Source organism: Centipeda infelix ATCC 43532, from assembly GCF_000234095.1.
Lineage (GTDB): Bacteria > Bacillota > Negativicutes > Selenomonadales > Selenomonadaceae > Centipeda > Centipeda infelix.
Window position 1 is genome coordinate 110,354 of the sequence record NZ_JH376799.1, and the last position, 42,486, is coordinate 152,839.

At 56.9% G+C, this 42,486-nt stretch carries 40 protein-coding genes and 2 pseudogenes (1 of these 42 running past the window's edge); 19 read left to right on the forward strand and 23 right to left on the reverse strand.

From position 1 onward, the window contains the following. Positions 1–501: the final stretch of a pyrimidine-nucleoside phosphorylase gene (locus HMPREF9334_RS06595; RefSeq protein WP_006692701.1), read on the forward strand. 822 nt of this gene lie to the left of the window's left edge; the window shows 501 of its 1,323 coding nt (coding positions 823–1,323); its start codon lies beyond the left edge, outside the window; its stop codon occupies positions 499–501. A 23-nt stretch (positions 502–524) separates the two neighbouring features. After that, positions 525–1,721, forward strand: a complete 1,197-nt coding sequence (locus HMPREF9334_RS06600) for a NupC/NupG family nucleoside CNT transporter (protein WP_006692702.1) — start codon at positions 525–527, stop codon at positions 1,719–1,721. A 76-nt stretch (positions 1,722–1,797) separates the two neighbouring features. On the opposite strand, the gene HMPREF9334_RS06605 is transcribed toward HMPREF9334_RS06600, so the two are convergent. Next, positions 1,798–3,900: a methyl-accepting chemotaxis protein gene (locus HMPREF9334_RS06605; protein WP_006692703.1), complete on the reverse strand. Its 2,103-nt coding sequence runs from the start codon at positions 3,898–3,900 to the stop codon at positions 1,798–1,800. Between the two features lie 51 nt (positions 3,901–3,951). Continuing rightward, positions 3,952–5,298, reverse strand: a complete 1,347-nt coding sequence (locus HMPREF9334_RS06610; RefSeq protein ID WP_006692704.1) for an amino acid permease — start codon at positions 5,296–5,298, stop codon at positions 3,952–3,954. Positions 5,299–5,451: 153 nt separating this feature from the next. On the opposite strand from HMPREF9334_RS06610, the gene HMPREF9334_RS06615 reads away from it, so the two are divergent. Together HMPREF9334_RS06615 and HMPREF9334_RS06620 are read left to right on the forward strand one after the other, a co-directional pair. Beyond that, the gene (locus tag HMPREF9334_RS06615; protein ID WP_006692705.1) at positions 5,452–6,078 is read left to right on the forward strand and encodes a hypothetical protein; all 627 of its coding nucleotides are present in this window, start codon (positions 5,452–5,454) and stop codon (positions 6,076–6,078) included. Continuing rightward, positions 6,075–6,731: an IMPACT family protein gene (locus HMPREF9334_RS06620; protein WP_006692706.1), complete on the forward strand. Its 657-nt coding sequence runs from the start codon at positions 6,075–6,077 to the stop codon at positions 6,729–6,731. Before HMPREF9334_RS06615 ends, HMPREF9334_RS06620 begins: the two co-directional genes overlap by 4 nt. Before the next feature lie 27 nt (positions 6,732–6,758). On the opposite strand, the gene HMPREF9334_RS06625 is transcribed toward HMPREF9334_RS06620, so the two are convergent. Further along, a complete protein-coding gene (locus tag HMPREF9334_RS06625; protein ID WP_006692707.1) occupies positions 6,759–7,439 on the reverse strand; it encodes a Crp/Fnr family transcriptional regulator in 681 nt (226 codons plus the stop codon). A 195-nt stretch (positions 7,440–7,634) separates the two neighbouring features. Here HMPREF9334_RS06625 and HMPREF9334_RS06630 point away from each other — a divergent pair, with 195 nt between their 5' ends. The 3 genes from HMPREF9334_RS06630 (at position 7,635) to ald (ending at position 11,883) form a co-directional block, all read left to right on the forward strand. Continuing rightward, positions 7,635–8,984 (forward strand): MFS transporter, encoded by a 1,350-nt coding sequence (locus tag HMPREF9334_RS06630; protein ID WP_039957398.1) that lies wholly within the window; start codon positions 7,635–7,637, stop codon positions 8,982–8,984. A gap of 142 nt (positions 8,985–9,126) precedes the next feature. Then, a complete protein-coding gene (locus HMPREF9334_RS06635) occupies positions 9,127–10,455 on the forward strand; it encodes a threonine/serine exporter family protein (protein ID WP_006692709.1) in 1,329 nt (442 codons plus the stop codon). Positions 10,456–10,761: 306 nt separating this feature from the next. Further along, positions 10,762–11,883, forward strand: a complete 1,122-nt coding sequence (gene ald, locus HMPREF9334_RS06640) for an alanine dehydrogenase (RefSeq protein ID WP_006692710.1) — start codon at positions 10,762–10,764, stop codon at positions 11,881–11,883. A gap of 75 nt (positions 11,884–11,958) precedes the next feature. Here the strand turns inward: ald and HMPREF9334_RS12585 are convergent, their stop codons facing one another. Further along, on the reverse strand, positions 11,959–12,084 hold the full coding sequence (locus HMPREF9334_RS12585) for a secretion protein HlyD (protein ID WP_245535245.1): 126 nt from the start codon (positions 12,082–12,084) through the stop codon (positions 11,959–11,961). Between the two features lie 78 nt (positions 12,085–12,162). Between HMPREF9334_RS12585 and HMPREF9334_RS06645 the strand changes: the two genes are divergently transcribed. The 3 genes from HMPREF9334_RS06645 (at position 12,163) to HMPREF9334_RS06655 (ending at position 15,573) form a co-directional block, all read left to right on the forward strand. Then, the gene (locus tag HMPREF9334_RS06645) at positions 12,163–13,545 is read left to right on the forward strand and encodes an amino acid permease (protein ID WP_006692711.1); all 1,383 of its coding nucleotides are present in this window, start codon (positions 12,163–12,165) and stop codon (positions 13,543–13,545) included. A 155-nt stretch (positions 13,546–13,700) separates the two neighbouring features. Next, entirely contained in the window at positions 13,701–14,807 is a 1,107-nt protein-coding gene (gene alr, locus HMPREF9334_RS06650) for an alanine racemase (protein WP_006692712.1), read from the forward strand. A gap of 433 nt (positions 14,808–15,240) precedes the next feature. Then, positions 15,241–15,573, forward strand: coding sequence for a hypothetical protein (locus HMPREF9334_RS06655; RefSeq protein WP_039957400.1), 333 nt, complete (start codon positions 15,241–15,243; stop codon positions 15,571–15,573). A 75-nt stretch (positions 15,574–15,648) separates the two neighbouring features. Here HMPREF9334_RS06655 and HMPREF9334_RS06660 read toward each other — a convergent pair whose 3' ends face one another. Then, positions 15,649–15,837, reverse strand: a complete 189-nt coding sequence (locus tag HMPREF9334_RS06660; RefSeq protein WP_006692713.1) for a hypothetical protein — start codon at positions 15,835–15,837, stop codon at positions 15,649–15,651. 36 nt (positions 15,838–15,873) lie between these two features. Here HMPREF9334_RS06660 and HMPREF9334_RS11695 point away from each other — a divergent pair, with 36 nt between their 5' ends. Continuing rightward, positions 15,874–16,080, forward strand: a complete 207-nt coding sequence (locus HMPREF9334_RS11695; RefSeq protein WP_006692714.1) for a KTSC domain-containing protein — start codon at positions 15,874–15,876, stop codon at positions 16,078–16,080. A gap of 172 nt (positions 16,081–16,252) precedes the next feature. Here HMPREF9334_RS11695 and HMPREF9334_RS06670 read toward each other — a convergent pair whose 3' ends face one another. Next, a complete protein-coding gene (locus HMPREF9334_RS06670) occupies positions 16,253–16,447 on the reverse strand; it encodes a helix-turn-helix domain-containing protein (protein ID WP_006692715.1) in 195 nt (64 codons plus the stop codon). Between the two features lie 59 nt (positions 16,448–16,506). Here HMPREF9334_RS06670 and HMPREF9334_RS12590 point away from each other — a divergent pair, with 59 nt between their 5' ends. The 3 genes from HMPREF9334_RS12590 to HMPREF9334_RS06685 all read left to right on the forward strand — a co-directional run bounded on the left by HMPREF9334_RS12590 (position 16,507) and on the right by HMPREF9334_RS06685 (position 17,557). After that, entirely contained in the window at positions 16,507–16,659 is a 153-nt protein-coding gene (locus tag HMPREF9334_RS12590; RefSeq protein WP_006692716.1) for a DUF4160 domain-containing protein, read from the forward strand. A gap of 407 nt (positions 16,660–17,066) precedes the next feature. Then, the gene (locus HMPREF9334_RS06680; protein WP_006692717.1) at positions 17,067–17,330 is read left to right on the forward strand and encodes a type II toxin-antitoxin system RelE family toxin; all 264 of its coding nucleotides are present in this window, start codon (positions 17,067–17,069) and stop codon (positions 17,328–17,330) included. A 14-nt stretch (positions 17,331–17,344) separates the two neighbouring features. Beyond that, positions 17,345–17,557, forward strand: a complete 213-nt coding sequence (locus HMPREF9334_RS06685; protein WP_006692718.1) for a hypothetical protein — start codon at positions 17,345–17,347, stop codon at positions 17,555–17,557. A 527-nt stretch (positions 17,558–18,084) separates the two neighbouring features. Here HMPREF9334_RS06685 and tnpA read toward each other — a convergent pair. Beyond that, a pseudogene (tnpA, locus tag HMPREF9334_RS06695) lies at positions 18,085–18,378 on the reverse strand (IS200/IS605 family transposase); the annotation flags it as partial. A gap of 166 nt (positions 18,379–18,544) precedes the next feature. On the opposite strand from tnpA, the gene HMPREF9334_RS06700 reads away from it, so the two are divergent. The 5 genes and pseudogenes from HMPREF9334_RS06700 to aroH all read left to right on the forward strand — a co-directional run bounded on the left by HMPREF9334_RS06700 (position 18,545) and on the right by aroH (position 24,435). Next, positions 18,545–19,801 (forward strand): hypothetical protein, encoded by a 1,257-nt coding sequence (locus HMPREF9334_RS06700; protein ID WP_006692720.1) that lies wholly within the window; start codon positions 18,545–18,547, stop codon positions 19,799–19,801. A gap of 41 nt (positions 19,802–19,842) precedes the next feature. Next, positions 19,843–20,608: pseudogene (locus HMPREF9334_RS06705) on the forward strand (glucosaminidase domain-containing protein). 18 nt (positions 20,609–20,626) lie between these two features. After that, entirely contained in the window at positions 20,627–22,252 is a 1,626-nt protein-coding gene (locus tag HMPREF9334_RS06710) for an ABC-F family ATP-binding cassette domain-containing protein (protein ID WP_006692722.1), read from the forward strand. Positions 22,253–22,476: 224 nt separating this feature from the next. Further along, complete coding sequence (locus HMPREF9334_RS06715) at positions 22,477–24,072, forward strand: ABC1 kinase family protein (RefSeq protein WP_006692723.1); 1,596 nt, start codon at positions 22,477–22,479, stop codon at positions 24,070–24,072. 3 nt (positions 24,073–24,075) lie between these two features. Then, positions 24,076–24,435: a chorismate mutase gene (gene aroH, locus HMPREF9334_RS06720; RefSeq protein WP_006692724.1), complete on the forward strand. Its 360-nt coding sequence runs from the start codon at positions 24,076–24,078 to the stop codon at positions 24,433–24,435. A gap of 55 nt (positions 24,436–24,490) precedes the next feature. Here the strand turns inward: aroH and ftsZ are convergent, their stop codons facing one another. From ftsZ to recG, 16 genes are all read right to left on the reverse strand, one after another. Then, entirely contained in the window at positions 24,491–25,750 is a 1,260-nt protein-coding gene (gene ftsZ, locus HMPREF9334_RS06725; protein ID WP_211204849.1) for a cell division protein FtsZ, read from the reverse strand. A gap of 105 nt (positions 25,751–25,855) precedes the next feature. After that, positions 25,856–26,206, reverse strand: a complete 351-nt coding sequence (locus HMPREF9334_RS06730) for a small basic family protein (RefSeq protein ID WP_006692726.1) — start codon at positions 26,204–26,206, stop codon at positions 25,856–25,858. Next, positions 26,203–26,904 (reverse strand): DUF881 domain-containing protein, encoded by a 702-nt coding sequence (locus HMPREF9334_RS06735; protein WP_006692727.1) that lies wholly within the window; start codon positions 26,902–26,904, stop codon positions 26,203–26,205. The genes HMPREF9334_RS06730 and HMPREF9334_RS06735 overlap by 4 nt, the downstream gene beginning before the upstream one ends. Beyond that, positions 26,905–27,633, reverse strand: a complete 729-nt coding sequence (locus HMPREF9334_RS06740) for a cell division protein FtsQ/DivIB (protein WP_006692728.1) — start codon at positions 27,631–27,633, stop codon at positions 26,905–26,907. Beyond that, the gene (murC, locus tag HMPREF9334_RS06745) at positions 27,630–29,960 is read right to left on the reverse strand and encodes a UDP-N-acetylmuramate--L-alanine ligase (RefSeq protein WP_006692729.1); all 2,331 of its coding nucleotides are present in this window, start codon (positions 29,958–29,960) and stop codon (positions 27,630–27,632) included. Before murC ends, HMPREF9334_RS06740 begins: the two co-directional genes overlap by 4 nt. Positions 29,961–29,965: 5 nt before the next feature. Then, entirely contained in the window at positions 29,966–31,081 is a 1,116-nt protein-coding gene (murG, locus tag HMPREF9334_RS06750) for an undecaprenyldiphospho-muramoylpentapeptide beta-N-acetylglucosaminyltransferase (protein ID WP_006692730.1), read from the reverse strand. Then, positions 31,078–32,460: a UDP-N-acetylmuramoyl-L-alanine--D-glutamate ligase gene (murD, locus tag HMPREF9334_RS06755; RefSeq protein ID WP_006692731.1), complete on the reverse strand. Its 1,383-nt coding sequence runs from the start codon at positions 32,458–32,460 to the stop codon at positions 31,078–31,080. The genes murG and murD overlap by 4 nt, the downstream gene beginning before the upstream one ends. A gap of 46 nt (positions 32,461–32,506) precedes the next feature. Beyond that, on the reverse strand, positions 32,507–33,493 hold the full coding sequence (gene mraY / locus HMPREF9334_RS06760; RefSeq protein WP_006692732.1) for a phospho-N-acetylmuramoyl-pentapeptide-transferase: 987 nt from the start codon (positions 33,491–33,493) through the stop codon (positions 32,507–32,509). Continuing rightward, positions 33,493–34,899, reverse strand: a complete 1,407-nt coding sequence (locus HMPREF9334_RS06765) for a UDP-N-acetylmuramoyl-tripeptide--D-alanyl-D-alanine ligase (RefSeq protein WP_006692733.1) — start codon at positions 34,897–34,899, stop codon at positions 33,493–33,495. Before HMPREF9334_RS06765 ends, mraY begins: the two co-directional genes overlap by 1 nt. Position 34,900: 1 nt before the next feature. Beyond that, on the reverse strand, positions 34,901–36,385 hold the full coding sequence (locus HMPREF9334_RS06770; RefSeq protein ID WP_006692734.1) for a UDP-N-acetylmuramoyl-L-alanyl-D-glutamate--2,6-diaminopimelate ligase: 1,485 nt from the start codon (positions 36,383–36,385) through the stop codon (positions 34,901–34,903). Between the two features lie 6 nt (positions 36,386–36,391). Continuing rightward, positions 36,392–36,760 (reverse strand): cell division protein FtsL, encoded by a 369-nt coding sequence (locus tag HMPREF9334_RS06775; RefSeq protein WP_006692735.1) that lies wholly within the window; start codon positions 36,758–36,760, stop codon positions 36,392–36,394. 29 nt (positions 36,761–36,789) lie between these two features. After that, positions 36,790–37,725 (reverse strand): 16S rRNA (cytosine(1402)-N(4))-methyltransferase RsmH, encoded by a 936-nt coding sequence (gene rsmH, locus HMPREF9334_RS06780; protein ID WP_006692736.1) that lies wholly within the window; start codon positions 37,723–37,725, stop codon positions 36,790–36,792. After that, positions 37,722–38,165, reverse strand: a complete 444-nt coding sequence (gene mraZ / locus HMPREF9334_RS06785) for a division/cell wall cluster transcriptional repressor MraZ (RefSeq protein WP_006692737.1) — start codon at positions 38,163–38,165, stop codon at positions 37,722–37,724. The genes rsmH and mraZ overlap by 4 nt, the downstream gene beginning before the upstream one ends. 256 nt (positions 38,166–38,421) lie before the next feature. Next, the gene (locus HMPREF9334_RS06790) at positions 38,422–39,453 is read right to left on the reverse strand and encodes an aspartate-semialdehyde dehydrogenase (protein ID WP_006692738.1); all 1,032 of its coding nucleotides are present in this window, start codon (positions 39,451–39,453) and stop codon (positions 38,422–38,424) included. A 21-nt stretch (positions 39,454–39,474) separates the two neighbouring features. Then, positions 39,475–40,263 carry a 4-hydroxy-tetrahydrodipicolinate reductase gene (dapB, locus tag HMPREF9334_RS06795; protein ID WP_006692739.1) on the reverse strand — a complete coding sequence of 263 codons (789 nt, stop codon included), beginning with the start codon at positions 40,261–40,263 and terminating at the stop codon, positions 39,475–39,477. Positions 40,264–40,345: 82 nt separating this feature from the next. Beyond that, positions 40,346–42,412 carry an ATP-dependent DNA helicase RecG gene (gene recG, locus HMPREF9334_RS06800; protein WP_006692740.1) on the reverse strand — a complete coding sequence of 689 codons (2,067 nt, stop codon included), beginning with the start codon at positions 42,410–42,412 and terminating at the stop codon, positions 40,346–40,348. Between the last annotated feature and the right edge of the window lie 74 nt (positions 42,413–42,486).

The following is a 42,486-nucleotide window of genomic DNA, read 5'->3' on the forward strand; positions in this document are numbered from 1 at the left end:
CTCGCGGAGAACATGCTCTACCTCGTCGGCAAGGGCACGATCGAGGAGTGCCGCCGCATGGCGGAGCAGTCGATTGCCGACGGATCGGCGTTCGAGACGTTCTGTACGATGGTGCGGCGGCAGGGCGGTGACGATGCCGTCCTGCGCGACGCGTCGAAGTTCCCGCAGGCGGCCGTGCAGGTGCAGATCCGCGCGCATGCGGACGGCTACATCACGTCCATGGACGCGGAGAAAATCGGCGAGGCGAGCGTCGTGCTCGGTGCGGGGCGCGAGACGAAGGACAGTCCGATCGATTTCGCCGCCGGTCTCATCCTACACAAGAAGTATGGCGACGCAGTGAAGTCGGATGATGTCATCGCAACGCTCTACACGGACAGCACACAGCGTGGCGACAGCGCGGCGCAGCTCTACCGCGCGGCGATTACCATCGGCACAGAGAAGCCGCCCGTCCGTCCGCTCGTCTATGCCCGTGTGGAGAAAGACAAGGTCGTTCGGTACTAACAACTCCGATGGGGGGATTTCGTATGTTTTTCTTCGTCAACTTGCTCGGCCTTGTCGTGTTCCTCGGAATCGGGGTGCTCGCATCGCGGAACCGCAAGGAGATCCAGTGGCGTTCGGTCGCCTCTCTGCTCACGCTGAACCTCATGCTCGCGTGGTTCCTGACCTCGTTCGAGATTGGGCGTGAGATGATTACAGCTGCCGCGGCCGGATTCACGGAGCTGATCAACATCTCGTACGTCGGCATCGCGTTCGTTTTCCCCGACTGGGTCCACGTGCCGCAGATGAACTTCTTTGCTGCAGCACTGCTGCCGATTCTCTTCGTCGTGCCGCTCTTTGACATCCTCACGTATTTCGGCATTTTGCCGTTCGTCATTCGCTGGATTGGCAAGCTGCTCACATTTCTCACCCGCGCGCCGAAGTTCGAGTCATTCTTCGCCATTGAGATGATGTTTCTCGGCAATACGGAGGCACTCGCTGTATCGAAACTCCAGCTCATGAAGATGAGCAAGGAACGCGTGCTGACCATCGGTCTCATGTCGATGAGCTGCGTGACGGCGGCACTCATCGCCGTCTACGTCAAGATGATGCCGGCGGAGTATGTCGTCACGGCAATTCCGTTGAATGTCATCAATGCGCTGCTCGTCTCCTCGCTCCTCCATCCCGTGAAGGTTGCACCGGAGGAGGACACAATTGCAACGATCCACGAAGGAGGTGGGCGCGAGCCGTTTTTCTCCTACCTTGCGGAGTCAATCATCGGCGCAGGACGCCTCGTGCTCATCATCTGCGCGAATGTCATCGCCATCGTTGCGCTGCTCAAGTGCGTCGACCTCCTCCTCGGCATTCTGCATCCATCGCTCTCACTTGAGCTCATTCTCGGTGTCGTGCTGTTCCCATTCGCGTGGCTGCTTGGTCTCGCGCCGACAGAGGCGTTCCAGATTGCCCAGTACATGGGGACAAAGTTCATCACGAACGAGTTTGTCGTCATGCTGCAGATCCAGGATGTCGTCCGGACGTGGCCCGCTCATATGCAGGCTGTGATGACCGTATTCATTACGTCATTCGCCAACCTCGGGACAATCGGCATCATCCTCGGCTGCTTTAAGGGGCTCGTTGACGGCGAACGCAACACGATCGTCGCTCGCAACGTATCCTATATGATACTGTCCGGATTGCTGGTCTCCTTGCTGTCTGCCGCAATCTGCGGATTGTTTGTCTGGTAGGCGAAACATAAAAAGGCACTGCTGCACGAAGACGTTTCCATCTTCGTGCAGCAGTGCCTTTTATCTGTAAAATTTTCTACCGAATGGAATGCAGCACTGCCTCCAACTCGTTATAACGCTCCGTCAGCCGCTCACTAAGCGACGCAATGCGGCCGATGGCCTCCGTCGAGCGTTGAATCGCACCGAGTCCATCGTCCAAGCTTTTCTTCAGATCCGCCATGCGCCCGTCAAAGCCCTGCTCGAAATTTTCCACCTGATCCTCGAGTGCATGATTCGTCGCAAGCATCTTGTCGATCTCCTGTACGTCACGCAGGAGCTCCCCAATTGCCTCATCGGATGCCTCGAGCCGCTCGCGCGTGTTCTCCGAGAGCTTGCGCACCTCGCCCGCAACGACGGCAAAGCCGCGCCCCTGTTCCCCCGCACGTGCCGCCTCGATTGCGGCGTTGAGCGCGAGGAGGTTGATCTGCGCCGAGATCTCCGTAATCATGTTCATGACCTGCTCGATCTTCTTCGTGCTCTCCGTAAGGTGCTCGAGCCTCGGTGTGATCTCCGCGTTGCGCCCGATCAGCTCCTTTGTCATATCGCCTTGCCCGCCGAGCCCGCTGTTCAGGTTGTCGATGAGCACACCGACACGCTCTGCGCTCTCTCCGATGCGTGACATCGTCTTGCCCATACCCGCAATTTGGTCACGGTACCCGCCGAACTCACCCATGATGCCGTCCTTGAGCCGCCCGATGATCTCCAGACGGCTGATCTCGTGTACGAGGAAGGATTTCTGGCAGAGCGCATAGACGGACGGAAACCGATTCATATATCCGTCGTAGAACGATCCGCCCGACAACTGGTAAAAGAAGATCGCTGTCAGGGTCTCGTTGATGTGCATCCCCGCGATCTCGCCGAGTGCCGAGTATCCTGCGACGGGCATCCCGTCAAAGAGGTCGGCATGCGCAAGTTCGTCCGCAAAGGTCAGGCGGCGCAGGATACAGTCGTTCATCACAACGCCGATGGGCGCAGGTTTCCCCTTGGAAAATCCCGTATAGTCCGACTTCAGCATCTCGATGAATTTCGTGCGCCGCATGAGGTAGATTTCCTCCCCCGCAGCGATGTCACAGAAAAAATGCATCCGCTTCGTCGCAGGATCAATTTTTTGCAGGGAGCGGATGTAGAACTGGTTGCCGACATAGGTCGCAAAGGTATAGCCCGCGAGTGCTTTTGTGAGCGCGTCAACGTCCGACACATGCAGGTATTCCATCAGGACATCGGCGAACAGAACCGGCCGCCCTTCGGCATTGGCGACGGTATCTACTGTACGGAATGTTGCGTCCGAGCCGATGACCGTCCACTTCTCCCCCGTCTCCTCCGCCGCCTGCGTCTTAAAGACGGAGTAGCGGTAGTCTGCGGCGAGCTTCACCACGAGAACGACGGCATGATTCTCAAGCACCTTGCTGCCGTTGTAAATGTAGGTATGGGAAAAGTCGAGCGCACCACCTGCACTGCCACCGACGTAGGGACAAGGCAGGTTCTCCGCGTCGTAGAGTGCACGCAGCACGAAAGACTCACACGAGCTCACACCGTCCACATAGACGAACGCAAACGTATCGTCAAAGCGTACGGGAAAGGGGATGCTCTCCGCACGGATATCTGCGGTGATCTTCGATACGCGCTCGGCGGGGGTCAGCGTCACTTCGCCGCGCTTCATATCCTCGTTGTGCAGCGGAAGTGTCATCATGTGCGTCTGTGCAATCATGCGCTTGCTGAACACCTGCAGGAGCACCTTCGCGCGCCCATCGTCCGCATCCATATAGTAGGAGCGCGTTCCGGGCGTATGCGTCAGCTCCCCGCAGGTCGTCATCAAGAGAAACTGCACATCCGGTGGTGAGACGGAGTGAACTGCGCGCGCCACATCGTCCATGTGGAGATCGGCAGAGATGAAGCCGAGTACGATGGCAGGCCCTCCCGGCACATCGTAGAGCTCACGCAGACGCTCCGCCGTGAGTTCCGCGCGCGTGAGATAGGCGGACTTCATATCGCCCGCCCCTACAGTTCCAAGCCCTGCAAACGGCGCACGCGCCTTTGCTGCCGGCTCCGCGGCAGATGGCTGTGCCGCAAGCGGCTTCGCCTTGATCCGATCCGCGAGTGAGACCTCTTCTCTCTTCTTATTCCCAAATAAGCCAAACATAGATCTACCTCCCCATCCAAAATGCTTTAATCCGATTATAACACCTTACTGTCACCGTCGCAAGAATTTGTAGAGAATCATCGGGACAACGAGCATGGGCACACCGAGATAGAGTGCTGAGCGCAGCTCCGGCACAAAGAGCATGAATGAGAGGCAGAAGACCTGTGCCCAGATGCCGAACAGTGTCACATACGGAAAGAAGGGCATACGGTAGCGCAGGAGTGAGACCGCATCCTCCGCCTCAAGTTTGCGTCGGCGGCGGTACTGGCTCCAGCAGATCGAGATCCATGCCATGGCACCCGAGAAACCCGAGAGCGCGAGCAAATAGGTATAGAGCTCACCGCGCGGATTCATCGCATAGATGGCGATCACGCCCCAACAAAATGCGATGGAGGCATAGATGGCACGCGAGGGGACGCCTTTCTTGCTCAGGCCCTCAAGTACACGCGGTGCCATGCCCATGGTTGCAAGCGCGTGTACCGTACGCGCCGCGCCGTAGAGCCCCGAGTTCGAGCAGGAGATCGCCGCCGTCAGCACAACAAACGAAAAGAGCGCACCGAGATGTGAAAATCCATGTTCCGTGAGTGCCGCCGCAAACGCGCTTTCCTCCAGCGAGGCGTGATCCCACGGCAGAATCGAGATGAGCAGGGTGATCGGTATGATGTAGAGGGCAATGATCCGCCACGTCACGTTGCGCACCGCCGTCGGAATGCTGCGCGCGGGATCAGCGGTCTCCCCTGCCGCAAGACCGATGATCTCTGTCCCTTGGAAATTCACAAGGATAATGACCATCGTAAGCACAATGCTCCAATATCCGTTCGGCGCAAAGCCACCGCTGCCGAGCAGGATGCGTGTCCCGATACAGCCCTCGTCTCCGATGAGCCCGAGACAGATGAGCAATGCGACCACGCTAAAGGCGACGAGTGCAGTCACCTTGATGAGCGAGAGCCAAAACTCGCTCTCACCGAATTTATCGACACGAAACAGATTGAGGATGGTGACGATGAGACCAAAGAATACCGCCCACCAAACCGTTCCAATCTCCGGGAAGAAGCCGTTCATGATGATTCCGGCGGCAATCATCTCCGAGGGCACATAGGAAACCCATGTCACCCAGTATGACCATCCGACCCCGCACGCCCACGTCGCCGAGATGTTCTCGCGCGCATAGACGACAAACGAGCCGGAGAGCGGTTTTTCTACCGCGAGCTCGGCAAGGCAGAGCATAACCGCGAGGACAATAATGCCCCCAAGCAGGTAGGAAATCACAGCGGCAGGCCCCGCCTGTTCGAGCACATAGCCCGTCCCGAGGAAGTATCCACTCCCGATCACGCCGCCGAGAGAGATGAACTGAAGATGTCGGTGCTTCAGCTTCCGTTTCATTGTCGATTCGCCCATAGGCTTTGTAACACAACCTTTCTTCCCACTTCTCCACACGAAAAATTGTGCTTTCATCATACTACAAGAGCGCATGGATTACTACGATTTATTTGACAAAGCCGTAAATTTTTATTATCATTTTACCAGCTACACAAAGGAGGAGCTTGTATTATGAAATTCAAAGCCTTGCTGCTCGCCCTCGCCCTTGTCATCATTATGTCAGGTACGGCGGGCGCGGCTGTCACCGAACATCGTGAGTCGACAACGAACCTCTCCATCGCCTATCCCATTCTCACGGCGGAAGATGGTGTCGTTGCAGCCCCCATCAACGCCGACATCGAGACTCTTGCCGCACGCGTACGCGCAGACTATGAGAGCGGTGCGTTCTATCGCGGAGAACTCGGCTACCGCGTGCATCTGGATGACGAGAACTTCCTGTCTGTGACGTTCACGGATCTGCGCTATGCGCTGCGTGCAAATCAGCCCACGCGTCATGACTACGGTTTCGTCTACTACAAAAAGACCGGGCAGCGTCTGCCGTTCGCGTTCTTCGTCCATGTCACCCCGTCCGATCTCGACGGCGAGGCAGTCAGCGGGCATCTCTACAACGAACAGGGACGCAATACGCCGATTCAGCCGGAGAAGTCCGTCCGCGAAGTCCCAACGAACTACTTCCTCGGCGGGCGCGGCTTCGTCTGCCCGATCTTTCAGGCGGGTGAACTGACGGCAAGTGCAGGGCCGACCTACATCCTGCTTGATGCGGGCATCGTCGACTACTTCAACCGCAAGAACAAATGACGATGGAAGCCTATACGACTATCACGGGGGAGATACCGACGGACGGTGTCTCCCCCGTTTTATACGAGATCCAACGGTCGCGCTTTCTCGCCTACGTCATCCACGCAGAGGATGAGGACGAGGTGCGTACATGGCTGCAGGGCGTGAAGAAGGAACACTATGAGGCGCGCCATGTCCCCTACGCAATGGTGTTCGGAGTGCATTCCGACCGTCAGCGTTCGAGTGATGACGGCGAGCCTGGCGGGACTGCGGGCAGTCCTATCCTCGAGGCAATCAAGGCACGCGGCATCACGAACACCGCCGTCGCCGTCGTTCGCTATTTCGGAGGGATCAAGCTCGGTGCAGGAGGCCTCATCCGCGCATATGCTCATGCGGCGGGCCTTGGACTGGATGCTGCGGCAAAGGTCCGTATGACCCCACTGCAAACGATGTACGTCCGGCTTGACTATGATCTCCTTGCCGTCGTCGAATGCTATGTCCGTGAGGCACAGCTGCTGACGGAGGAAGCTGACTATGCAGACACGGTGACGCTCTCACTGCTCGTACCGACGGGCGACATCGATACCCACCAACGCGCACTCACCGACCTCACCGCGGGGCGTGCGCGCTATCGCCTCGGTGAGCGACGGCATGTCGCAATTCCGCATACATAGAAAAAGCACCTCATGGAGGTGCTTTTTCTATTCGATATTGCAGATCTCCCTGCCGCAGTTCTCGCAGTGGATTTCGTTTTTTAGAAAATCAATGTCCTTGATGAGGATGAGATGCCCACGCATGGCAATCACGCCTGTTTTCTTGAGATCGGCAAGCATACGGTTCAGGCTTTCACGCGCCGACGCGGAGTAGTTCGCGAGCTCCTGATTCGTCAGCGGTACGGAGATCAGAACGCCCTCCTCCGTCTCCATCCCGTAGCTGTTCGCGAGGCGGATGAGCGTCGAGTAGAGTGCTCCTTTCTTCCCGTAGAGCACGAGGTCGCGGAACTTCAGGTGCTGCTTGCGCATGTGCATACCGATCAGCTTGAGCAGTGCGATGGAGAGATGCGGATGTTTTTCCAGATACGCCTGCAGGACGGGAAACTCGATCGCATAGACCTCCGCAGCACTGCGCGCGACCGCACTGAAGATGTAGGTCGGCTCTTCCTCATAGATCGGCAGCTCGCCGATGATGCTCCCTCTCGTCGCCAGACGCAGGGCGAGCACGCGTCCGGACTCGCCGTATTTCACAATGAAAATATGCCCCGAGCGCACAATGTAGAAATAGCGTGCCGATGTGCCCTCACGAAACAGATACGCCCCATCGTGCAGCGATATCACCTTCCCCGGGATCGACATCATCTCCCGAATGAGCGCCTCCTGGTCCACGAACCTCTCCTCCATTCCTGTCTATAGAGAATGTCCATTGTATTTTTTAATATTATCGAAAAAACTATTAAAAACCTGTGACATCGGTCACATCCAAGCGAAAAATTTTTCACTATAATTTTTTTGTATCAACGTTATAGGAAACTCTGATAAGGCACAATCCCCTCGGAGCTTCACGAAATCATCATGGGAGAGATGCAAATGGAAAGCAAGGACATCCTCGCTGTGCTCGGCGAGAATCCGTCACGGCGCGACATCCTCGCGCATTGGAATCCGGAGGACGAGGCATTCTGGAAAAAATACGGCGAGCGCGTCGCAAAGCAGAACCTCTACACCTCCACATGGGCACTGACCCTCGCCTTTGTCGCGTGGACGATGTGGGCGACCATCGCCGCTCAGCTCAATCAGGTGGGCTTTCACTTCACGGACAACGAGATCTTCACGCTCGCAGCACTGCCGGGTCTTGTCGGCGCAACGGGGCGTCTCGTCTACACCTACCTGCCCGCCATGGTCGGCGGACGCAACTGGACGTTCTTCTCGACCGCCCTCCTGCTTGTTCCGCTCATCGGGCTCGGCAATGCCCTCACGGACACGAGCACGACCTATGACACCTTTGTCATGCTCGTCGCGGGTATCGGCATTGCGGGCGCAAACTTCTCCTCGTCGATGGCAAACATCGGCTTCTTCTTCCCGAAGTCGCAGAAGGGACTTGCCCTCGGCATCAACGCAGGCATCGGCAATCTTGGCGTCTCGCTCATCTATCTGACTGCGCCCATGCTCCTCGGGGCGAGCTTCGGCGGGCTCTTCGGTGCGCCGCTCATCAACGCGGCGGGCAAGGAGGTCTACCTCCAGAACGTCTGCTACTTCTGGGCGATTCCGACGGCACTCACCCTCATCCTCGTCTGGATGTTCATGGACAACCTGCCCATCCCGAAGCAGAGCCCGCGCAGCATGATGTCGATCTTCGGCAACAAGCACACATGGCTCATCACCGTCATCTATACCTGCGGATTCGGCTCGTTCATCGGCTACTCCGCAGCACTCGCCCTTCTCGTCAACCGTGAGTTCCCCGAGGTCTCGTTTGCCTATGCAGCGTTCCTCGGTCCGTTCATCGGCGCGGGCGTACGCCCCATCGGCGGCTGGGTCTCGGACAAGGTCAACAGCGGCTCGAAGGTCACGTTTTACTCACTGCTCCTCATGCTCGTTGCCTGTGTCGTCACCATGCTCGGCATTCAGGCGCACAACTTCGCGCTCTTCTTCGGCTCGTTCCTCGTCCTCTTCTTCTCGACGGGGTTCATCAATGCGGCATCGTTCCGCATGATCCCATTCGTCTTTGACAGCCCCGTGCACGCCTCGCTCGTCACGGGATTCACGGCGGCGATCGCAGCCTACGGCGCGTTCCTCATTCCAAAGATCTTCGGTTGGGCGTACAGCACGCAGGGCAGTGTTATCCCCGCGTTCTACATCCTCATCGCCTTCACCGTCATCACCATTATCATAACCTATGTCTTTTACGCACGCAAGGGCTCCGGCATCAAATGCTGAATCCCGCGTGAGCAAAGAGGCTGCTCTTGAAAGGGCAGCCTCTTTTATTGGGAAAATTTATATGCCCTTCACATTCCTCCATTTCACGCACACGGCGGACTGTGGTATAATATGCAGAGATGGGAAAGCTATAGGGGGAATTATGGAAATCGAAGCAATCAAAAATGCATCGCAGGACAGCAATAAAATGCTGAACCACAAGATGAAGATCCTGCTCGACATTGGACAGACACTCATGGAGAACGGGGCGGACTGCGCACGCATTGTACGCGATATGCGGCGTGCCGCCGTCCATCTGCGTATTCCTGCTGCACAAATCCAATCACATGTCACCTATACGACACTCATGCTCTGTGTCAGCGACGGCGAGCGTTCCTTCACGCAGTTCCGCAAATGTCTGAAACACGGGGTCAACCTCGCCGTCATCGCCGCCGTCAGCAAGCTCACATGGCGCGTCTTGCGCGGCAATACGCCGCTTGCACCGATCGAAAATGCAATCAACCGTATCCGTGAACGAGCCCTCTGCTATCCCGACTGGGGCATCGCACTCGGAGCCGCCGTCGGCTCGGGAGGCTCGTGCAAGCTCTTCGGCGGCAGCTGGATCGAGGCACTCGTCGCGACCATTGCGGCACTTATGGGCTTTATCGCCCACCGTACAAGCACAAAATATGCGTTTAATCCGTACGCCTGTGCCATGATTACAGGCTTTGTCGCTACGCTCGGAGCGTGGGCAATCCCTGCGGCACTCGGTCTGCCGACCATGTGGTACGCACTCGTCGCCTGTACGATCTTCCTGATGCCGGGATTCCCGTCCATCAACGCCGCAAGCGACCTGCTGAACCGCTTCACCACCTCCGGCATGACGCGTGCAATGGACACCATGCTCATCATCGGCGGCATGACCTTCGGCATCGCATTTGCCATCCTCGTTGCGGGCGTACACAACATCTCTGATGTACACATACAGCCGACAGACACCTACCTCAATCAGGCACTCGCCGCGATCCTCGCGGCGGGCGGCTTCTCCGTCATGTTTAACACACCGAAGAAGCTGCTCGCCATCGTTGCCGTCGAGGGCATCGTCACTATGCTCATCCGCAACGTCCTTATGCTCGAGTTCGGGCTGCCGCAAGCAATCGGCTCCTTTGCCGCCGCCGCCGTCGTCGGCATCGCCGCACTCAAGGTCATCCACATCGTCCACACGCCGAATACCCTGCTCATCATCCCGCCCGTCATCCCCCTCATCCCCTGCGTCCTCCTCTACCGCCTCCTCTTCGCAGTTCTCCACATTCAGACCATCTCCGTCGAGGAACTGCTCGAGGCTCTGCGGTTCGGTGTCGACGGTGTCACAATCATCCTCGCCGTCGTCGTCGGTGTCTCCATCCCGAACATCTTCATCCAGAAGCGCATGGAGACACAGCAGCAGCGCGAGATTGATGCCATCCTTGCACGCCGTGCAGCAGAGGAGTAACGCATACGAACAGAAAACCATCTGATATTTTCCATACAGATGGTTTTCTGCCTCATTATCGCAAAAGAATATAGAGGGCGCTGATAGAATCATAATTTTTATAAATTTTAGGAATGCTCGTATTTGCTTGTTGTATCTGGAGTTGCGGGGATAAGAAAGGACTTTGGCGTGAAAAAAATCACTTTTACTACTTGACAAAAGTGTCTGAATTATAATAAAATCTCAAACAGGGTATACCTTTAGAAATCCCCCTAGCCGTTTCAAACCTTCTGTATTTTTATCTATCTGTAGTAGGAGGAAAAAAACATGATTGTTGGCGTTTCGAAGGAAATCAAAAACAATGAGTTCCGCGTCGGTATGACCCCTTCGGGTGTCGAGGCGATGCGCCGTGCTGGTCACACGGTTCTCATCGAAGAGGGCGCCGGTGTCGGCAGCGGCTTCACGGATGCCGATTACAAGGCTGTCGGCGCTGAGATCGTCTCGGACAAGAAGGCTCTGTTTGATCGCTCTGAAATGATTGTTAAAGTAAAGGAGCCGCTTGAATCCGAGTATGACCTCTTCCACGAGGGACAGATCCTCTTCACCTACCTCCATCTCGCAGCTGAGCCCCACCTCACCCAGGCTCTTCTCAAGAAGAAGGTTGTCGGCATTGCCTATGAGACGGTTCTCGGCAAGAATGGCCGTGGTCTCCCCCTGCTTGCTCCGATGAGTGAGATTGCAGGTCGTATGTCCGTTCAGATCGGTGCACAGTTCCTTGAGAGCCGTTACGGCGGCAGCGGCGTTCTGCTCGGCGGTATCGCAGGCGTCTCCGCCGGTCAGGTCGTCATCATCGGCGGCGGCAACGTCGGCACAAACGCTGCTAAGATCGCTGTCGGTCTTGGCGCACGCGTCACGGTGATCGATCTTTCGATCGAGCGTCTCCGTGAGCTCGATGACATCTTCGGCGGCCGTATCGTCACCGAGTACTCCTCGAGCTACAACATCGCAAAGTGGGTCAAGGAGGCAGATCTCCTCGTCGGCTCCGTTCTCATCCCGGGCGCTCGTACCCCGATCCTCGTCACTGAGGAGATGATCAAGACGATGAAGAAGGGCTCCGTTGTCGTCGACGTTGCAATCGACCAGGGCGGCTCCATCGAGACCTGCGATCACTGCACGACGCACGAAAATCCGACGTTCGAGAAGCATGGCGTCGTCCACTACTCCGTCGCAAACATCCCGGGTGCTGTTTCCCGTACGTCCACACTCGGTATCACAAACGCAACGATCTCCTATGCGGTTGACATCGCAACGAAGGGCTACAAGGCTGCTCTCCAGCAGGTTCCGGGTCTCAAGTACGGTCTCAACACCATCGACGGCCACCTCACGAACGAGGCGGTTGCAAAGGCTCTGAACCTCCCGTTCAAGCCCATCGATGAGTTCCTTAAGTAATTCTTTTCTCTGACTGCTGAGGGGCTGTTTCACTCCCATATGCTTCCATATGTGCCGTGAAACAGCCCCCTTTTCTTAAGGAAGCACTGATAATTTCAGCCACGCCATCTTAGCGCATCTTTTTCGCCCTGCCATCGTCAACAAATCCTCCACATAGCCCTTGCTATGCGTCCGGTTTGTCTCCTTGACAGGACAAAAAATCTACACCAATCTGACGGGCTTCATTTTATCAGCGATTCCTTAAATAAAAACTGAAAGGATTTGCTTGGAGGTTTTTGTATGTTCTTTAAGAAAAAAACACTGGAGGATTTCAGTGCGCAGCGCGAAGGCAGCGGAATGAAACGCACGCTGAGCACCCTTGACCTTACCTTCCTTGGCATCGGCGGCATCATCGGCTCGGGCGTGTTCGTTCTGACCGGTATCGGTGCCGCACGCTACGCAGGCCCTGGTATTGTATTATCCTTCGTTGCCGCAGGTCTCCTCTGTATGCTCGTCGGACTTGCCTACGCCGAGCTTGCCTCTCTCATCCCCGCTGCGGGCAGTGCGTACGCCTATACGTTCGCATCCCTCGGTGAGGGCATGGCGTTCCTGTGCGGATGGTCTCTGATCATCGGCTACATTGTTACCGCGAGTGCGGTTGCCGTCGGTTTCTCCGCCTACTTCTCAGGAATGATGGCGTCCCTTGGGATGGAGATACCGAAGGCACTCCTCACAACGGCGCCGGAGGGTGGTATCATCAACCTCCCCGCTGTCATCATTACTCTCCTCATCGGCGTTATTCTTGCCCACGGCACGAAGGAGAGCTCGCGCCTCAATGCGATCCTCATCTCGCTCACGCTGTGCGCGATTGTCGGGTACATCGTCGTAACAACGCCCCATATGGACATCGCAAAGAATATGGATCCGTTCCTCCCGTTCGGTGCTGCCGGCATCATGACAGGCGCAGCGGTTGTGTTCTTCTCCTTCATGGGATTCGATACGGTCGCAACCTCCGCCGAGGAGTGCAAGACCCCCGAGAAGAGTCTCCCGATCGGCATCATTGCATCGGTCTTTGTCTGTCTCTGCATCTACGCCGTTGTGGCATTCGTCCTCACGGCGACGGTCAACTACGCAGACCTCGACCGTGCCGACCCGGTGGCATACTGCCTCCGACTCATCGGCTACCCGGGATTTGCAAACCTCGTTACGGTCGGTATCCTCTTCGGTATGATCACGACCCTCATCGTTTACATCTTCGGTCAGGCGCGCGTCTTCTATGCGATGTCGCGTGACGGCTTCCTCCCGAAGGCAATGGCGAATATCCACCCGAAATACGGCACGCCGTACTTCATCACTCTCGTGGGCTCCGTCATCATTGCCTTCATCGCAGGCTGCGTCCCGATGCTCTACATCGTCGAGCTTGCGAACACCGGTGTTCTCGCGGCATTCTTCATCGTCTTTGTCGGACTGATTGCGCTCCGCCGCAACTCCCCCGATCTGCCGCGCACGTTCACGTTCCCGATGCTCTATGTGCTCGCTCCGATCGGTATGGCAGTCTTCCTCTACCTCATCTGGGCACTCTCCCTCGTAACGAACATCACGTTCATTGTGCTCATGGTTCTCGGTTTCTTCTTCTACAACGCCTATGCCCCCTCGCATCGTTGTTGGGAAAGCAAGAAATAAGTTTCATACGGCAACAGAAAACAGCCCGTCCTTATGGACGGGCTGTTTTCTGTTGCCGACAGTAGAAAGTAGAAAGAAGAATACATTGCATAAATCACCTGCATACGCTAAAATGATACCACTAAATCAGAAGTAGAAGCGAAAGGATGTGCCCTATGCCAAGTCGTGCGGCGTGGGTCGAGATCGATCTTGGAGCGATTGCCCACAACTACAAAGAAATTCGCAGACATACGCGAAAAGATGCAGTGCTCTGTGCGGTCGTCAAAGCGGATGCTTATGGGCACGGCGCGATTGCCGTCGCACGCAAGGCGATTGCGGCAGGTGCGGAGTATCTCGCTGTCGCGACGATTTCCGAGGCACTAAAGCTGCGTGAGGCAGGCTTTACCACACCGCTCCTCATCCTTGGGCTGACGAAGCCGGACAGCTCCTTTGACATCGTGGATTCAGGGCTCACACAGACGGTCTGCCGCCTCGACCTCGTACAGGCACTCTCTGCGGAGGCGGTCGCACAGGGAAAAAAGGTCAAAGTACATATCGCCGTAGATACAGGTCTCGGTCGCATTGGCGTACGTCCCGAGGATGCCGTGCACTTTGCACGCATCATCACAGCAATGCCGGGCATCGAACTTGAGGGAATTTTCTCCCACTTTGCACTTGCGGATATCACAGACAAAACCTTTACGATGGAACAGATCCGCCTTTTTCAAGAGGCGTGCGAGGCAATCGAGGCGGCAGACATCCACATTCCGATTCGCCACATCGCGGAGTCTGCAGCGATCCTCGATCTGCCCGACGTGCATTTCGACATGGTGCGTGCAGGCATCCTCCAATACGGACTGTGGCCCTCGGATGAAGTCACACATCCGTTGGACCTGCGCCCCGCGATGAAGTTCTGCGCACGCATTGTCTACATCAAAACCATCCCGTCGGGCACATCCATCGGCTACGGACGCAATTTTATCGCAGAGCGCGAGAGTCGTATCGCAACGATCTCAGTCGGCTACGCGGACGGTTATCTGCGTGCATACGCAGGCGGCTGCGTGGAGGTGTGCGGCAAACGTGCACCGATTGCAGGGCGCATCTGCATGGATCAGTGCATGATCGACATTACGGACATTCCCGAGGCAAAGCTCGGCGATGTGGTGACACTCTTCGGCTCGGACACGCTCACGGCGGATGATCTTGCCCGCTGGGCAAACACGATCAGCTACGAAGTGCTCTGCCTCGTCTCTAAGCACGTCTCGCGCATCTATATGGAATGATGTGATGTTCTCTTGAGGGGCTGTACGAAACCGTAAACTTCACGCAGCACGCCATTTTTGTTATGGAAGCAATCATTCTGATTTGTGAAATTTTCTTCTTTGTGATAAAAACAGAACTCCATGTAAGGAGACGATATAGAAAGCAAAGCAACAAATTTGCAACCCCAGTAATAACAAGGCTTCACGGGAATAACATCGTGATTTTTACACAAAGACGAAATAGCAATATAGAGGACGAATCATGGTATTTTGTAGGTAAATTGTAGACAAGTGTAGACAACAACATGAGAGACAGCGCACATTGCGCTGTCTCTCATGTTGTTTTTTGCTTGAATTTACAATCTAAGTGCAACAGGCAGTAAAAAAGAAAACGTGACACATAGGAAACTGATACAAGAGGTTTTCAAAGACCACATTGATCAAGGAGTATCCTATGATCTCTCACAATCTGGAATACTGGGACGACGAAGTATTGCAGCTTTACCCTGCTCTTTATGAGGCATTTCTTGATATGCTTGAACATGATAACAGAAATAAAGATTATGCTCATGCACCCGAGAAATTTTACGAAGCATTCCGCGACATCAGCCTCAGTAGCCTAAAACATACGCAAGCCATAGCGCGAGAGATGTACATGCCGCCCCTACGCACAGCTTTGTACGAAAACTACCATTGCAGTGCTCAAAGGCATGAAGAGTGGATTGAAGCTCATGAGAAGCTCCTTGTCGATCGTCATAGCCTCTCCTCCTCTCGCAGTTGTTATTAATACCACATATTGTGGGAACGCTTGATTTATTCATCAACATGTTGTAAAATATCAACATGTTGCAAAGAATATGTTCTACACATCTTCTTTGTTCAACTGCATAACGTCCATCAGCTTCCGAACCTCCTCAACGGTGAATCCTGCACCGTCCTCCTGCATCTTTCGATAGAACGTATCACGTCCACCCCCAATGATCTCTCCTGCCGTTTGATAAGTCAGGTCGCTGTATTTCAGCTTTGCTTTGAGCAGCTGCATATCTGCCATAGTTTCCCTTTCTTTTTCATGAAAGGAGGTGAATTTATGAACATGATCCCTGTTACATCTTCCAATGTCGCCTCTATCGGCTACCAGAATGGTGTTATTGAAGTCCACTTTCATAACGGTTATGCTTACCAATACACCGGCACGTCAGAAGTTCTCTTTAACGAGTTTCTGAATGCTTCGTCAAAAGGGAAGTTTGTCCATCAACGTCTGAAAGACCGCTTTCCGACTTATCGCATTCGTTGATAAGAATTGATACGGTCTCCGTAATAACCTTGAACTGTGTGCTCGTTATGATTAGCATGTCATGTGGCGTACAGTTCTTTTTCATGAACGCGATAACAGGTATACAAATCTGTGCCAGCTCCTTATCATTCATCCCCTCACCTCCTCTCGCGATTGTTTTCAAACTTAAAGTTTATATCGTAGGCAAAAAAGTACAGTCTTTGTCAATCTTGTAGAACTGGCACCATGCTGTGAAGTTCCCCTCATCAATGACCGTTTTCCCGTTCTCCCAGTTGACAATAGTCTGTTTGTTTTTACGTAAGAGTCTCGCAACCTCTTCCTGTGTCAGATTGGTATTTACACGGGCGACTTTCAAGCTAATTTTCACTCCCCGTTCCTCCCTTCATTTTTTCTGCCCTTATTATAAATCAATTAAAAGTTTATGTTATGCCGACAATCTCAATGTTCTTCGGAATCATCATTCGTATGTACAACAACAACGAGCACAATCCGCCGCATTTCCACGCGACCTATCAAGGGTATCACGCCGTATCCAACATGGACGGCGACCTCACTGAGAGCGATATGCCGCGCAAATAGCTCAAGCTGATTGCGGCGTGGACAGAGCTATCCCGCGACGAGCTTCTTGCCAAGTGGGAGCTTGCCATGAGTGAACAGCCACTTTACAAGATTGACCCGCTCCACTAGAGAAAGGAGTAGCACCATGAAATAACCTGTATGGATTGTTGAGGACGTAACAGCACGAGAGGACTACACCCTGCTTATTACCTTTACGAACGGCACGCAGCGCATTTATGACACCCGTCCCCCGCTTGAGAAGCCAATCTTCACCCAAAAGCCTCCCCTTCTTCCTACGAGCAAGGGCGGCGTACGGCACAGTCATTTGGAACGATTATGTAGATATCGCACCAGAGCATCTTTATGAGTGTAGCAGGCCCATTGAAGTGGAGAAGATTGCCTAATTCGCGCCGCAAGAAGGAGATTATATGGACATAGAGTTTTCACGCTCTGCAGCGAAGTTTCTGCAATCCGCCGATCGTCCCACGTGCGAGCGCATCAAGGCGGGAATCCTCGGCTTAATGCAGCAGCCGCCCATCGGCGATATAAAGGTATTGCAGGGGTGGAAGCCGGCCTCGTGCCGTCTGCGCATCGAAAAGTATCGGGTTGTCTACAGTTATCTACAAAGAGAAAACGGTGAGACTTATCTCTACATCAGAGATATTGGTGCACGTGACGGGATTTACAAATAAGGAAGGTGATAATCATGACCACACAGGAACAGGAAATTTTGACGATGTATAACACACTGCCAGAGGCAGAACAGGGACTCGCATACGAACTTCTGCGTCGTCTTGTCCTTGCATGGGATCCTGATTTTACAAAACTCACCCCCTCCGAACGCGCGGACTTGGAGGAATCCGAGCGCGATCTGAAGGAGGGGCGCACGGTACGAATGGAAGATATTGACTGGGGTTGAGTCCGCCCGATCTGTACTGCAACGCATCACTTGCATCTCATTGGGGACTTGTGCTATAATGTGCTTGGCAAACGAGGTTAGCATTACGACACACGAAAAGCCCCCAAGGTTCCAGCTTGGGGGCTTTTCTATTCCCATTGTGCAGGCGGGCTTAACGCCTAGGCTTGTTGCCTTTTTCTCATCCGTCAAGCCATTTGCAGAGATAGTGGCAGACTATCCCCGCCAGGACGGAGAGTAAAAACGAGATTAGCATACTCGACACACCTCCTTCCCGTGCCGGTATGGAGGAGGCAACGCACTCAGTATACCATAGTTCCAACACAATTTGGAAAGGAATTCTATCGCACCTGCATTGAAACAAGTGTCAATGCATATGTAAATTTATAAAATCAAAACCACCAGTTGAACTGGTGGTTTGAACAGGCCCTATAAGGGCCAAATACTTGTGGTAGCACCTTAAAAGGTGCACCGAATGGGTTCTGACAACCACACTATTATCACGGGCAGCCCCCTACTCGGGGGCATTTTTATTTGCCTTTCTCACTCCTGCTACCCGTAAACGGGTCAACAAACTCTTTTAGGCTTAATTGGTCTGCCATAATATCCTCCTGTAACTGATTCTTGATATAATCCTTGATTGCATTTTCATATTTCCCAACAGTATCAACATAATATCCGCGACACCAAAAATGTCGATTCCCGTATTTGTACTTCAGGTTCGTGTGTCGGTCAAACACCATCAAGCTGCTTTTACTTTTCAAGTAGCCCATAAACCCAGAGACACTCATATGCGGCGGTATGGTTACCAACATATGATGCAGGAGACAGCCCGCCTCTTCGGTGAGATTGTAGGCAAGTAGTTTTGTAGACAAGTTGTAGACAAATGCTCCTTGTTGTCTTCTAAGCCCTTGAAATTAAAGGGGCTCTTTCTAAATCACTTATTTTGTGATAAAATAAAAATGCTTTGGTGTACACGGGAGGGCCGATATGGACGGTGAAAAGGACAAACTGCACACCGCACTCGGTCGTGCGTTCATACTCGTTTCCGTCGCCGCGCTTACCCTCGTGCTGACAGCCTCGCTACTCGCACGTGCGGGGATTCCTTTTGCTGCGACGTACGCGGTCTCTGTCATTGTGTGTATCCTTGGAACGCTTACGGCATCGCGCGAAAGACATACGCTGCTCACACTCCCATCTCCGGCTATCATCAGCTGGCTGGTCTACGAGGAGATTATCGCGCATGGCATGGCATGGCAGGAAATTCTGGGCATAGCAGCTATTGTTTCACTGCTCGGCGCTCTCCTCACGTACATGAGATACACCACTCGACTGGTGTATGCACTGCCTGCGATTGTCCGCATAGGACTTGTGGCGGGTCTTGGTCTTACACTGCTCATAACTTCGGCGCTCTATGCGCGTATCTTGCTCCCATCTCCGTGGGCACTCACGATGGGCGGAACGCTCAGTGATCCGCTCACCTACTTCACGCTTGCGGGCATACTGCTCGTACTCGTACTGTACGCACGGTCGGTACACGCAGCCCTGCCGCTCGGCATGCTGCTCATTGCCCTTCTGACATGGGCGGAGGGTTTCTGGGAGATCCCCGCTGCGCCATTTCTCGCACCCGATGTCATTTCTCTGCCATTTGTCCTGATACTTCCGCAGACGGATTTGTGCACGGCAGCGTCACTCGGTTTGACTCTTCTGTTCGCACTCCTCATCGAAAATACGGCAGTACTTGCGGTGCAGACAGACACAACGAAAGACACGCACCTCCTTGCAGGGCTCTTTACCGTAAGCAGCTGTGCGGCGCTCATCGGTGCATTTCCGCTGACGGCTGCGCCGATCTCTGCCGCTCTGCCGACGGAAAAAGAGCCGCGCCGTATTGCAGGCATTCCACGGACTGCCCTGCTTTCTGCGCTCCTATTGCTTGCACTTCTGCCCTGTGCACCGCTTCTTACGGCACTCGCAGATTTCCCCGCTGTGCCCGCAATTGCACTTGCCATCATGGGACTAATGCTGCTCGTACGCGGTCTGCGGATGCTGAGATCCACTGCGAATATTTCCATGCGTGAGGGAGCTGTGATTGCAACATTTATTCTCGCTGCATACGATATCAAGACGGGGCTGACGCTTGCTCTCTTCACATGGACACTGCTCACGGCAGCGCGCGGGGAATATGTCCCGCGCATGACATGGGGGCTGACTGTCCTGTTTTCCGTTTTTTTCCTGCTGAAACAATAGGGAGTTTTGCTCCTCAAAAATAAATTTGGGAGGTTCATCTTTTGCGAAAGGATTTTCTTCTGCGCGGCTCTCTTGCCGCTGCCCTGATGGGGCTTTGCATTTTGACGATGACGAACGGCGAGGCACGCCGTACACACGATCCTGAAACGAGCACAAAGATCCGCACAGAACGAGGCACTGCGGACGCGGACAGCAATGATTTCCGCTCGCGCATCGATGCACTCATGAAAGAGGCGAAGGCGGCGGAACTCGAACAGAATCAGAAGCCACTCTTCAGCGTTCCACAGACGCTCTCGGAGTATGACACTGCCATCATCGGTACACCGCTCGCAAGTCAGGAGCAGTGCGTAAACTACCTCCTCAGTGTGAATCCATATCCTGCGATCTCCGTCACACCGCGCGAACTGGTCGCCTACTACTACGAGGAAGGGACACGCGAGGGCATCCGCCCCGATGTTGCCTTTGCACAGGCACTCAAGGAGACCGGATTCTTCCGCTACGGCGGCACGGTAACCCCCGATCAGAACAACTACTGTGGACTCGGCACAACGAGTGCAACGGTCAAGGGCGCATATTTTGCAAACTCCCGCATTGGTGTGCGCGCGCACATCCAGCATTTGTCTCGCATACGCGTCGACGCGTCAGCCCATTCAGCCCGTGGTTGACCCCAGATATGACCTCGTACGAAATGTTTACGGAACGAACACGCTTGGGAATTGGCAAGATCTCAACGGACGCTGGGCAGTTCCCGGGGACTCGTACGGTCAGAGCATCCTGTCGATGTTTCGCGCAATCCTGCGCAACTAGAGAAGGAGAACGGAAAGCATGATAACAGTCAACAACCTGAGCCTGCAGTTTGGAAAACGCGTCCTCTACAAGGATGTCAACCTGAAATTCACGCCCGGCAACTGCTACGGTATCATCGGCGCGAACGGTGCAGGAAAATCCACCTTCCTCAAGCTCCTCTCGGGCGAGATCGAACCGACGGGTGGCATCGTTGACATCACCCCCGGCGAACGCCTCGCTGTTCTGCAGCAGGATCACTATGCCTACGACGAGGTCGAGGTGCTGCGCACGGTCATCATGGGACATCCGCGCCTTGTGGAGATCATGGACGAGAAGGATGCACTCTATGAAAAGCCGGACTTCTCCGACGAGGACGGTATGCGTGCCTCGGAGCTTGAGGCAGAGTTTGCCGAACTCGACGGCTGGAACGCGGAGACGGAGGCGGCACAGCTGCTCAACGGTCTCGGTGTGCCCGACGCAAAGCACACGCTCAAGATGAACGAAATCTCCCCCTCGGAGAAAGTGCGCGTCCTGCTCGCACAGGCACTCTTCGGCTCGCCCGACATTTTGCTTCTCGACGAGCCGACGAACCACCTCGATGTGAGCTCGATCAACTGGCTCGAAAACTTCCTCGGTGAGTTCCCGAACACGGTCATCGTGGTCTCTCATGACCGTCACTTCCTCAATCAGGTCTGCACTTACATCTGCGATGTCGACTTTGGCAAGATCTCGCTCTTTGCCGGCAACTATGACTTCTGGTATCAGTCCAGTCAGCTTGCCCTCCAGATGGCAAAGGATGCAAACAAGAAGAAAGAGGAGAAGATCAAGGAGCTCCAGACCTTTATTCAGAGGTTCTCGGCAAATGCGTCGAAGTCGCGTCAGGCAACCTCACGCAAGAAGCTGCTCGACCGCATCACGCTTGACGATATCAAGCCGTCCACGCGCCGCTATCCGTACATTGCATTCACCCCCGACCGCGAGGCGGGAGATCAGCTACTCACCGTTGAAGGGCTTTCGAAGGAGATCGACGGCCGCCAGCTCTTCAAGAATGTCAGCTTTACGCTCAAGAAGGGCGATAAGGTTGCCTTCGTCGGTCCCAACGGCGCGGCAAAGACCATGCTGTTCAAAATTCTCATGGGCGAAGAAGAAGCGGATGAAGGTACGTTCAAGTGGGGTGTCACGACCACGCAAACCTATCTCCCGTCGGACAATAGCTCGTATTTCGATGACGTGAAACTCAACCTCGTCGACTGGCTGCGTCAGTACTCGAAAGACCCGGACGAGACATTTGTGCGCGGCTTTCTCGGGCGTATGCTCTTCTCGGGCGAAGAGAGCCAGAAGCGCGCCGAGGTGCTCTCGGGCGGCGAGCGCGTGCGCTGTATGCTCTCACGCATGATGCTCTCAGGCGCGAACGTCCTGCTCTTTGACGAGCCGACCGACCACCTCGACCTCGAGTCCATCACTGCACTCAACAACGGGCTGATGGCCTTTGGCGGCACGATTCTCTTCGCCTCGCGCGACCACGAGTTCACGCAGACCGTTGCGAACCGCATCATCGAGATCACTCCTGTCGGGGTCGTCGACCGCATCTCGACCTACGACGAATTCCTCAGCAACGAGACCGTGAAGCAGCAGCTTGCGGAGAAGTACAAAGCGGCGGAATAAGTGTAAATTGCGTGGATGTGCATGATGCCAGTCCCGTAGCAAACCCTAGTGAAGCAAGCGGAAACAAGGGCACGTTCTGCCCCCTGCGGATTTTATTCGTTCAAGCGAAGCGCGTTTGGAATCCGCAGGTATTTAGGCAGATAAGTGCCCGACCGCTTGCGTAACTAAGCGTTTGCGAGGGACGGCATCACAACCAATACGGCGGTAATGCAGGAGGTGAGATCATGCTTGGCACACTCTTACAAGGTACGGAGAACAAGAACGCTGCCCTGCGCCTGCGCGAGATGGTGACCGTTCTGCGCCGCCACGACATTGTGCATGGTCTGACCCCTGCGAAGCTGCGCGCCATCTTCGAGGATCTCGGTCCCACCTTTGTGAAGTTCGGACAGATCATGAGTATGCGCCCCGACTTTCTCCCAACCGAGTACTGCGACGAACTGATGAAACTGCAGACAGGCGCACGTCCCCTCCCCTTCCCCGTCATCCTCTCCATCGTGGAGCAGGAGTACGAACGCGACTGGAACAAGGTATTCCGCGCGATTGACAGCACGCCGCTCGGCTCTGCGAGCATCGCACAGGCGCACCGTGCAACCCTCACCTCGGGCGAGGAGGTCGTCATCAAAGTACAGCGCCCCGGCATCCACGAGATCATGCGCATGGATCTTACGCTCATGAAGCGTGCTGCGACCATCATACGCCTGGTCAGCCGTGACGATGTTGTGGATTTCCGCACCCTCATGGACGAGATGTGGAACATTGCAAAGCAGGAGATGGACTTTCTCATCGAGGCGGGACACATCGAGGAGTTTGCGCATCTGAACCGCGACAATCCCTTCATCTCCTGCCCACGCGTCCTGCGCGACCTCTCCACCCAGCACATTCTCGTCATGGAGTACATCGACGGTATCCCACTTGATCAGACCGATGCCCTGCACGCAATGGGTGTCAACGTCACGCAGATCGGTCGACGGCTCGGCGAGAACTACGCAAAGCAGATCATCGAGGATGGATTCTTCCACGGAGACCCCCACCCCGGCAACATTCGTGTGCGCGGCGGTACGATTGTCTGGCTCGATCTCGGTATGATGGGCCGTCTCAGCAACCGTGACCGCACGGCTCTGCGCCGTGCGATCCTCGCGCTCGCGACCCATGACACATTTGAAATGAAAGCAGCTGTGATCGCCCTCGGCATCGTCAAGGGACGCATCAACCACGCGCAGCTCTATCAGGACATCGACGTAATGATGGAGCAGTACGGCTCTCTCGACTTCACCGACGTACACATGGGGGTGCTGACGAATCAGATTCTTGGCATTTTGCGTATGCACCGCATCGGCTGTCCGAGCGGGCTTGCCATGTTTGCGCGCGGGGTCATGACGGTCGAAATCGTCATGCGCCGCTATGCCCCCGAAGTCAGCTTTCTCGAGATCTTTGCACGCAGCCTCTCCCTCGGCATCGTGCAGGGCATGACGTGGCGCGAGGGGATGACAAAGGCGAAGCAGGAGGGCATCATGCTCCTGCGCAAATCCGTCCAGATCCCCGAACAGCTCGCCGACCTTCTCAAGATGACGATGAGCGGGCAGACAAAGCTCAACATCGATCTCACGGGCTCGGAAGAACCCGTCCAACGCCTCGACAAGATGATGAACAAGCTCATCATCGCCCTCCTGTGCGCTGCCCTCCTCATCGCCTCAAGCACGATCTGCACAACAGATATGAAGCCGCAGCTCAGCGGCATCCCCATTCTCGGTATCCTTGGCTATCTCATCGCATTCATCCTGAGTATTCGGCTGATCTGGAACATCCATAAGGGAGTGTAGAGTATGCGCGGTATACGCGGCGCCATCACCGTCGGGCGCAATGACAAAGAAGAGATCTGGCAGGCAACACAGGAACTAATGACGGAGATTCTGCATGCCAATGATATTGCTCCTGCTGACATTGGCGCAGCGATCTTCAGTGCCACCGAGGATCTGACGGCGGCATTCCCGACGACAGGCGTGCGCCATATTGCAGGCTTTGACCTTGTCCCCCTCTTCGACGCACGCCAATGCGCTATCGACAACAGCCTGCCGCGCTGCATCCGCGTCCTTCTCCTTGTCAACACGGACGCAGCGCAGAACGACATTCACCACGTCTATCTGCGTGCAGCGGCAAGACTTCGCCCCGACCTCGAGGGGTAGTATCTCCAAATAAAAAACACCGCGATGCGGTGTTTTTTATTTGTCGCATTCGTATTTATCTGCGGCGCATCCACTCGGGAATATCAATGATATCCGTACCGTTGGAACTCGCATTCGTCTCTACAACATTCATACGGCGGTTGTTTGCCGTAGTGCCAAGATTTGGAGGAACAATCGCTGCAGCGGGACGTGCCTGTGCCTGCGGCGGTGTCGGTTGTGCCGACTGGGCAGGGGACGCTTTGGGCGCAGGCGCACTGGTCATGCCCGGCATGGAAATCCAGTCCGCACCAAGTCCAAGATCCGGCTCGGCAATGCCACCCATTCCGTTGTCTGTGAGGCCAAAGCCCGTCGCTACAACAGTAACGCGCACGCTGTCCTCCAGATTCTCATCAACACCGATGCCCCAGATGATATTTGCCTGCCGTCCGTTCGTCGCATTCATGATGACACTGTTCAGCCATTCGGATGCCTCATTGACCTCGAACATACTGAGATTCTTCGAACCTGTGAAGTTCATAATGACGGAGGTCGCGCCCTCGATGCTCGTCTCCAGCAGCGGCGACTCAATCGCCGCCTTTGCCGCCGCAACGGAGGCACCCTCGCCGCGTGCCTCGCCGATGCCCATGATCGCCGCGCCGCCATTTGCCATTGTCGTCTGAACGTCCGCAAAGTCGAGGTTAACGACACCCTGATTCGTGATGAGATCAGTGATGCCCTTGACCCCCTGCCAGAGCACATTGTCGACCTTACTGAACGCCTCGGTAACAGGCGTACTCTTGTCGATGATCTTCATGAGGCGGTCGTTCGGAATCGTAATAATCGTGTCAACGTGCTGCTGCAGATTCGTAATGCCCAAGTCCGCATTGTGCGCACGTGTCATGCCTTCGTACGAGAAAGGCCGCGTCACAACAGCAACGGTGAGTGCACCGAGCTCACGCGCACACTCGGCGACAATAGGAGCAGCCCCCGTGCCTGTACCGCCGCCCATACCGGCAGTGATAAAGACCATATCCGCGCCGCGCAGAGCTTCGACAATCTGATCGCGGCTCTCCATCGCCGCCTTCTCGCCGATCTCGGGACGTGCACCCGCTCCAAGTCCGCGCGTGCTCTTCCCGCCGATCTGAATACGCACTGCAGCCTTCGCCTTCAGGAGAGCCTGTGCATCCGTATTGATCGCAACGAATTCAACGCCCTGCAGACCGGAGTCAATCATATTATTTACCGCATTACCGCCGCCGCCGCCCACACCGACAACGATGATCTTTGCGAGTTCCTCAAAGTTATCATCCATTTCGAACACAGCTTCAGCCTCCATATCGTGCCTATATCGTTCTTTTTTTCAAAAAACAATAGTTATCCTCGCATATTTTACCATGAAAATAAATATTTTTCTATAGCAGGTAAAATTTTTTAGATAATTTTATTGTGCACCATCGCGATAGTCCTTGAGCAGATAGCGGCGCAGGATCGCAAGGTTCTTGAAGATGCGGAAGCCGAACGCGAGCAGTGCAACATAGTAGAGATCGATGCCAAGGCGGTCGCCGATAAAGACGAGCGCCGCCGCAAGCAGTGTGTTCGAGAAGAAGCCCGTGACAAAGACGTGCTTGTCAAAGCGCTCCGCAACCGCCGCCCGAAGACCGCCGAACGCCGCGTCCAATGCTGCGACAAGTGCGACGGAGAAGAGTTTCGAGTACGCGAGAGGAATGACAATCGGGCTGTTATAGCCGATGAGGAGACCGATCACGAGGCTCACGATGACGATGTAGATCATTTGCTTCCCTCCTCACGCTCCTCGGTCTCACGTGCATAGCTCTGACGAATACTCCCACGATAGGGCGGAATGTAGACATCATCGCTCACCTTGATATCGAGCTGGATGCCCCAGACGCTCAGCGTCTCAACCACGCCGCCGCGCATACGCAGGGAGTTCTCAAGCGACTTTTTGTCGCCAATGGCGCGGATCTCGAACGGCGCAGACGAACGCACGTTGTTGACTGAGAGCGTCGGTCCTGCGCAGCGGATCTCGGAGATGCCCGTGAGTCGCTGTCCATTGACAGAGATTGCCTCCGCCCCCGCCGCGCGCAGCTCGTTGATGACACGCAGGAGGTCATCGTCGTGAATGACGTAGAGGTTCGGATTTTCCCCGGCCTTTACAGGCTTTGTGCTGTCGTCCATCCGCACGATCACGCCCTCGCCCTCAAGTGGCACAAGTGCGGCACGGTAGCGCAGCATTTCCTGATCCTGCTGATTCCCTGCATCGGCAGCTGCCGCCTGCATCTTGCGCAGCTCTTCGCCGAGCTCGTCGCGCTCGTGCTCCGTCTGGAGCAGACGATCGGAGATCTCCTCGATGCGCTGCTGCGAAAGGCTTCCCTTCCCGTCCTGTGCCGTACGGAACTGCACGGCGATCATAAAGCCGATCAGGACGCAGACGAGGGCAATGAGCCACCCGCCCTTCCAGAATTGTTTCATTTACTTTCCCTCTGTAACTTTATCCGCAAGTTTAATGAATGGCGCGTCATAGCTGAAATCGACATACTCGATCGTATGACGCGTGGTCTTTTGATCCTGTAAAAAATCCTGCGTGAGATTCGCCTTATCCGGAATGTTCTCAAGCTGTCCGAGACGAATCGGCAGAGCACTCTTTGTATAGGCGACAACAGCGGTCGGCACGGTGATATTGACCTCGGAGATCTGATCGATATCTGCAGTGTCGATCCTGCTGAGGAAGTCGATGACACGAGCGACCTGCGCGTTATCGTTGTCATCACCGATGTAGAGGTCGCGCAGCTTTACCCCCGTGATGATGGGGATGTCCGCCCCCTTGAGTGAGCGGTAGCTGGCGATGACCTTCCCCTGACGGTCAAAATCCAGATACCCATAGTCGCAGGCAACCGTCGCCACAGGAACACGCTCCACAATCTCCATCTCGATTTTATTCGGCAGCTGCCGCCGCACGACGGCGGACTCGATGCGCAGATCGTGCAGCAGATTTGTTGTGATGGCATCCGTCTTGACCTCAAAGAGCCGCTCTCCATAGTGGATGCGCGCGATCTCACAGAGCTCTGCCTCGTCCAAATGCACGTTGCCGTGCACAACGAGCTGCTGAAAGGTGAAGAGCGGAGAGTAGACGAGGGCGGCGATGACACCGCTCGCACAGAGTAGGTAGAGCGCTGCCTTCAAAACACGGCGTGAACTCATCGACGGTACCCTGCCATTGCGAGGATCTTCTCGCAGAGCTCGGGGAATTCAATGCCGACCGCACGCGCGGCATCGGGTACGAGCGAGGTCGCCGTCATACCCGGCACGGCGTTTACCTCGATCGCATATGGCTCGCCCTCCTCGCCCAGCATGACATCCAGACGCGCCACACCGGTGCAGCCACACGCGCAGAACGCACGTACGGCGAGATCCTGTACGGCTGCCGTGCACTCCGCCGAAAGCTCTGCCGGTACGATGTGTGCCGAAGCCCCCGGCGTATACTTGCTCGCGTAGTCGTAGCGCCCCGAGGTCGTTGTGATCTCGATGACGGGCAGTGCCTCCGCATCCGTAGGTGTGCCCCAGACAACAACAGTGAGCTCACGCCCACGGATAAACTCCTCGATGAGCACCTCGCTGCCGTAGGAAAACGCCTCGTCGATTGCACTCTGCAAATCCTCTGCTCGCGTTATAATGTAAACACCAATGCTCGATCCCTGCTCGGGGGCTTTGACAACAACGGGCAGTCCAAACTCCGTGCGAATGCGCTCTGCTATGTTCGCATCGTGCTCTCCCGCGCGAATACAGAGGAAGCGTGGTGTTCTGATCCCCTCTGCACGAAAGATGCGCTTCGCTGTCATCTTGTCCATGGTGAGCGCGGCGGCACGCACGCCTGAGCCCGTATAGGGAATCCCGAGCATATCGAGCGTCCCCTGCAGGATACCGTCCTCACCGTATTTCCCATGCAGTGCGTTGAACACAATCGCGGGGTTCAGCTTTTGAATCTCCTCTGCAAACGTCGTTGGCACAAGTTCCATGCCGACGGCGGGATAGTCCTTCGACCGCAGTGCCTCAAGGATCGCAGTCCCCGAGCGGCGGGAGACCTCCGCCTCGGTAGAGGGGCCTCCCATAACGACGACGATCGGACGCTCCCCCGTGCCCGCCGTCCCATTTTTCAGCTGCTCCACGAGGGTCTCACCGACCTCCATGATGTTGCCCGCTCCCATCGTGATGACAAGATCGCCCGCACGGACGTGCTGTGCAAGATACCGCTCAAGGTCGGCACGCTCCGGCAGATAGACCGCATCCTGCCCCGTCTGCTTTGCGACCTCCTCCATCAGCGTCTCGCCGCTGACCCCGGGAATCGGAGCCTCCCCTGCCGCATAGACATCGGTGAGAAGGAGCAGGTCAGCGGCGGCAAAGCAAGCGCCGAACTCCGTGCGCAGGAGATTGGTGCGTGAGTAGCGGTGTGGCTGGAACACACAGATAAGGCGTTTGGGATTCGTTGCACGCGCTGCTGTAAGCGTCACGGCGATCTCCGTCGGATGGTGGGCATAGTCATCCACCACCCAAATGCCGCGCTCCTTTCCCTTCGTCTGGAAACGGCGCTTTGCCCCGTGGAAGCCCGCGAGAGCGTCCTGGATCTGTGCAAACGAAACGTCCGCAAGTCGCGCAACGGCGATGCAGGCGAGTGCGTTGAGGACGTTGTGCCGTCCCGGAATGTTGAGGGAAATACGCCCCAGCTCCGCACCGCGCTCGAATACGGTGAAGGAGATGATCGAGCCGTGCGTCTCGATATCCGCCGCACGGTAGTCCGCCTCCTGATCGATGGCATAGGAAATCACGCGGCGTTTCGTCTCTGCCGCGAGCTTTCGCAGAATTTCATTTTCAAAGCAGAGAATTGCCGTCCCGTCCTCGTCCACCTGCTCGATGAAGGTGCGGAATGCATCGATGATCTTCTCCATTGTCCCGTAGTGATCCATGTGGTCGTCTTCGACGTTCGTCACAACGGCGACGTGCGGACGCAGCTTTAGGAAGGAGCCGTCGCTCTCGTCCGCCTCGGAGACAAGGTAGCGGCTCGTACCGAGCTTCGCGTTCGTGCCGAGGTCGGGCACCTCACCGCCGACGATGATCGTCGGCGACACGCCCACGCGGTCGAGCGTCACGCCGATCATGGAGGTGGTCGTCGTCTTGCCGTGCGAGCCCGCGACCGCGATGCCGTCGTACTCGTTGACAAGTGCGGCGTTGATGTCCGAGCGGTGCAGCTTCGGGATGCGCAGATCCCACGCCGCAATCACCTCGGGGTTATCGTAGGGAATCGCCGTGGAAACGACGATCGCATCCGCGCCGCGCACATTCTCTGCACGCTGTCCGTCCGTCCACACACGCGCGCCGAGACGCACCAGCTCCTCGATGATGGGCGATGTGCCCTGATCGGAGCCCGAGACGTTGTAGCCGAGCAGGAGGAGAATTTTTGCGAGCGGACTCATCCCTGCGCCGCCGATGCCGACAAAATGTATGTTTTGAATCCCCTTCAAGTCCTTGAGCAAGGCCCTCACCCTTCTCCTTTACAAATCCGCAGCGCAAGTGCCGCAATTTCCTCTGCCGCCTCGGGCTTTCCGAGACGCTTCATCGCCGCCGCCATATCCGCGCGACGTGCATCGTCCGCAAGCATCCTCCAGAGTGCCTCTCTGAGCACATCTCCGCTCAGGTCACGGTTGAGGATGACCTCTGCCGCGCCCGCCGCCTCCATCGCACGTGCATTCTTCTCCTGATGGTTCTCCGCCGCGTACGGATACGGGATGAGGATCGCGGGCACCCCCCGTGCCGCGAGTTCCGCAAGCCCCGTTGCGCCCGCGCGAAAGACGGCGACATCCGCCATCGCCATAGCCTCGGGCATATTGTAGAGATACGGCAGGACGCGCAGATGCGGATGCTCCTCAAGGCGGATGCCCGCACTGCGAATGCGGGCAAGCGTGTCTCCGTGCTCGTCCGCGCCCGTCACATGGAGATACTGTACCTCACGTTGCTCTGCCGCGTGTACGATGACCTCGACCATCGCGCGGTTGATCGAACGCGCCCCACGGCTGCCGCCCGAGACAAGCACGGTCTTTTTCGAGGGATCAAACCCGAAGGAACGTGCGCCCTCCGCACGCGTCGCCGTAAGCACCTCGGGACGGATCGGATTGCCCGTCACATAGGTTTTTTCCCTCGGAAATACGCGCCGCGCGTCCTCCATCCCAACGGCGATTGCCGTCGCAAACTTTGCGAGGATGCGGTTCGTCACACCCGCGAAGACATTCTGTTCCTGTACGAGCGTCGGCACCCCCGCCAAACTCGCCGCAAGCAGGATCGGTCCCGCGACATAGCCACCCGTCCCAATGGCAACATCGGGACGAAATCCGTGCACAATGCCGCGTGCACGCGCAACCGCACGCAAAGCACGCCATGCACGGCTGATGTTCTCGATGGAAATGCTGCGCTGAAAGCCCGCAAGATCCATTGCGATGAAGTCAATGTCCTCGCGCGGGACGATGTCCGCCTCAAGCCCGTTGCGTCCGCCCACGTAGAGAATGCGTGCGGACGGCTCGCGCTGCTGAATGGCACGGATGATCGTGAGCGCAGGATAGATGTGTCCGCCCGTCCCGCCGCCGGATACGATGATGTTCATAGCTCGTTCACGATCCTCTTGAAGTCACGCCCGCGCTCCTCATAGCCGCCGTACATATCAAAGCTGGCACATGCGGGGGAGAGCAGGACGGTCTGCGGAGGCGCGGCGAGTTCATGCGCGATCCGCACCGCCTCCTCCATGTGATAGCCCGCACGGTGGATGTGCTCCGCCGTAACCCCTGCGTCCAGTGCCGCCGCTGCGAACCGCTCCGTCGCATCCCCGACAAGGATGAGTTCATCGACGCGCGCGTGCACGAGTGCCATAAACTCCGTGAGATCGGTCAGCTTGTCATCGCCGCCTGCAATCAGGATGATATGCCCGACGAATGCTTCAAGAGCCTTGATCGCCGAGTCCGTATTCGTCGCCTTCGAGTCGTTGTAATATCTGACATCGTCCACGGTGCGCACAAACTCGATACGGTGCTCCACACTCTTGAACGCACGCAGCACGGGACGCATCTCGGCAGGTGTTACCCCTGCAAGGAATGCCATCGCCGCCGCCGCGAGCGCATTCTCAATGTTGTGGCCGCCCGGGATGCCGAGTTCATCCGTCCGAATCAGCACATGCTCCGCGCCGTCCCAACGGATGACGATCATGCCGTCTGCACGCACGGTCGCCCCCTCCGTCAGTTCCTCGCGTCGGCTGAAAAAGCACACCTTCCCCTTTGCACGCTCTGCCATGCCGCGCGTGTGCGGGTCGTCATAGTTCAGCACGAGGAAGTCGTCCGCCGTCTGCGCGGCGAAGAGTTTCTCCTTCATCGCCTGATAGACCTCCATCGAGCCGTGACGGACGATGTGGTCGGGGGTTACGTTCAGCTCTGCGACGATATGCGCGTGAAAATGCGTAGTCGCCTCCATCTGGTAGCTTGAGATCTCCGCCGCGATTGCGCCGTCTGCAGGAGTTTCCTGAGCCACGTCGATCAGTGGAACGCCAATATTGCCGCCGACGCCAACCGCAGGGAAATGCGCGCGCAGGAGTTCCCCGAGCAAGGTTGTCGTGGTCGTCTTGCCGTTCGTCCCCGTGATGGCATAGATGGGCGCAGACGCAATCTCTCCCGCAAGCTCCACCTCTGTCGTGACGCGGATGCCGCGCACGCGTGCCGCCTGCACAAGCGGGATCCGCTCCGGTACGGCGGGCGAAAGGACGATGAGATCCGTACCGTCCAGAAGTTCTTCCCTTTGTGCACCAAAGACGCAGGAGATTCCCTGCGCCCGTAAAGCCTCGATATGCTGCTGCGTTACCGCATCTTTTTCCGCGTCCGCCTCATCCTTCGCATCCGAGAGCGTCACGCGCGCGCCCGCCGCCGCAAGGTGTTTTGCCGCCGCGAAGCCGCTGATGCCCGCCCCGATGACGAGCGCAGACTGATTGTGATAGGACAATTCCCTGTGTCCTCCTTATTGATGAATTCTTTTCTGTGGAGCAATGTTACGAAAGCAGCACCACAATCCATGCGAGGAGTGCCCCCGCCGCGCCGACTGCCCAGAACGTATAGACCACGCGCGTCTCGCTCCACCCACCGAGCTCGAAGTGGTGATGAATCGGACTCATGCGGAAGATGCGCTTGCCACGCGTCTTGAACGAGGCGACCTGCAAAATCACGGACAGTGCCTCGCAGAAGAAGACGAATCCCACGATGGGCAGCAGCAGCTCCGTGTGCGAGAGAATCGCCACACCCGCGAGTGCGCCGCCAAGTGCGAGCGAGCCCGTGTCCCCCATAAAGATGCGTGCCGGATGATGATTATACCACAAAAAACCGATACATGCACCAATTATCGCCGTCGAAAACGCCATGAGTCCGCCGTCCACGCCGTACATGAGCACTGCATAGAAGAGTGCCGCCACAGCAACCGTACCCGAGGCGAGCCCGTCGAGCCCGTCGGTCAGATTGACCGCGTTGGATGTGCCGACAAGCACAAAGATGACAAGCACATAGTAGAGGATACCGATGTCGATCCGCTCTCCCATGAGCGGCACCCATACACTCGTATCGTGTGCAAGCAGGGTGCTCCCGATGAAGATCGTAACGAAGGCGATGATGAGCTGCCCGAGCAGCTTTTGGTAGGCACGCAGTCCAAGGTTGCGCTTCTTGACCACCTTGATGTAGTCGTCCGCAAAGCCGAGCAGGAAATGCCCGAGGAAGATGAAGAGCGCGAGCAGCGTCGTCACCGTGAGCGGCGCAAAGAGCAGCGTCGCCGCTGTCACGGCGAGCACGATCATCACACCGCCCATCGTCGGCGTTCCGCTCTTTGCCTGGTGGCTCGCGGGCCCCTCCTCACGGATGCTCTGCCCATATTTCAGACGGTGCAGCATGGGGAGAAAGTAGACCCCGCTGAACAGAACGATGGCAAGAGCGGTCACTAGGGTCAGCAGAATGCGCAGCTGTGGAGATAAAAGATCCAAGAGATGTTCCATCAGTGCCCCGCTTCCTCCCCCGTCAGGAGGGCAATGACCGCTTCCATTTTCATGCCGCGCGACCCCTTGAAAAGAACCGTGTCCCCGTCTCTGAGAAGCGTGCGCAGATGCTCCGCCGCCGCCTCATGCGTCTCGGCGTGACAGCAGACGGGACAGCCCCCCGCCTCTGCCGCCGTACGCATCCATCGGGACTGCGGACCATAGGTCACGAGTGCCGCAAATCCGAGTTCCGCCACGCGGCGGCCGATCCTGCGATGCGCCTCCTCTGCGGCATCGCCGAGCTCCAACATATCACCGAGTACGGCAATTTTGCGCCCCTCATAGAGATTTGCCGTCGTCTCAAGTGCCGCTGCCATCGACGACGGACTCGCATTGTAGGCATCGTTGATGAATGTCCATGCGCCGACCTCATGCACCTCATAGCGCATCTTAGTCACCGCGAGCCGCTGCAGCCCCGTCTGCATCTCCTGCGGCGTGTAGCCGAGGACGAAGCCTGCTGCGAATGCCGCGAGCGCATTGCTGACATTGTGCCGTCCCGCAAGCGGGATGCTGTAGTCGTGCCGCTCATTGTTCCACGTCACCATGAACTGTGAACCGTCCGATGTCAGACGCAGTGCCTCGGCACGCACGTCGGCGTCTGCGCCAATGCCGTAGGTCAGGACGCGCACACCATCCGCCGCAAGGGAACGCATCGCCGCAACGCGTGCATCGTCCGCGTTGAGGATGACCGTCCCGCCGGCGGGAATCGCCTGCACAAGCTCCGCCTTTGCCTTTGCAATGTTTTCGATCGAGCCGAGCAGCTCCATGTGCACCTCGCACACATTCGTCACAATGCCGATGGAGGGAGCGGCAACGGGTGCGAGTGCGGCGATCTGTCCCAGCCCGCGCATACCGATTTCCACAACGGCGGCAACGTCCCCGCTCGTCATACCGAGCAGGGTCAGCGGCAGCCCGACCTCATTGTTGTAGTTTGCCGCCGTACGGCAGACCGTACCGCGTGCCGAGAGCACCGCCGCCGTCAGATCCTTCGTCGTCGTCTTGCCGTTCGAGCCCGTGATTGCGACGACAGGAACGCCAAATTTCATGCGCCATGCGTGTGCGATTGCCTGATATGCGGCGAGGGTATTGGACACCGTAAGGACTGCGCCCTTTGCATTCTTTAGAGCCTTTTCCACCGACTTGGAAAGCGGCACACCGACCAGAACCGCCGACGCTCCCTTTTGGAGCGCATCCGCCGCAAACTCCGCACCGTCGAAGTTCTCCCCGCGCAGAGCGATAAAGAGATCCCCCGTCTCGATTTTCCGCGTATCCGTCGTGATCTTGGGGATGGCATCATTGCCGCACAGCTTTCCGCTGTGCACATTGGCATTGGTCGCTGCCAGCACCTCGTTCCATGTCAGTTCCATATCACAGCCCCCTGATTGCTTCGCGTGCCGTCTCGCGGTCGTCGAAATGAATCGTCTTGTCCTTCAGAATCTGATAGTTCTCATGCCCCTTGCCGAGGATGACGACCGTGTCCCCCGCCCGCGCCGTCCCGACTGCGTGAAAAATCGCCGTACGGCGATCCACCAGCTTTTCATACGGTTTCGCACCGATCACGGGCAAAACGCCCGTCTCCACCTCATCCAAAATCGCCGCCGGATCCTCCGTGCGCGGATTGTCCGAGGTCAGAATGGCAATGTCTGCCAGCTCCGCCGCCATGCGACCCATGATGGGACGCTTCGTCCGATCGCGGTCGCCGCCGCATCCGAACACGGCGATGATGCGCCCCGCCGTGACGGCACGCGCCGTGCGCAGGACATTCTCCATGCCGTCCGGCGTATGTGCATAGTCCACGATGACCGAGAACGGCTGCCCTTCGCGCACAAGCTCAAAGCGCCCCGGTACGCCCGTGAACAGGGTGAGTGCTTCCGCAATATCCGCCGCAGACACATGCTCGGCAAGTGCCGCCCCCGTCGCCGCAAGCACGTTGGACACGTTGAACAGTCCCGTGAGTCCGATGTGAAGATGTGCGAACTGTGCCACATCATACATGAGCGTCAGCTCCATGCCGTCCTGCGCCAGATGAACGCCCTTTGCCATCAAATCAGCATCGTGTTCCACACCGTAGGAAATGACGGGGCAGTGCGTGTGTGCACGCATAATTTCACTTGCTGTGTCGTCTGCGTTGAGCACCGCAGTCTTGCCCGCCTTTGTCCCCTGCGCAGACACATACTCGAAAAGCCGTGCCTTCGCCCGCGCATAGTTCTCCATCGTCTTGTGATAGTCGAGGTGATCCTGCGTCAGGTTCGTGAACACCGCCGTATCGAACTCAATGCCCGCGACGCGCCCCTGATCGAGCGCGTGCGAGGAGACCTCCATCACGACCGCATCCATCCCGCGCGCACGCATTTCGGACAGCAGCTGCTGCATGACAATGACATCGGGGGTCGTGTTCGCCGTCGGGAACACCTCGTCCTCCATCATGACCTGTATCGTCCCGATCAGTCCCACGCGTTTCCCCGCATGGCGCAGGATCGCACGCACGAGATAGCTCGTCGTCGTCTTTCCGTTCGTCCCCGTAATCCCAATGACGCGCATTGCGCGCGCGGGATAGTCGTAGAAATACGGCACAATGATATCCAGAGCCTCTTGGAGATTCGACACATGGAGAACGGTGATGCCATCGGGGACATCCACCGTCTCCCGCTCCGTCAAAATGGCGCGAGCTCCCGCCCGCGCCGCATTCGGTATAAAGCTGTGTGCATCCACATGAGCACCGCTGATGCAGACAAAGAGTGCCCCCTCCCGCACGCGGCGCGAGTCCCGCTCAATGCTCGTAATCTCGACATCGCCGCCCGAAATCCGTGCATCCTTCAGGAGCGCGGCAAGCTCTGACAACCTCTTCATCATGCGCCATCATTCCCCTTCATGTGAAAAATACATATTCTGCGGCACCTGCATATGCAGCTGCTCCACCGCAATCGCTTCAACGCGTGCGGGTGATTTCAGCTGTGCAATCTCAATCTTCAGGCGCTCGTTCTCCTGCTCCAGTTGGTCGGCATTCTGCTGCGTTTCGAGCAGGGTATAGCCGTTGTTCGCACTGATGCCGCCGAGCAGCGTCACCACCATTGCACCAAATGCAATCAGGAAGAAAATGGCACGCAGACAGTTCCTGAGATTCGTATTGACCTCCCGTCGGATCAGCGGCTCCTTCGGTATCTCTGTGTGCGGTGCAGGCGCTGTCGCTTCCTCGTATTCGTAGGTATACAATTTACGTGCCGGCATACGCCCTCACCTCCTTGGTCTCTGCTTCCTTATATTTTCTCTGCGACGCGCAGCTTTGCGCTCCGTGCCCGTGGGTTTGCCGCACATTCAGCAGCACTTGCCGCGCATGCCTTGCCAATCAGGCGCACCTCAGGCGCATGGCCACAGATACAGACGGGCGTGTGCGGCGGACAGATACAGCCGCGTGCCGCTTCCTGCATCGTCCTTTTGACAATGCGATCCTCAAGCGAGTGAAACGTGATAACCGCGAGCCGCCCGCCCGTACGGAGTGCGTGCACCGCATCTCTGAGTACATCTGCAAGAATCGTCAACTCCTCATTGACCTCGATGCGAATCGCCTGAAAGACCCGCTTCGCGGGATGCCCGCCCTTTGCGCGCACCGCCTTCGGCACGGCACGGTCGATGACGGCGACGAGCTCGCCCGTTGTCTCAATGGGACGGGATTTTCGAGACTCTTCAATAAATGCGGCAATGCGCTTTGCCCATCGTTCTTCACCATACGTGTAAAAGATCTCCGTAAGTTCCTCTGCGCTGTATTCGTTGACAACGGTATAGGCACTGCGCGCAGCACGACGATCCATACGCATATCGAGCGGCGCGTCCTGCATATAGGAAAAGCCGCGCTCCGCCGTGTCAATCTGCGGCGACGAGATCCCAAGATCAAAGAGGATGCCGTCCACCTCATCCACACCTTCGCGGTCGAGAATCGCCGCGAGGCTGCGGAAATTATCGCGTACAAGCGTCACCTGACACACTGCACCCGCGAGACGCTCCTCCGCTGCTGCAATCGCAATTTCGTCCTGATCGATGCCGATGAGACGGCCTTTCACAGAAAGCTGCCGTGCAATCCGCCCCGCGTGCCCTGCCCCGCCAAGCGTGCAGTCCACATAGATACCGTTAGGACGCACCGCAAGTGCTTCAATCGTTTCCTCAGGCATAACACTGATGTGATGAAAGTCGCTCATATCGTAATCCCGTAGCCCGCGAGCTGCGTCGAGATCTCCGTGATGTTCGGATCGACCTCACCCGCATAGCGCAGCCACTTCTCCTTGTCCCAGACCTCGATGCGTGCATCTGCACCCGTGAGGATGACATCCTGCTTGAGACCGATATTCGCGTAGGCACGCAGATTCGCGGGAACCAGAAAACGCCCCTGCTTGTCGCATTCGAGCGTGCGTGCACCAGCAATGAAGAACCGGGCAAACGCACGCGCATTCGGGTCGGCGATCGAGAGCGTCCGCAGCTTCGCCGCGAACTCGTCCCATGCCGCCTGCGGGAAAAGGAAGAGACTGCCGTCCAGCCCCTTCGTGATGATGAACGAGACGCCGAGCTCCTGTCGGAAATCGGCGGGCAGGATGACGCGGCCCTTGGCATCAATGCTGTGGGTGTATTCCCCCATGAACATCCTGCCGCACCACCCTTCAAGTCTTTATCACCACTACGTGGCACATTCCACCACAATTCACCACTTTTACTAACAGTTATAGCAAAATCTCCCCATTTTTTCAAGAAAACAAGTATTCTCTTTTTCTTGCATACAATCTATAAAACAGCCCGCAACCCGCGCCATAAAAGGATGTACGCGGAGCGCTCACCCTTGTCCAAAAACACAAAAAAGGACTTACTTCCTATACGGAAATAAGTCCTTAAATAAACCAGTATCAGACGAGTTCGTGTGCGATCATGTACTCCGCGATCTGAAGTGCGTTGAGTGCCGCGCCCTTGCGGATCTGGTCGCCGCAGATCCAGAAGTTCAGTGCGTTGTCTGTCGACTCATCACGGCGCAGACGGCCGATCTCGACATCGGTCTTGCCGGAGGTAAAGAGTGGCATCGGATACTCCTGCTCCGACGGGTTGTCGCGCAGGACGACGCCGGGGAACGCCGCAATTGCCTTGCGCGCCGCATCGAGCGAGACCTCACTCTCAAACTCGACGTTGACGGACTCGGCATGGCTGCGGTAGACGGGCACGCGCACGGTGGTCGCTGTGATGCGCAGACTGTCGTCCTCCATGATTTTCTTCGTCTCGTCGATCATCTTCATCTCCTCTTTTGTGTAGAGGTTGTCCATGAAGACATCGATCTGCGGGATGAGGTTGAACGCAATCTGATAGTGCTTCGGCAGCTTGCCGACGGGCAGAATGTTCGCCTGTGCGTCCTTGCCCGAGGACAGTGCCGCGACCTGCTCTTCAAGTTCCGCCATGCCCTCCTTGCCTGCGCCCGAGACCGCCTGATAGGTGGAGACGACGATGCGGCGAATTTTTGCGATGTCATAGAGGGGTTTGAGACCCATCACCATGATGATGGTGGAGCAGTTCGGATTGGCGATGATGCCCTTGTGCTTCTTGATTGCCTCGGGATTGACCTCGGGTACGACGAGCGGCACCTCCGGATCCATGCGGAACGCGCTCGAATTGTCGATGACGACCGCACCCGCCTTGACCGCATGGGGGGCAAACTCCTTGCTTGCCGCGCCGCCCGCAAAGAGGGCAATGTCGATCCCCTCAAAGGAATCGGCCGTCGTCTCCTGTACGATATACTCCTTGCCCATAAAGGCGATCTTCTTGCCCGCCGAACGGCTGGACGCGAGCAGGCGCAGCTCCGAGAACGGGAACTTGCGCTCCTCGATGAGATTCAGAAACTCCTGCCCGACGGCACCCGTTGCGCCGAGGATGGCGACACGATACTTCTTCATAATGTACTCCCCTACTATCCCTTACAACAGCTTGTCCAGTCCAACCGTGAGCGATGCGAGTCCGCGCACCTTCTTCGCCGCGAGCACCACTCCCGGCATAAAGGACTCGCGGTTCAGCGAATCGTGACGGATCGTGAGCGTCTGCCCAAGTCCGCCGAAGATGACTTCCTGATGCGCGACGTAACCCGGCAGACGAACGCTGTGGATACGCATGCCCTCATACTCTGCGCCGCGTGCTCCCGCGATTTTCTCCTCCTCGTCGGAATGCCCCTGCGCGTGTGCCTCACGCACCTCGGCAATCATCGCCGCCGTCTGCACCGCTGTCCCCGAGGGGGCGTCCAGCTTGTTGTCGTGGTGCAGCTCGATGATCTCCACATCGGGCATATATTTTGCCGCCATGCGGCTCATCAGCATCATCAGCACCGCACCGATGGCAAAGTTCGGTGCGATGAATGCGGGCGTAGCGTTCTCGTCCGCCGCCGCCTTAATCGCCGCCTTCTGCTCCTCGGTCAGCCCCGTCGTTCCGACCACAGGCGAGACCTTGTGTGCGAGTGCCGTGAGGACATTTCCATAGACGACATCGGGACGCGTGAAATCGATCATCACGTCGGGATGCAGCCGATCGAGTGCCGCCGCGAGATCCGTCTCCACGAGCACGCCGTTCTTCGCCGTCCCCGCAAGCTCTCCCGCGTCCGCACCGCCTGTGATATCCACCGCACCGACGAGTTCCAACTCTGCATCGTCGATCACGGCCTTCAGCACCGCGCGTCCCATGCGACCCGCCGCGCCATTTACCAAAACCTTTGTCAAGGCAATCTCCTCCCAAATACAGTATGACCTATTCTAGCCCAGAGAATCCCCGTATGTCAAGGAATACAAGCGTATTTCCCCCTCAGACCTCCCGCATATGCGCGAAACGCTCGCGGTACTGACGCATGAGTGTCGGCAGAACAAAGGAGAGCGCGGCGGGATCGTCAAGCGTTGCGAGAGCGGCGCGGCGGGCGAGCAGCAGGAGATCCATATCGGCGAGCACATCAGCAATCTTGAGATCACCAAGCCCGTGCTGCATCGCACCGAAGAACTGCCCGGGACCGCGGAGACGCAGATCCTCCTCGGCGAGACGGAAGCCATCGCTCGTCTGCTCAATGACCTGAAGCCGCTCCTGTGAAACGGCACTGCGCCCCGCGATGAGAATGCAGTAGGAGGCGTAGGAGCCGCGTCCGACGCGCCCGCGCAGCTGATGCAGCTGAGAGAGTCCGAACCGCTCCGCGTGCTCGACAACGAGGATACTCGCATTCGGCACGTTCACGCCGACCTCGATGACCGTCGTCGAGACAAGCAGCTTGATGCGGTCGGCATAGAACCCCTCCATCACCGCTTCCTTTTCGGCGGACTTCATGCGCCCGTGGAGCAGCCCACAGGGAATCCCGCGAAAAATGCCGTGGGACAGTTCCTCATAGACCTCCTCCACCGAAGGCAGGCTGCTCTCCTCGCTCGCCTCGATGAGAGGGCAGACGACATACGCCTGCCGCCCCGCCTCGATCTCCTTGCGTACGAATGCATAGATCTTGTCACGCGCCCGCTCGTCGCGCAGGAATGTCCGCACGGGCCGCCGTCCCGGCGGCAGGTGCTCAATGCGCGAGACATCGAGATCGCCATACACCGTGAGTGTCATTGTGCGCGGAATCGGGGTCGCCGTCATAACGAGCACATCGGGCATCACGGCACTCTTTTTTTCCAATGCCGCCCGCTGTGCCACACCGAAACGATGCTGCTCGTCCGTAACCACAAGCCCGAGCCGGTCAAATACAACGTGTTCCTGAATCAGTGCGTGTGTCCCGACGGCAATGTCGATTTCATGTGCGGCAAATGCCGCCGCAGCTGCCGTGCGCTCCTTCTTTGTGAGCCGCCCCGAGAGGAAGCCCACGCGCACACCGAGCGGTGCAAGGAGTTCACGCAGCGTGTCATAATGCTGATGTGCAAGAATCTCCGTCGGCGCCATCAGTGCACCCTGACAGCCGTTCTCCACCGTCTTGACGAGAGCGAGCAGCGCAATCGCTGTCTTCCCCGAGCCGACATCCCCCTGCACGAGACGGCGCATTGGGAGCGGCGACTCCATGTCGCGCGTAATTTCCGCCCACACCTTTTCCTGATCATCGGTCAGAGCAAAGGGCAGTGCTGCAAGCACCTGCGCGACGAGATCCCCATTCGCTGCATGTGCGATTCCCTCCTGCTCCTCTGCCGTGCACTTCTTGAGCGCGAGCAGCCCGCATTGGATGAGGTACAGTTCCTCGAACGCAAGCCGCCGCCGCGCCGCGCACAGTTCCTCCTCCTGCTTTGGAAAGTGAATGCGCCGAAAGGCAGCCCTGCACCCGATGAGATGATACTCCTCGCGGATGCGCTGCGGCAGGTTCTCTTCCAGTTCATCTACCGTCTGCGCAAGCGCATACGCCATCATCTGCCGCAGCTGCTTCTGCGTCAGCCCCTCAGTCGCCGCATAGACGGGCAGGATGCCGAGGTGTTCATCCGCCGTATCCTGTGCACCGAGGATTTCAAATGATGTGATCTGCGAGAGAGCAAGCTGCCCGCTGCCCTGATAGGCATAATCCGCCTTGCCCGAGAGGAGAATGCGCTGCCCCTCACGCAGCTTCGATTTGAGGAAACGCTGATTGAACCAGACTGCCTGTGCATAGCCCGTCCCATCGCCGAGAAGTGCCGTCAACACGGTAAAACCGCGCCGCCGCGTCGGACGCTCCGTCACCTGCTGAATCACGCCGAGCACGGTTGCACGCTCCCCCGCACGCAGCGCGACGATGGGCGTGGTACGGCTCTGATCCTCATATGCACGCGGATAATACGTCAGAAGATCGTAGACTGTCTGAATCCCGAGACGTGCAAACGCCGCCGCCTTTTTCACGCCGACACCACGCACCTTGTTGATGCTGTCCGTGAGATGCATCGGGCCTCCTTTCCGTTATCAAAAAGGGACTGTTGCACGAAGTTTTCTAACTGCGTGCAACAGTCCCTTTGTCA

What these genes read in the sequence shown, in the direction of transcription:
- HMPREF9334_RS06605 (WP_006692703.1), bottom strand. Translation starts at nt 3,900, where the DNA reads ATGTTTGGCTTATTTGGGAATAAGAAGAGAGAAGAGGTCTCACTCGCG.
- HMPREF9334_RS06660 (WP_006692713.1), bottom strand. Translation starts at nt 15,837, where the DNA reads ATGGCAGATATGCAGCTGCTCAAAGCAAAGCTGAAATACAGCGACCTG.
- HMPREF9334_RS06610 (WP_006692704.1), bottom strand. Translation starts at nt 5,298, where the DNA reads ATGGGCGAATCGACAATGAAACGGAAGCTGAAGCACCGACATCTTCAG.
- recG (WP_006692740.1), bottom strand. Translation starts at nt 42,412, where the DNA reads ATGCATCTCACGGACAGCATCAACAAGGTGCGTGGTGTCGGCGTGAAA.
- HMPREF9334_RS06685 (WP_006692718.1), top strand. Translation starts at nt 17,345, where the DNA reads ATGACCACACAGGAACAGGAAATTTTGACGATGTATAACACACTGCCA.
- ald (WP_006692710.1), top strand. Translation starts at nt 10,762, where the DNA reads ATGATTGTTGGCGTTTCGAAGGAAATCAAAAACAATGAGTTCCGCGTC.
- HMPREF9334_RS06710 (WP_006692722.1), top strand. Translation starts at nt 20,627, where the DNA reads ATGATAACAGTCAACAACCTGAGCCTGCAGTTTGGAAAACGCGTCCTC.
- HMPREF9334_RS06715 (WP_006692723.1), top strand. Translation starts at nt 22,477, where the DNA reads ATGCTTGGCACACTCTTACAAGGTACGGAGAACAAGAACGCTGCCCTG.
- HMPREF9334_RS06635 (WP_006692709.1), top strand. Translation starts at nt 9,127, where the DNA reads ATGGAAATCGAAGCAATCAAAAATGCATCGCAGGACAGCAATAAAATG.
- HMPREF9334_RS06740 (WP_006692728.1), bottom strand. Translation starts at nt 27,633, where the DNA reads ATGAGTTCACGCCGTGTTTTGAAGGCAGCGCTCTACCTACTCTGTGCG.
- HMPREF9334_RS06600 (WP_006692702.1), top strand. Translation starts at nt 525, where the DNA reads ATGTTTTTCTTCGTCAACTTGCTCGGCCTTGTCGTGTTCCTCGGAATC.
- HMPREF9334_RS06770 (WP_006692734.1), bottom strand. Translation starts at nt 36,385, where the DNA reads ATGATGAAGAGGTTGTCAGAGCTTGCCGCGCTCCTGAAGGATGCACGG.
- murG (WP_006692730.1), bottom strand. Translation starts at nt 31,081, where the DNA reads ATGAACATCATCGTATCCGGCGGCGGGACGGGCGGACACATCTATCCT.
- aroH (WP_006692724.1), top strand. Translation starts at nt 24,076, where the DNA reads ATGCGCGGTATACGCGGCGCCATCACCGTCGGGCGCAATGACAAAGAA.
- rsmH (WP_006692736.1), bottom strand. Translation starts at nt 37,725, where the DNA reads ATGAGCGACTTTCATCACATCAGTGTTATGCCTGAGGAAACGATTGAA.
- HMPREF9334_RS06630 (WP_039957398.1), top strand. Translation starts at nt 7,635, where the DNA reads ATGCAAATGGAAAGCAAGGACATCCTCGCTGTGCTCGGCGAGAATCCG.
- HMPREF9334_RS11695 (WP_006692714.1), top strand. Translation starts at nt 15,874, where the DNA reads ATGAACATGATCCCTGTTACATCTTCCAATGTCGCCTCTATCGGCTAC.
- HMPREF9334_RS06775 (WP_006692735.1), bottom strand. Translation starts at nt 36,760, where the DNA reads ATGCCGGCACGTAAATTGTATACCTACGAATACGAGGAAGCGACAGCG.
- HMPREF9334_RS06615 (WP_006692705.1), top strand. Translation starts at nt 5,452, where the DNA reads ATGAAATTCAAAGCCTTGCTGCTCGCCCTCGCCCTTGTCATCATTATG.
- mraY (WP_006692732.1), bottom strand. Translation starts at nt 33,493, where the DNA reads ATGGAACATCTCTTGGATCTTTTATCTCCACAGCTGCGCATTCTGCTG.
- HMPREF9334_RS06790 (WP_006692738.1), bottom strand. Translation starts at nt 39,453, where the DNA reads ATGAAGAAGTATCGTGTCGCCATCCTCGGCGCAACGGGTGCCGTCGGG.
- ftsZ (WP_211204849.1), bottom strand. Translation starts at nt 25,750, where the DNA reads ATGGAGGCTGAAGCTGTGTTCGAAATGGATGATAACTTTGAGGAACTC.
- HMPREF9334_RS12590 (WP_006692716.1), top strand. Translation starts at nt 16,507, where the DNA reads ATGCCGACAATCTCAATGTTCTTCGGAATCATCATTCGTATGTACAAC.
- HMPREF9334_RS06655 (WP_039957400.1), top strand. Translation starts at nt 15,241, where the DNA reads ATGATCTCTCACAATCTGGAATACTGGGACGACGAAGTATTGCAGCTT.
- HMPREF9334_RS06700 (WP_006692720.1), top strand. Translation starts at nt 18,545, where the DNA reads ATGGACGGTGAAAAGGACAAACTGCACACCGCACTCGGTCGTGCGTTC.
- mraZ (WP_006692737.1), bottom strand. Translation starts at nt 38,165, where the DNA reads ATGTTCATGGGGGAATACACCCACAGCATTGATGCCAAGGGCCGCGTC.
- HMPREF9334_RS06645 (WP_006692711.1), top strand. Translation starts at nt 12,163, where the DNA reads ATGTTCTTTAAGAAAAAAACACTGGAGGATTTCAGTGCGCAGCGCGAA.
- HMPREF9334_RS06620 (WP_006692706.1), top strand. Translation starts at nt 6,075, where the DNA reads ATGACGATGGAAGCCTATACGACTATCACGGGGGAGATACCGACGGAC.
- HMPREF9334_RS06680 (WP_006692717.1), top strand. Translation starts at nt 17,067, where the DNA reads ATGGACATAGAGTTTTCACGCTCTGCAGCGAAGTTTCTGCAATCCGCC.
- HMPREF9334_RS06730 (WP_006692726.1), bottom strand. Translation starts at nt 26,206, where the DNA reads ATGATCTACATCGTCATCGTGAGCCTCGTGATCGGTCTCCTCATCGGC.
- alr (WP_006692712.1), top strand. Translation starts at nt 13,701, where the DNA reads ATGCCAAGTCGTGCGGCGTGGGTCGAGATCGATCTTGGAGCGATTGCC.
- HMPREF9334_RS06735 (WP_006692727.1), bottom strand. Translation starts at nt 26,904, where the DNA reads ATGAAACAATTCTGGAAGGGCGGGTGGCTCATTGCCCTCGTCTGCGTC.
- HMPREF9334_RS06765 (WP_006692733.1), bottom strand. Translation starts at nt 34,899, where the DNA reads ATGGAACTGACATGGAACGAGGTGCTGGCAGCGACCAATGCCAATGTG.